The 47578-nt window shown below is 61.7% G+C and carries 43 protein-coding genes and 1 tRNA gene (1 of these 44 running past the window's edge); 24 read left to right on the forward strand and 20 right to left on the reverse strand.

Annotated elements, in window-relative coordinates:
- The 3 genes from ABRA89_RS13030 to ABRA89_RS13040 all read right to left on the reverse strand — a co-directional run.
- Positions 1–515 carry the 5' portion of a MerR family transcriptional regulator gene (locus ABRA89_RS13030; protein ID WP_349941928.1) on the reverse strand. It extends 46 nt beyond the left edge of the window, so 515 of the gene's 561 nt are visible here — the first part of the coding sequence; the start codon lies at positions 513–515; its stop codon lies off the left edge, out of view.
- Positions 516–932: 417 nt separating this feature from the next.
- Positions 933–1008: transfer RNA gene (locus ABRA89_RS13035), tRNA-Glu, on the reverse strand.
- Between the two features lie 126 nt (positions 1009–1134).
- Positions 1135–1503, reverse strand: coding sequence for a hypothetical protein (locus ABRA89_RS13040; RefSeq protein ID WP_349941929.1), 369 nt, complete (start codon positions 1501–1503; stop codon positions 1135–1137).
- Positions 1504–1575: 72 nt separating this feature from the next.
- Here ABRA89_RS13040 and ABRA89_RS13045 point away from each other — a divergent pair, with 72 nt between their 5' ends.
- From ABRA89_RS13045 to rpmG, 3 genes are all read left to right on the forward strand, one after another.
- Positions 1576–2604, forward strand: a complete 1029-nt coding sequence (locus tag ABRA89_RS13045) for an RluA family pseudouridine synthase (RefSeq protein WP_349941930.1) — start codon at positions 1576–1578, stop codon at positions 2602–2604.
- 144 nt (positions 2605–2748) lie between these two features.
- Positions 2749–3663, forward strand: coding sequence for an RNA polymerase sigma factor RpoH (gene rpoH / locus ABRA89_RS13050; protein WP_349941931.1), 915 nt, complete (start codon positions 2749–2751; stop codon positions 3661–3663).
- A gap of 208 nt (positions 3664–3871) precedes the next feature.
- Positions 3872–4039, forward strand: a complete 168-nt coding sequence (gene rpmG / locus ABRA89_RS13055; protein ID WP_349941932.1) for a 50S ribosomal protein L33 — start codon at positions 3872–3874, stop codon at positions 4037–4039.
- 553 nt (positions 4040–4592) lie between these two features.
- Here rpmG and ABRA89_RS13060 read toward each other — a convergent pair.
- Together ABRA89_RS13060 and ABRA89_RS13065 are read right to left on the reverse strand one after the other, a co-directional pair.
- Entirely contained in the window at positions 4593–5297 is a 705-nt protein-coding gene (locus tag ABRA89_RS13060) for a response regulator transcription factor (protein ID WP_349941933.1), read from the reverse strand.
- A complete protein-coding gene (locus ABRA89_RS13065; protein WP_349941934.1) occupies positions 5297–6670 on the reverse strand; it encodes a histidine kinase in 1374 nt (457 codons plus the stop codon). Before ABRA89_RS13065 ends, ABRA89_RS13060 begins: the two co-directional genes overlap by 1 nt.
- 213 nt (positions 6671–6883) lie before the next feature.
- Here ABRA89_RS13065 and ABRA89_RS13070 point away from each other — a divergent pair, with 213 nt between their 5' ends.
- The 7 genes from ABRA89_RS13070 to ABRA89_RS13100 are packed head-to-tail and all read left to right on the forward strand — an operon-like array spanning position 6884 to position 12982.
- Positions 6884–7903 carry an AAA family ATPase gene (locus ABRA89_RS13070; protein WP_463671293.1) on the forward strand — a complete coding sequence of 340 codons (1020 nt, stop codon included), beginning with the start codon at positions 6884–6886 and terminating at the stop codon, positions 7901–7903.
- Positions 7903–8841 carry a DUF58 domain-containing protein gene (locus tag ABRA89_RS13075; RefSeq protein WP_349941935.1) on the forward strand — a complete coding sequence of 313 codons (939 nt, stop codon included), beginning with the start codon at positions 7903–7905 and terminating at the stop codon, positions 8839–8841. Before ABRA89_RS13070 ends, ABRA89_RS13075 begins: the two co-directional genes overlap by 1 nt.
- Positions 8819–9238 (forward strand): hypothetical protein, encoded by a 420-nt coding sequence (locus ABRA89_RS13080; protein ID WP_349941936.1) that lies wholly within the window; start codon positions 8819–8821, stop codon positions 9236–9238. Before ABRA89_RS13075 ends, ABRA89_RS13080 begins: the two co-directional genes overlap by 23 nt.
- A 4-nt stretch (positions 9239–9242) precedes the next feature.
- The gene (locus ABRA89_RS13085; RefSeq protein WP_349941937.1) at positions 9243–10196 is read left to right on the forward strand and encodes a VWA domain-containing protein; all 954 of its coding nucleotides are present in this window, start codon (positions 9243–9245) and stop codon (positions 10194–10196) included.
- Positions 10196–11122, forward strand: a complete 927-nt coding sequence (locus ABRA89_RS13090; protein ID WP_349941938.1) for a VWA domain-containing protein — start codon at positions 10196–10198, stop codon at positions 11120–11122. The genes ABRA89_RS13085 and ABRA89_RS13090 overlap by 1 nt, the downstream gene beginning before the upstream one ends.
- 1 nt (position 11123) lies before the next feature.
- Complete coding sequence (locus tag ABRA89_RS13095; protein WP_349941939.1) at positions 11124–11762, forward strand: tetratricopeptide repeat protein; 639 nt, start codon at positions 11124–11126, stop codon at positions 11760–11762.
- Positions 11756–12982, forward strand: coding sequence for a hypothetical protein (locus ABRA89_RS13100; protein ID WP_349941940.1), 1227 nt, complete (start codon positions 11756–11758; stop codon positions 12980–12982). Before ABRA89_RS13095 ends, ABRA89_RS13100 begins: the two co-directional genes overlap by 7 nt.
- Positions 12983–13080: 98 nt before the next feature.
- Here ABRA89_RS13100 and ABRA89_RS13105 read toward each other — a convergent pair whose 3' ends face one another.
- The 4 genes from ABRA89_RS13105 to ABRA89_RS13120 all read right to left on the reverse strand — a co-directional run bounded on the left by ABRA89_RS13105 (position 13081) and on the right by ABRA89_RS13120 (position 16859).
- Positions 13081–14307, reverse strand: coding sequence for a flagellar hook protein FlgE (locus ABRA89_RS13105; RefSeq protein ID WP_349941941.1), 1227 nt, complete (start codon positions 14305–14307; stop codon positions 13081–13083).
- A gap of 89 nt (positions 14308–14396) precedes the next feature.
- Complete coding sequence (locus ABRA89_RS13110; RefSeq protein ID WP_349941942.1) at positions 14397–15638, reverse strand: CCA tRNA nucleotidyltransferase; 1242 nt, start codon at positions 15636–15638, stop codon at positions 14397–14399.
- Entirely contained in the window at positions 15635–16288 is a 654-nt protein-coding gene (locus tag ABRA89_RS13115) for a CoA pyrophosphatase (protein ID WP_349941943.1), read from the reverse strand. Before ABRA89_RS13115 ends, ABRA89_RS13110 begins: the two co-directional genes overlap by 4 nt.
- Entirely contained in the window at positions 16281–16859 is a 579-nt protein-coding gene (locus ABRA89_RS13120; RefSeq protein ID WP_349941944.1) for a DUF1285 domain-containing protein, read from the reverse strand. Before ABRA89_RS13120 ends, ABRA89_RS13115 begins: the two co-directional genes overlap by 8 nt.
- A gap of 319 nt (positions 16860–17178) precedes the next feature.
- On the opposite strand from ABRA89_RS13120, the gene ABRA89_RS13125 reads away from it, so the two are divergent.
- From ABRA89_RS13125 to ABRA89_RS13145, 5 genes are all read left to right on the forward strand, one after another.
- Positions 17179–18192, forward strand: coding sequence for an AAA family ATPase (locus tag ABRA89_RS13125; protein ID WP_349941945.1), 1014 nt, complete (start codon positions 17179–17181; stop codon positions 18190–18192).
- Between the two features lie 29 nt (positions 18193–18221).
- Positions 18222–19133 (forward strand): DUF58 domain-containing protein, encoded by a 912-nt coding sequence (locus tag ABRA89_RS13130; protein WP_349941946.1) that lies wholly within the window; start codon positions 18222–18224, stop codon positions 19131–19133.
- Positions 19133–22024, forward strand: coding sequence for a DUF4159 domain-containing protein (locus tag ABRA89_RS13135; protein ID WP_349941973.1), 2892 nt, complete (start codon positions 19133–19135; stop codon positions 22022–22024). The genes ABRA89_RS13130 and ABRA89_RS13135 overlap by 1 nt, the downstream gene beginning before the upstream one ends.
- Positions 22024–24099 (forward strand): hypothetical protein, encoded by a 2076-nt coding sequence (locus tag ABRA89_RS13140; RefSeq protein ID WP_349941947.1) that lies wholly within the window; start codon positions 22024–22026, stop codon positions 24097–24099. Before ABRA89_RS13135 ends, ABRA89_RS13140 begins: the two co-directional genes overlap by 1 nt.
- A gap of 311 nt (positions 24100–24410) precedes the next feature.
- Positions 24411–24836, forward strand: coding sequence for a MarR family winged helix-turn-helix transcriptional regulator (locus tag ABRA89_RS13145; RefSeq protein ID WP_349941948.1), 426 nt, complete (start codon positions 24411–24413; stop codon positions 24834–24836).
- A 40-nt stretch (positions 24837–24876) separates the two neighbouring features.
- Here ABRA89_RS13145 and ABRA89_RS13150 read toward each other — a convergent pair whose 3' ends face one another.
- The 4 genes from ABRA89_RS13150 to ABRA89_RS13165 form a co-directional block, all read right to left on the reverse strand.
- Positions 24877–25230, reverse strand: coding sequence for a tRNA-binding protein (locus ABRA89_RS13150; RefSeq protein WP_349941949.1), 354 nt, complete (start codon positions 25228–25230; stop codon positions 24877–24879).
- 41 nt (positions 25231–25271) lie between these two features.
- Positions 25272–26093 carry a pyrroline-5-carboxylate reductase gene (gene proC, locus ABRA89_RS13155; RefSeq protein WP_349941950.1) on the reverse strand — a complete coding sequence of 274 codons (822 nt, stop codon included), beginning with the start codon at positions 26091–26093 and terminating at the stop codon, positions 25272–25274.
- A 5-nt stretch (positions 26094–26098) separates the two neighbouring features.
- Entirely contained in the window at positions 26099–26602 is a 504-nt protein-coding gene (locus tag ABRA89_RS13160) for a type III secretion system chaperone family protein (RefSeq protein ID WP_349941951.1), read from the reverse strand.
- 299 nt (positions 26603–26901) lie between these two features.
- On the reverse strand, positions 26902–27165 hold the full coding sequence (locus ABRA89_RS13165) for an accessory factor UbiK family protein (protein ID WP_349941952.1): 264 nt from the start codon (positions 27163–27165) through the stop codon (positions 26902–26904).
- A 254-nt stretch (positions 27166–27419) separates the two neighbouring features.
- On the opposite strand from ABRA89_RS13165, the gene lgt reads away from it, so the two are divergent.
- The 8 genes from lgt (at position 27420) to ABRA89_RS13205 (ending at position 39187) form a co-directional block, all read left to right on the forward strand.
- Entirely contained in the window at positions 27420–28313 is an 894-nt protein-coding gene (gene lgt / locus ABRA89_RS13170) for a prolipoprotein diacylglyceryl transferase (protein ID WP_349941953.1), read from the forward strand.
- Positions 28310–29413: a class I SAM-dependent methyltransferase gene (locus ABRA89_RS13175; RefSeq protein WP_349941954.1), complete on the forward strand. Its 1104-nt coding sequence runs from the start codon at positions 28310–28312 to the stop codon at positions 29411–29413. The genes lgt and ABRA89_RS13175 overlap by 4 nt, the downstream gene beginning before the upstream one ends.
- A 535-nt stretch (positions 29414–29948) precedes the next feature.
- Complete coding sequence (locus tag ABRA89_RS13180; RefSeq protein WP_349941955.1) at positions 29949–30533, forward strand: hypothetical protein; 585 nt, start codon at positions 29949–29951, stop codon at positions 30531–30533.
- A 266-nt stretch (positions 30534–30799) separates the two neighbouring features.
- On the forward strand, positions 30800–32785 hold the full coding sequence (locus ABRA89_RS13185) for a methyl-accepting chemotaxis protein (RefSeq protein ID WP_349941956.1): 1986 nt from the start codon (positions 30800–30802) through the stop codon (positions 32783–32785).
- Between the two features lie 180 nt (positions 32786–32965).
- A complete protein-coding gene (locus tag ABRA89_RS13190; protein ID WP_463671294.1) occupies positions 32966–34462 on the forward strand; it encodes an AMP nucleosidase in 1497 nt (498 codons plus the stop codon).
- 195 nt (positions 34463–34657) lie between these two features.
- The gene (locus ABRA89_RS13195; protein ID WP_349941958.1) at positions 34658–35461 is read left to right on the forward strand and encodes an endonuclease/exonuclease/phosphatase family protein; all 804 of its coding nucleotides are present in this window, start codon (positions 34658–34660) and stop codon (positions 35459–35461) included.
- Positions 35462–35567: 106 nt separating this feature from the next.
- Entirely contained in the window at positions 35568–37148 is a 1581-nt protein-coding gene (locus ABRA89_RS13200) for a BCCT family transporter (RefSeq protein WP_349941959.1), read from the forward strand.
- Between the two features lie 242 nt (positions 37149–37390).
- Positions 37391–39187, forward strand: coding sequence for a DUF4166 domain-containing protein (locus tag ABRA89_RS13205; protein WP_349941960.1), 1797 nt, complete (start codon positions 37391–37393; stop codon positions 39185–39187).
- On the opposite strand, the gene ABRA89_RS13210 is transcribed toward ABRA89_RS13205, so the two are convergent.
- The 7 genes from ABRA89_RS13210 to ABRA89_RS13240 all read right to left on the reverse strand — a co-directional run bounded on the left by ABRA89_RS13210 (position 39074) and on the right by ABRA89_RS13240 (position 46834).
- A complete protein-coding gene (locus ABRA89_RS13210) occupies positions 39074–39409 on the reverse strand; it encodes a GlpM family protein (protein WP_349941961.1) in 336 nt (111 codons plus the stop codon). The genes ABRA89_RS13205 and ABRA89_RS13210 overlap by 114 nt on opposite strands.
- Positions 39410–39422: 13 nt before the next feature.
- Positions 39423–41051: an acyl-CoA synthetase gene (locus ABRA89_RS13215; RefSeq protein ID WP_349941962.1), complete on the reverse strand. Its 1629-nt coding sequence runs from the start codon at positions 41049–41051 to the stop codon at positions 39423–39425.
- Between the two features lie 44 nt (positions 41052–41095).
- Positions 41096–42694, reverse strand: a complete 1599-nt coding sequence (locus ABRA89_RS13220; RefSeq protein WP_463671297.1) for a long-chain fatty acid--CoA ligase — start codon at positions 42692–42694, stop codon at positions 41096–41098.
- 126 nt (positions 42695–42820) lie between these two features.
- Positions 42821–43711: a copper resistance D family protein gene (locus tag ABRA89_RS13225; RefSeq protein WP_349941964.1), complete on the reverse strand. Its 891-nt coding sequence runs from the start codon at positions 43709–43711 to the stop codon at positions 42821–42823.
- A 10-nt stretch (positions 43712–43721) separates the two neighbouring features.
- Positions 43722–44066, reverse strand: coding sequence for a copper resistance CopC family protein (locus ABRA89_RS13230; RefSeq protein WP_349941965.1), 345 nt, complete (start codon positions 44064–44066; stop codon positions 43722–43724).
- Between the two features lie 118 nt (positions 44067–44184).
- Entirely contained in the window at positions 44185–45033 is an 849-nt protein-coding gene (locus tag ABRA89_RS13235; RefSeq protein WP_349941966.1) for an SDR family oxidoreductase, read from the reverse strand.
- A 139-nt stretch (positions 45034–45172) separates the two neighbouring features.
- Positions 45173–46834 (reverse strand): electron transfer flavoprotein-ubiquinone oxidoreductase, encoded by a 1662-nt coding sequence (locus ABRA89_RS13240; protein ID WP_349941967.1) that lies wholly within the window; start codon positions 46832–46834, stop codon positions 45173–45175.
- 179 nt (positions 46835–47013) lie between these two features.
- Between ABRA89_RS13240 and ABRA89_RS13245 the strand changes: the two genes are divergently transcribed.
- Entirely contained in the window at positions 47014–47343 is a 330-nt protein-coding gene (locus ABRA89_RS13245) for a DMT family transporter (RefSeq protein ID WP_349941968.1), read from the forward strand.
- Positions 47344–47578: the final 235 nt, after the last annotated feature.

The raw sequence follows: 47578 nt of genomic DNA on the forward strand, positions 1-47578 counted from the left end.
TCGAAGTCATTATCTGCCAGCGTTGTAACCGCGCTTAGATCATCTTCCTTCTGCAAAAGAGAGAAGATTCGCGGAGCGACACCCAAAAACCCGCCTTCCTCTGAAACGACATTCCATGTTCCGGTGCCTTCGCCGACGTCGAGCCCAGAGATTTCCGTGCCCTTCGAATTCAGTAGGTCTCGCGCAGCCTCGATATCGGCGGCGATCAGGTCGATACGCTGGATTTTGTCGCGTAGCTTACCCGCCAGCTCGTTCAGGATGAGTGACTGCTTGACAGCCGTGTCCTTGGGACAGGGATTTATTCTCGCAATCGAAACAAGGTCGCGGACGGTGCGTAGAGGAACGCCAAGGCTGGACAGCTCCTGGGCAGTCGCGAACCGACGCAGGTCGGCCTGACTGTACATGCGAGTACCCTTGGTCGTCTTCGTTGGCGCGAGGATGCCCTGCTCCTCATAGTAGAGGAGCGTGCGCGGTGTCGTACTGAATAATGCGGCGACCTCGCCGATCTTCCGCAATCCGTTTCTGCGTGCCCGTCTTGCGTCCATTTTCCTAACTAATTTCCATTGGATTGAACCCAATCAGTATTTCGCCATCGGACACACATCAAGTTTGACCCGACGTTTCGTGATCTGAGCAAGAACTTGAATGTGTTGCAATTTCGAAGCCTGAACGACGTGACGGCAGCCTGCCGCGGCGATAACCCGGTGCCTGTAGAGACCTCACCAACACTCGGACTCAAAGCTGAAATTGGCGGGTACAGTCCGATCATTTCTTTGTGAAACTACGCCGAGTTCGCGGCTGGGCTCGCCCAACCGAACGAATGAGCAAAGCCGGTCACAAATCAATGCGTTACGAGAAAGGATCGAATTGCGTGTGAACGCCGAGGAGGCTTCGACTTTTCGAAGCAACGCAACAGACATTCAGAAGGGTGATGGTACTCCCAACGGGACTCGAACCCGTGTTTCCGCCGTGAGAGGGCGGCGTCCTAGACCGCTAGACGATGGGAGCGTTCCGACGAGGCTCACATAGAAGGCGGTCGCGGCGGACGCAAGAGATTTCGCGCTTCAAACTTCGGATTTCTCGTGGGGCGGACGATCCGTCCGTCCCATCGCCGGGATCACAGCACCTGAGAGACTATTCGGATGCGGCCTCAGAACCCTGCTCTATCCGATATTCGGCTACGATTTCCCCTGTCGCAGCCGAAACAGTCAGAAGGCGGATGCCCCCGCCTTCGCGAACGGTCAGCAGGAGACGACCTTCGCCGATCGCGGTATCGACAATCTCTGCGCCGGCGGGAAGCATGATCGGGATGGGCCCGGCACTTCGATCCGGCACGGGCTCGGACGAGCCCATCGTCCGATAGATGATGACACCAAAGACGGTCATGACCGACAGGATAAGGAAGCCCATGGAAAAGACCAGCAGGCGAACCAGCTTTCGCCGCAGCCTTTCCGCCGCGGGATCGAGCGGCTTTTCGTCCTGATTTTCGTCGTTGATAGTCATTGATCGTCTTTGCCTGTCTCATTCGGCTACGCGATAAGCACAGCGAAACATCGCACTACAGGCGGGACGGTCATGGAGACAAGAGAGTTTAGGGTCGAAGCGGACGAAGCCGGGATGCGCATTGACGCATTTCTGGCAGGCCGGTGTGCCCCGGAATTGTCGCGCGGCCGCATCCAAGCGCTCATCGCCGCCGGGGACGTCGCGGTCGAGGCAATCAAGATTGAGGCACCCAAGCGCAGGGTCCAGGAAGGCGAGACGATCGCCTTGCGTGTTCCGGCACCCGTCGACCCGGAGCCGGAACCGGAGGATATCCCGCTCACCGTCGTGTTCGAGGATGCCGATCTCATTGTCGTCGACAAACCCACCGGGCTCGTCGTCCATCCAGGCCCCGGCAACTGGAGCGGGACACTAGTCAACGGTCTCCTTCATCATTGCGGCGACGAACTCTCCGGCATCAACGGTGTGAAGCGTCCCGGCATCGTCCACCGACTCGACAAGGATACGAGCGGTCTCCTGGTGGTGGCGAAATCCGATGCCGCCCATCGTGGCCTCGCCGAACAGTTCGCAGCACATGGCGCGGATGGGCGCATGGTCCGTTCCTACCGAGCGATCGTCTGGGGAGTCCCGGTGCCGGCAGTCGGCCGGATCGAGACCTTGCTGGGGCGCTCCTCCTCAGATCGGCTGAAACGCGCCGTCGTCACGGCATCGCAGCCCGACGCCCGCAGCGCCGTAACGGATTATCGGCTCATCGCCGATGCCGGCACGAAGGATGCGGATCGAGCGTCTCTTGTGGAGTGCCGGCTCGCGACCGGTCGCACTCATCAAATCCGCGTCCATATGGCCCATATCGGCCACCCGCTCGTCGGCGACGCCGTCTACGGCTCCGGTTTCATGAGCAAGGTCAATGCTCTGGAGCCCCACGCCCGCAGCGTCGTCGAAGCATTTCGGCGGCAGGCGCTTCATGCGGCAGAGCTCGGCTTCGTTCATCCTGTAACAGACGAGCCGAAGCACTTTACCAGCGATCTGCCGACCGATTTGCGGGAACTCGCAGCGACGCTCGGGATTTCCCTTGTCAAGACGTCAACAGTTTCAAATGGGTAGGCAGTGAACACCCGTCAACGCGATTTTCGTTGCTGACACGTGCATTCCTGCGTTTAAATACCCATATCAGAGCTAAATGGGTGCCGCGACGGGCCCATATGCGTCCGGCTCCGAGAGCGGACGGGAAAGGATGGAGGGACCTTTATGGCCCAGATGAATTTGCCAAGTATTGCCTCTGGAGAAGGCGGTCTCAACCGATATCTCGAAGAGATACGCCGGTTTCCGATGCTGCAGCCAGACGAAGAGTATATGCTCGCGAAACGATACGCGGAGCATGACGATCGCAACGCAGCTCACAAGCTCGTCACCAGCCATCTGCGCCTCGTGGCGAAGATTGCCATGGGCTATCGTGGCTACGGTCTGCCGATCGGCGAAGTCGTTTCGGAAGGCAATGTCGGTCTGATGCAGGCGGTCAAGCGTTTCGATCCGGAACGGGGCTTCCGCCTCGCGACCTATGCCATGTGGTGGATCAAGGCTTCGATTCAGGAATACATCCTGCGGTCATGGAGCCTTGTGAAGATGGGGACGACGGCCAATCAGAAGCGCCTGTTCTTCAATCTGCGCAAGATGAAGAGCCGTATTCAGGCGCTGGAAGACGGCGATCTCAATCCTGATCAGGTCAAGCAGATCGCGACCCAGCTCGGGGTCTCGGACGACGAAGTCATCTCGATGAACCGCCGCCTTTCCGGCGATGCCTCGCTGAACTCTCCGCTGCGCGCGACCGAAGGCGAGTCCGGCGAATGGCAGGACTGGCTGGTGGACGAGGGCGAATCCCAGGAAGACGTTCTCGCCCAGCAGGACGAACTCGATCAGCGCCGCGGCATGCTGCAGCGTGCAATGGGTATCCTCAACGATCGTGAGCGCCGCATCTTCGAGGCGCGGCGCCTGTCGGAAGATCCGATCACGCTCGAAGCGCTCTCCGGCGAGTTCGACATCAGCCGCGAACGTGTCCGCCAGATCGAAGTCCGCGCCTTCGAAAAGGTACAGAAGGCCGTGCAGGAGAATGTCGTCGCGGATCGGCAGGCACTTCGCCCCGTCGAAGGCGGCGCCACGGCCTAATCGGCGTTACGGATGGCTCTTGACTTGGGACAGTGCATGAGTAATGTCCCGCGCAAATCCGCCGGCGCCTCGCGTGTCGGCGGCATCGCGTTTGCGCCATGGTTATGTTCGATGCGCAGCTGACGTGATCTCCAGATGAAAACCCACCCTCACCGCAATCGGCTAGTCCCGAGCGGTTCTGGGGTATTGAAGAACAACGGAAGATACGATGGCCAAGGCGACCACGATCAAGATCAAGCTGCTCTCGACGGCCGACACCGGCTATTTCTACGTGACGCGCAAGAACAGCCGCACCATGACGGACAAGATTGTGCAGCGGAAATACGATCCGATCGCCCGCAAGCACGTCGACTTCCGCGAAGCGAAAATCAAGTAAGTCCGCTTTCCGTCGTCTCTTCGGACGGCCTGGATCAGGACATCGAACGCCGCTCCAATTGGGCGGCGTTTTTTTTGTGCTCTTGGTTCAAAGAGCTGGATAGAATAAATTTTGGAGAATAGCGGGAAAGTGGCCGGCCAGCCTGCTCAACGGCACGAGGACACCGTAATCGAGCTAGGCTGACCGACCGCCCCACGGGACCCAGGAGATGCGGCGGACCTGAGCATTCCATGGGGTGACTGAACGCTTGTCTGTTGACAGATCAGCGTTGATACCCATGAGTCGAACGTGGCCGATATATGAGTCGTTTGCAACGGAATTCGTCGCAATTGAAGCGGTTACGTTCGGACGTAGTTAACGTTTCGCTCGAGTTTTATGGCTTACGAAGCAAGCGCCAACCGCGCAAGCTCGCCTGACTCTGTGCAAACGACGCCTCCGAACGTACGAACCGCTTCCGCCGAACCCGAGGCCGATGGTTACTTCTGGATCGGAGCTCGGAGCACCAAGACATCATCCTGATCGCTGACGATTCCGCTTCGGGCTCTCCTAAGCGTCAAGATGTTGTATGGAGAAACGTCATCATGGATGTGTCGAGACCCTGTCCGGTTTCCGTCCTGGTCTTGTCGATGTCGAGCAGGCCGGCCTCGATCGCGATATGGGTCAGCAGCGCGTCGGTCGGTGCTTCGAGCTTGGCGCGGATGCGGTAGTGGTTGTTCTGGACGGTTTTCAGACTCAACGATAGACCGTCGGCGATGGCCTCGTCCGTCATGCCAAGGGCTATCATCCGCAGGATTTCCGTCTCGCGTGGACTTAGATCGGCCAGCGGCGTACCACCGTTCAGGTGGTGATCTGCCAGTTCCCGCGCGATGTCGGAGCTCATCGCCCGCCGGCCTTCGAGGGCGGACTCGATCGCCGCCAGCAATTCCGCCGGATCGCTGCTCTTCGTCACGTAACCGATCGCGCCCGCCTCGAAGGCCTTCAGCGCATAGGCCGGATTCTGATGCATGGAAAAGACGAGGATGCGGGCGGCGCCATCCCACTGCCGGATATGACGAAGCGCTTCCAGCCCGCCCGGCCCCGGCAGTGAGAGATCCATCACCACAAGGTCCGGCTCGCTCTTCCGATACCGCTGATAGGCTTCCGCCGCGCTCTCGGCCTCGGCGACGATGCGGTGTGCGGTCCGGCTCTCGATCAGCCGGCGATAGCCTTCTCTGACGATTGGATGATCGTCGACGAGAAGGATGGCCTTGCCGTCCATCACTCGGCCGCCTCCGCGAAGACGGTCGTCCGCGGGATGCGAACCTCGATGCACGTGCCACGACCGGTATCGACGACAGACAGTGCTCCGCCGAGGGCCGACACCCGTTCGCGCATGCCTATCAGCCCGGAGCCACCGACGGCTTCGCTCGCACCATGGCATCCGATGCCGTCGTCGATCACGCTCATCTCGATCGAGGGTTCGGGTCCGTTTTCGGCAAAGCCGATCGAGACCCGCGCTTCCCTTGCATCGGCGTGACGCGCGACATTGGTCAGACACTCCTGAACGATCCGGTAGATCGCGACCGCGATCTCGTTCGATGTTTCGTCGAGCGCTCGAGGTGCCTTGAGCGTGATGAGCGTGCGGCCTGAAAGACTGGAATTCCATTCGTGGACCAGGGCATCCAGAGAAGCGAGAAGCCCTATTTCATCAAGATCCGGAGGCCGCAATCGCGAGAACGCGCCCTTGAGCGTTTCCATCATCCGACGTTCGATCCGTGCGAGAGCTGCCGCATCGCGCGCAATGTCGGGTCGGTCCTCCGCCGCGTTCCCCTCGATAGACGAAGTGAGCGCGACGGCGGCGGCGAGGCACTGGCCGAACTCGTCGTGCAGATCGCGGGCAAGATTGCGCCGCTCCTCTTCCTGAACGGCAAAGAGCCGTTTCATCAGCATGCGCCGATCTTCGAGCGAAAGCTCGAGACGCTTGGCGAGCGCGTCGACAGCAGCCGCGATCTGGTCGAATTCGCGCGTGCCGGACCGTGGTATCCGCGTTTCCAACGCGCCGTTCTTGAGGGCATCGAGCCCACGCACGATCGATCCCACAGGGCGCAGCGCATGGGCGACGGCGATGATCGAGAGAATTGCGATGGCCGCAGCAAGACCGGCAGCCAGACCGGTGAGGATCCGCGCCTGCTGCCAAACCCGTGTCGCAGCGGCCACGGGATCGTAGAAGGTCTTCAGGCGATAGCCGTCGCGGCCATAGATCGGCACGTCGCCGATAACCGGTTCGAATGCCCCGAGCACCTTTCCGACACCTTCCCGGAACCAGCCCGGCGCGACCTCGCCGAAAATGTTCCAGCCAGCGCAAAGACGCCAGCTCATGTCCTGATTGTGCTCCTGGGTAAAGAGCACGCACGTCCCGGGCGTCATGACGAGGACGATGTCGATCGAACTGTGTTGGAGCATGTTCTCGATCGGATATCCGTTGCCGCCACGATGCATGCGTTCAAGCTGGTAGGAGACACGCGCTTGGGTGGAGGCGATATCGTTCTCGATGGCTCGGCTGGTGTCCTGCGCGACGACGACGAGCGCAACGCCGAGCGCCACGATGGCGACGGCAAGAAGACGAATCGCGAGCTTGATCGTAAGGCTCACCTCTCCCGAAACCTCCCGCGGACGACCACCCACATATCAGCACCGATCTGGACGGCTGTTGCAAGGCGGGGGCGAAACCGTCGGGCAATATGCCCCGGCCAATCCGGGGAATTGTCCATTTCGCTTTCAGGCCATTTGCGCAATAAAAGGACAAGCCGGCGTCAAGGATGAGGGCACGTCCAATACGATGGCTTCGAGGGAGGAAATATCGTTTTGACGTCATCGCTTGCCGAACGCCAGACGCCCGCAGACGAGCCCACCATAGCACCTGCCGCGCACCGTGCCGCCCATCGCCTTGCCGGCCTGCAGGCGGCGGTCGAGAAAGGCCTGATCGGCCGCTCTGGCCTCGTCGAACGCCTGATGATCGCGCTTCTCTGCGGCGGTCATCTCTTGCTCGAAGGCCCGCCCGGTCTTGCCAAGACCCGGGCGGTCAAACTGCTGTCGGATGGTCTCGAAAGCTCCTTCTCGCGCATCCAGTGCACGCCGGACCTGATGCCGGCCGATCTCACCGGAACGCAGGTCTTCCGGCCGGAAGCCGGCAAGTTCGAGTTTGTCGAGGGTCCGATCTTCCATTCGCTCGTTCTGGTCGACGAGATCAACCGCGCCCCGCCCAAGGTCCAGTCGGCGCTGCTCGAAGCGATGGCTGAGACGCAGGTGACCGCCGGCGGCGTCACCTACAGGTTGCCGGAACCCTTCATGGTGGTGGCGACCCAAAACTCGATCGAGCACGAGGGCACCTTTCCCCTGCCCGAGGCTCAGCTCGACCGATTCCTGATGCATGTCCTGATAGATCTGCCCGATGCCCAATCGGAACTTGCGATCCTCGAGCTCGTCGAGAGCGAGGGCGCCGGCACAACCGCGAGAGAAGGCGATCCGATCCCCGGACAGCAGATCCTCGATGCCCGTGCGGAAGCCGCTCAAATCCATCTTGCCCCAGCGCTAAAGGATTTCGTCGTGCGGCTGGTCATGGCGACCCGCGATCCGGTCGCAGCGCCCGATGTCCACGCCCAGATCGAACATGCGGTGAGCCCGCGCGGCACATTGGCTCTGGCGGCCGGGGCCCGGGCTCGCGCCTATCTGAGAGGACGCGATTACGCGATCCCGGAAGACGTTATGGAAATCGCACCCGATATCCTCGCTCACCGGATCATCCCTACTTGGCGGGCCTCGGCCGAGGGCGCGACCGGGCGCTCGCTCGTCGCCAAACTGCTCGCCACCGTCGAGCCCAGCTGATGGCCCTGCCAGGCGAACGCGCGGCCGAAGGGCCGACCTGGATCGATGCCGAAGCGATGTTCGCCATGCGCCACATCGTGCGCAATGTGCCCGAACGGCTTCTCAACCCGACGGGTCGCCCCGGCGGCTATATCGGCAAGAAGCGCGGCAACGGGCTCGAAATCGTCGACGTCCGGCTCTTCTCCGAAGGCGACGATGCCCGCCACATCGACGCCGCCGCGACAGCCCGCACCGCAAAGACCCATGTCCGCACCTTCCGCGACGAGCGCGACCGGGCAGCGCTGCTGATCGCCGATTTCCGTTCCAACATGCTCTGGGGTACGAAAAAGCGCCTGCGCTCGGTCGCGGCCGCCGGCGCATTGGCCCTCGTCGGATGGCGTGTGATCGAGGGTGGTGGCCGCATCTCGTTGATGGCCGAGGGCTGCGACGGCAATCTTTATCTGCCGCCAAGGTCCAGAGAGCGGGCGATGGCAGCTACCACGTCCGCATTGGAACAGACCCATGCGGCCAGCATCGAAGCCTTGCAGCACGGAACGCCGCGAGAAGTCTCGCTTGAGACAATACTGGAGCAGGCGATCGCCCGCTCCTCCAGCGGCACCACGATTGTCCTGGCCTCAGCGCTGGACGACGCGGACGAGGACTTCGATCAGCTGCTTCTCGCCGCCCGAAGGCGTTTCGATATCGTCGTTCTTCTTATCCGGGACCGGTTCGAGAAGGCCGCACCGCGCGGCGCCTATCCCTATCTCGTCATCGGCGAAACTGAATCCGCCGCCATGCGCTGGGCCTTCGTCCCGAAAACGAGCGCAGAGCGCGAGGACGAGCGGATCGAACTGCTGCGGAGCTCCGGCATCGACCTGCGGGTGATCGAGGCCGACGCGGACTGGACCGAAATGGCGCGTGCTCTGGAGACGGTGGATGGATCCAGATCTTATCGCTGAACTCCGCCCGATCCGATTGCCGCCGGGCTTCGATGCCTTCGATCTCTTCGGAGCCCTCGCGGTATTTTCCGTCGCCGTCATCGCGGGCCTTCTGCTGGCGCTGCTGGTACGCCTTGCCACGGAGCCGAGGCCGTCGCTTCGGCGAGCAGTCGCCCAAAAGCTGGATGCCGCCAGAAACTTGCAGCCCGGAGAGCGCCTGCTCGCCCAGGCCCAGACACTTGGGCTCATGGAGTCGACCTTCACGCGGAAGCGACGAAAGCCCAAGCCGGAGTCGACCGAATTCCTCGAACGTCTGAAAGCGGAAATCTCCGAAGCGGTCTATCGCCGCGAGCCCGGCCTCGACTGCGACCGCATCGATCGCGACATCCTCGATCTCGCCCGGAAAGCACGAGCCTGATCGCATGTGGAGTTTCGCAAGTCCCCTCGCCTTCCTGCTGTTGCCGCTACCCTTTCTCGCCATGCGGCTTTTGCCGGGGCGCCGCGCGGTGACCGGCGCGCTTCTCGTACCCGCGACCATCGGCCGGAGCTTTCCGGAAAACGTGGGCGACGCGGTGCGGCTTCGGGCTAAACGCGCGATCCCGATCCTACTCTGGCTCGCGCTTGTCACAGCCATCGCCGGTCCACAACGGCTGGAGCCGGTCGACGCCTTGCCGGCGACAGGCCGCGATCTGATCCTCGCGATCGACCTGTCCGGCAGCATGGAGCGCGAGGACTTCGATCTCGACGGCCGAACCGTGACGCGGCTCGATGCGGTCAAGGCCGTGGCCAAGCAGTTCGTCACCAGCAGGGCGGGCGACCGGGTGGGCCTCATCCTCTTCGCCGAATTCGCCTACACCGCCGCGCCGCTTACCTTCGACGTCGCGGCCGTCTCACGCATCATCGATGAAGCGACGATCGGGATTTCGGGACGCTCGACGGCGATCGCGGGGGGACTCGGCCTCGCGCTGAAGCGCTTGAAGAAGTCGGATGCGCAGTCGCGCGTCGTCATCCTTCTCTCAGACGGATCCGATACCAGCGGTAACGTGCTGCCACGCGATTCGGCCCGGCTCGCCGAGCAACTCGGCGTGACGGTCCACACGATCGCGCTCGGCCCCGAAGACATGGAGACCGCCCCGAAGACGCGCGATGCGGTCGACACCGCAACGCTACGCGACATAGCAGAACTCAGCGGCGGCCAGACCTTCAGAGTGCGCAACACCGACGACCTGCGGGCCGTCACGGCAGAGATCGACCGGCTGGAGGCGAGCGGCTTCGATCAGCCCGCCGCGACCGTTCGGCGCGACTACTGGCCCTATCCGGCAATCCTCGCATTGGCCCTTTCCGTCCTCCTCATCGGCAGCCGTAGAGCGATCTGATGGTGGAGCTCGGACCACTCATTCTTCTCAGGCCCTGGTGGCTTCTGGCGCTCGGCGCACTCATAGTTCTCGCCGTGATCGCCCTTCGCCGCGCCCGAGGGCTGGGCGCGTGGGAGAGCGCCGTCGATCCCGCGCTTCTCTCCGCAATGGAGAAGTACGGGCGTGTGGTGCCTGGAAAGGCGCGCCGCATCCTGCCGCCGATCGGTACTGCCGCGGCGCTGATCCTAGCCTTGTCAGGTCCTGCGACGCGGATCGCCAATCCGGAAACATTCCGCAATCTCGACGGCGTCGTCGTCGCGATCGACTTGTCCCGCTCGATCGTCGAAGGCGGCAATCTCGACGATGCGCAGTTGGCGGCGCAAAGCGTGTTGCAGAACTCCGCCGGCCGACCGGTCGCCCTTCTGGTCTATGCCGGGGAAGCCTATGTTGCGAGCGCTTTCACGAGCGATGCCCTCGCTCTATCTCCACTGATCGCAGTCCTCGGCAAAGACATCGTGCCAAACCCCGGTTCACGCACGGATCGAGCCCTGACGCTCGCAGAGCGCGTCTTCAAGGAAGCCAACATCCTGTCCGGTGATGTCGTCGTCGTGACCGACGGCGATCATCTGACGCCAGATGCGTTCAACACGGCCAGCGATCTGGCGGAGGCCAACATCCATGTCAGTGCATTCCTCGTCGAACCGAGCGGCGATCACGAGGACATGCCGAAGCCCGATAAGGCGGGGCTGGAACGGTTGACCCAAATGGGCGATGGCGGCCTTGGCGAGGCCATCGCTCCAGCCACCCTCGCCCGCTCGATCGGACGACGGGCGGCAAGCGATCTCGCGACCGGCGATGCCGCAGCCTTGTTCTTCCGCGATTACGGCCGCTACCTTCTTTTCTTGGCGCTACCGTTCGCGCTGCTTCTTTTCAGGAGGGCGACCTGACATGCGCTGGCTTCTGATGGTTTCCTGCTTTCTCGTCTCGGCATTCGCCGCCATCGCGGCCGGACCACAGGCCTTCGGGAAGATTGCACTCGTCGCAGGGTTTCCCGAGCTTGCCGCCAGTCTCGTCGACGATCCCCAGATCGAAGGTATCGCGAAGTTCGAGGCCGGCGCCTACGAGGAAGCGGACGATTTCTTCGCCGAAGCCGGAAAGCAAGCCACCTACAACCGCGCGATGTCTCTCGCCGCGCTTGGCGACTATGCGCTGAGCGTCGCCTATTTCGACGCCGTCCTTTTTGTCGACCCGGCAGACGAGGATGCACGGTTCAACCGCGATCTCATCGCGCAGCGTGTTCCGGACGTCGTCTCCGAATCCAACGAGATCGACGGCGTCGCGGCGACCGTCGAAACCGAAGAATCGAAAGCGCAGGCGACCGAACGCGACATCCTCGAAACGCAACCTGTACTCGCTCAGCGCAGCATTCTCGATCCTCGCGTCGAGAGGATAACGGCAGCGACCGAAGGCTGGCTCGAAACCCTGCCCGACGAACCGGCGATCTATCTGGCCCGGCGTATCCGGGCCGAGAACGAGCGTCGGCAGGATCTTGGCCTCGCAAACCCACCGGAGGACAACGCATGGTAATGCCGCGCATCAACCGCCGCTCTGTCTGTCTCGCCGGACTATCGCTTTTAACACTGCCCATCGAGGCGCTGGCACAAACCGATCCGAGAGTCGCGGAAGGTGACACGCAGCTCCTCGTCGAGATCGAAGCCGGCACCGAAACCCCTTTCGTGGGCGAAATGATCCTCGTCACGATCACCGGATATTACGACGTCACCATCGCGCTGGAAAAATTCGAGGGAATCGAACTACCGAACTTCACTTGGATCCAGCTCGGCCGGGATGTGTGGTCGCGCGGGCGGATCGGCGGCCGCGAATTCGTGACGATGGAGCGAAAGCTCGCGCTCTATCCCCAGAAAGCCGGCATTCAGCGGATCGGCCCCTTCAAGCACAATCTCACGTTGATGGAAGGCAAGTCAGAACGATTCAAGCACCAGGTCGTATCCAGGCAGATCGATATCGAGATCAAGCCAAAGCCAAGAACGAATGGTGGCTGGTGGTTTCCCGCAAAGGAGGTCGTCATGACCGACGAGTGGGACATGGACCCGGCACACATGGCAAACGGTGCGACCGCGACGCGGACGATCAGGATCGTCGCAAATGGTCAGCCTGCCGAGATGCTGCCGAATCCGCCGTTGATGACCGCCAACTGGCTGATCTCCTTTATCGCACCGGAAAAGCGCACGACCGAGATCACACGCGACGGTCCTATCGGCACGGTCGAATGGACATGGCGGCTCCGCCCCTCGAATGCAGAACCGGGGGAGATTCCTGCCTTCCGCATTCCCTGGTTCGACACGACAAGCCGGAACATGCGCGAACTCGTGATCGACTCTCAACGTGTCGCGTTCGCCGCGATCGAGGAGCAGAGAGCAGAGGAAGATCTCGGCCCGGATCTGAAAAAGTTCGCAGTGCCAGCACTGCTCGGCCTTCTCGCTCCGGTTATCGCGATATTGCCAGGACGCCGGTTCCTGCCGGCCCGTCTCATTGGCTCGCGGATCGCCGGCCTGCTCCCGTCCCGCGACGCAATTGCTCTCAGGCTTGCACTCTGGCGCGGCGATGTTCGGACTTATCGCAAGCACGCGGCGCGGCTCATCAGTCGATCGGGCAAATCGACAGAGGGTCTGATCGAAGAACTCGACCGATCGCTTTACGGTGACAGCCGGGAAGCAAGCAAACGGCCGAACCTTCGGACCATCCATCGAAAGCTCGTCGCCAAATCCGTTCTTCGGTCGCGATAGAGCGGTCCGATCGCACGTCGATCGAGACTTGGTTCCTCAAACAAAAACAGCCGGGAAGTGCTTCACTTCCCGGCTGCGAGGATGAGACTGAAGAAAGATCAGCGCTTCAGATTGACGAGCAGTTCCAGCATTTCGGAACCGGTCTGGAAGGTCTTCGAGTTCGCGGAATAGGCGCGCTGCGACTCGATCATTGTCGTCAGCTCCTGTGCCAGATCGACGTTCGACTGCTCAAGCGCACCGGACAGGATAGAGCCAAAGCCATTGTCGCCAGCAAAGCCGATCTGTGCTTCGCCAGAGCTCTTGGTCGTCGTAAAGACGTTGCCAGACAGGGACTCTAGCTGGTCCGGGCTTTTGAATTTTGCCATCTGAGCGCGATAAATATCCACGGAGTCGCCGCTATCAAGGACAGCTATGACCGTTCCATCGGAGTTTACTTTAAAACGATCTACCGCAGATGCCGGATTGCCGTTTCTCTGCAGATCGGCGCTATAGGAAGCATCGTATTCCGTGATATTGCCGAAATTCACCGTCATAACTTCGCCAGCTCGCCCTGGCAAAGTGCCCGTGAAGTCGTATGGCGGGATAGCGGCCGCAGGTTTGCCGGTTGCCGGATCAAACGCTACGGCCTGGCTTCCAAGGTTGGTTACAGTACCCGCCTCGTCTGTATGGGCAAAATGGAGCGTCCAGTTATTCGCGCTGTCCTTTCGCACATACATATCGACCGTAGTTCCCGTCCCGACACCATCGTAGACGGTTACGGAGGACTTGAAATTGTAGCTTGTCGAGTCGGTTGCGTCGAATGCCGTGGCCGGTACAGTCGCATCGAGCGGCATCTGCAGCGTCGGAAGGTTGATGCTGTCCGTGGCTTTCGGCTCCATGATCTTGCCGACAGGCAGGTTGATCTGCTCAACGCCGCCTGTGTCGAGATTCTGGCCTGTCAAACGATATCCGGCCGAGTTGACGAGGTAGGTTGACTGCGTCTCCGGATCGTAGCGCTGAACGAAGGCGCCGGCGCGCGTATAGTATTGGCCACCATTCTGATCCTGAACGACAAACATGCCGTTGCCCTGGATCGCAAGGTCGGTCGCCGACGACGTCGACATCGGCGCACCCTGGGCGCTGACGATTGTCCGCGTCTGGGACGTCACTGAGCCGGACTGATAATCCGTACCGCCGCCATTCAGGACCAATGTCGAGAATTCCACCTCACTGCGCTTGTACCCGGTGGTAGAGGAGTTCGCGATATTATCCGAGACTGCCGATAGTTTGTTCGACTGGGCATTCATGCCCGAAACGCTGGTGCGGAAGACGCCGTTGATGCTCATCGTAAATTGCCCGTTATTGCCATGATGGGTCGTACGGGTACGCTAGCGACCTTCGCTGGTCCGAAGATGGACTTAAGGTTTCATTAACCTCACGCGTTCTCCGAGGACGCTTTTGAAAGAAGCCTTTCACGCCCCATCACGAAGCCGCCTTCGGCCCACAGTTGCTTCAGCCGCTGCATCGCTCTGCCGAGAGCAGGGCCGGGTTTGTAGCCTGCCGCAATCATGTCCTCCCCGGACAGTGGGAAGTCGGGAGGCGCAAAATCGGTTGCGATCGACAGCTGCGACGAAAGACGAGATGAGGCCTCAAGGTCCTCCTTCTGCCGCGCAAGGGCGAGCGCCAGCTTCAACCGATCCGCGATCGCGGTGGCATCGCCGAAATAGAGCCGGATGCGCAGCGAGCCGTCGCTTTCCTCGGCGCGCGGGCTTTCCGCATTGGCATAGGCGAGAAGCCGGTCGCGCTCCTTGGTCGAGAGCCTGAGGCGGCCGGCCAGTTCGTTTATGCCCGCGGCATCTGGCGGTATGATCGCGAGGAGCCTCAGAAGCGGATCGGCAGGCCAGCCAAACTGCTGCTCGGCGTCGATCAGCGGATGGATATTGTCGATCCCCCAGCGCTCGCTCTCGGGAAGAACGGCCGTCAGAACGCCGGCCTGCCGCATCCAGAGGAGCGCGCGGCCTGGGTCTGGCGCACCGAGCAGCTTCTTCAGTTCGATCCAGGTCCGCTCGGCGGAAAGCTGCGCGAGCCCCGCCTTCAGTTTCGCCGAGGCGCGGATGCCGGCTGCATCGGGGCGCCCCCGACCGTACCAGGCGAAGAAGCGGTAGAATCGCAGAATCCGCAGATAGTCTTCGCGAATGCGGTCTTCCGCGTCGCCGATAAAGCGCAGAACCTTACCGTCGATATCTGCAAGCCCTCCCACCGGATCAATGATCTCGCCATCGGACTTGGCATAGAGCGCGTTGATCGTGAAATCCCGCCGTTTCGCGTCGGCCTCCCAGTCGCGGCCGAACTTGACCTCGGCGTGCCGCCCGTCAGTCGCAATGTCCTCTCGGAGCGTCGTCACCTCGAACGGCCGGCCTCCCGCGACGACCGTGATCGTGCCGTGTTCGATGCCTGTCGGAACCGCTTTGAAACCTGCCTCCTCGACCCGTCGCACCGTTTCGTCGGGCAGGCAGGTCGTCGCAATATCGATGTCGGAGACTGGCTGGCCCAGAAGCGTGTTGCGCACAGGGCCGCCTACGACCCGCGCCTCCTCATCACCCTCGTTGAGCACCGCCAACACTGATTGAAGCAGCGGATCGCGGAGCCAGTCATCATCGATCCGGGTGTCGGTCATGCGTAATATCTTTCGTAAAGTGTTCTCAGAATTCCGGCTGTCACGCCCCAGATATAGCGGGCGCCATAGGGCATCTCGTAGAAGTGGCGCTCGACGCCACCCCAGACCTTCGATGCCCTGACATGGTTCGCCTCGCTCATGAGAAAAGAGAGGGGCGTCTCGAAGATGTCGGCGACCTCTGCCGGATTGGCTTCGAGATCGAAGTGCGGCGCGACGATGCCGACGATGGGAGTGATTCGAAACCCGGTGGTCGTCAGATAGCGCGGAAGCCGGCCGAGAATTTCGACGCGGTCGGGCGCCAGCGCGATCTCTTCGCGGGCCTCGCGCAACGCGGCGTCTTCAGGCGAGGAATCGGTTTCGTCCACCGATCCGCCCGGAAAGGCGATCTGGCCGGAATGTTTGCGCAGGGACTGCGTGCGCTGGGTCAGGATGACGCTCGCACCCTCTTGGCGATCCACCACAGGGATGAGAACCGCCGCCTCCCGGGCGTCCTTGCTCTCCATCAGCTGGACGATGTCCGGATTGAGGAGGTGATCGCCGAATTCGCGCTCCGGCGCGGTTTGGCCCGCCCGTGCTTCGAAGCGAAGACGGAGATCTTCAGCCGTAAAGAGCGTCCTTTCGGCAGTCCCGCTCCGAGCCGTTTCATACATCGGAAAGACCGCCTTTCGGACCCTCGAAGCGAACACCGCCGGACATCAGGAAAATGCCCTTGTCATCCTCCTCCAGCCATTCTGCGATTTCCATCGCAACAGGGCGCGACAGCTTGGCGCGAAGGCCACCTCGGACCGCGAGATAGGGCGCGAACGCCTCGTCAAGGACGTTCGGAAGCTGAATCGCATGGTCCGATCCGGCGGTCACGAGGTCGCCCGTATTGGTCCGAAACGTCAGCGCTGGCTCTCCGTCAACGTCGTGCCGCGCGACTTCGACCGCGATGAAATGCGCGTCGTCGACCGTGATCCGAAGCTTCTCCACCGGCGTGACGAGATAGGTCTCGCCATCGCCTTCCACCTTCAGAACCGAGGCGAAGAGACGCACCAGGGCTTCCCGCTCGATCGGGGTGCCCTGATAGAACCAGCGCCCGTCGCTGGCGATCCGCATGTCGAGTTCGCCGCAAAATGGCGGGTCCCAGCGGTCGACGGGCGCACCGCCCGCGGACGCCTTTTCAGCGCGGGCCGCGAGGGCCGTCAGGCCTGATGGCTCGATATCGTTCGTTTCTCTCATCGTGACGCCATATAGATGGGATCGGCCGATTTCGGCACCCTTTGCCTTACGGGCGATTGATGGCACGACCGCGCAAGGTCACAAAAGTGTTGGGTATGGGCGCTTGCCTCAAAAGGGGCGAACCGCTTTCATAAGTCGAGAATCTCTTTAATCGGTCGGCACGTAGAGAGCCGGCATCCAGGCGCCGGACGGAATACGAAATGCGGTCTTTGGGCGAACCGGCGCAGCCATTGAACTAAACGGCGGATCAAGGCGGAGCGAATCGAACGCCTGACACCGCCGATGCCCGAAATTTCGCAGGATGATCGAAGGACCCGACATGACGGCTCATACTCCCACCGAGGCGAGACTCTCCGAAAGCGAAATCGTCGCGCAGGCCGAGCGGGCCCTCGCCGATATCGCCGAGGTGAAGAAAACCGTCGGTACGGTGATCTTCGGCCAGGAAAGCGTTGTGGAGCAGAGCCTGATCGCAATTCTTGCCGGCGGCCACGGCCTGCTGGTCGGCGTGCCGGGCCTTGCGAAGACGAAGCTTGTCGACACGCTGGGCGACGCGCTCGGGCTCAATGCCCGGCGTATCCAGTTCACGCCGGACCTCATGCCGTCGGACATCATCGGTACCGAGGTAATGGATCAGGACGAAACCGGACGGCGCTCGTTCCGCTACGTCCGTGGTCCGGTCTTCGCCCAGCTGCTGATGGCCGACGAGATCAACCGCGCTTCGCCGCGCACCCAGTCGGCGCTGCTCCAGTCCATGCAGGAATATCACGTGACGGTCGCCGGCGAGCGGCATGATCTGCCTAAGCCCTTTCACGTTCTGGCGACCCAGAACCCGCTGGAGCAGGAGGGTACCTACCCTCTGCCAGAAGCCCAGCTCGACCGCTTCCTGATGCAGATCGACGTCTTCTATCCCGACATCGATGCCGAACGACGCATCCTATTGGAGACGACCGGCGGCCCGTCCGATGATGCCGTCGACGGCGTCCTGACGGCCGAACGCCTTATCGAGATCCAATCGCTCGTACGGCGCATGCCTGTCGCGGAAAGCGTCGTCGAAGCGATCCTGCGGCTCGTGCGCTCGGCCCGTCCTGGCAACGGCCACAAGGAGGCCGACAATCATATCTCATGGGGTCCGGGACCACGCGCATCGCAGGCATTGATGACCTGCGTCAGGGCCCGCGCGCTCTATGAAGGTCGCCTCGCGCCCTCGATCGATGACGTCATGGCGCTTGCCGAACCGATCCTTCAGCACCGCATGGCGCTCAATTTCGCGGCGCGCGCTGAAGGCATGAGCGTTCGCGACGTAATCGGCGCCCTCAAGCGCGACGCCGCATAATCTTGCAACGATAGGCTCGATACACACGAATGCCGATCGGTACGACAACGGACCTGACAACATCCTCCGACGCGCTCGTCAGGGCACGGCAGCGCGCGGCCCTGATGCCGGACCTTCTCGTCGAAGCGAACCGCGTGGTGGCGACCGTCATTGCTGGCTGGCATGGCCGCAAGCGTCGCGGCGTCGGAGAGAATTTCTGGCAGTTCCGGCCCTTCGTGCAGGGCGAGCAGGTCTCGCGCATCGACTGGCGCCGCTCGGCACGCGACGACCATCTCTATCTGCGAGACCGCGAATGGGAAGCGGCGCATACGGTCTGGCTCTGGGCCGATCCCTCGCCCTCCATGCGCTTTCAGTCGAACGCGGCGCAGGTTTCGAAGGAATCGCGCGCGCTCGTCCTCATTCTCGCCCTTGCCGAAATTCTCTCGCGCTCGGGCGAGCGCATCGGCTATCCGGGCGTTATCGACCCTCTGTCGGCGCGCAATGCGGCCGAGCGCATCGCAGCGGCGCTCTCCACCCGCAGGCCGGACGACGACTTTCCACCGGATGATCGCTTTCGCCAGCATTCGGAGGTCGTGCTGATCTCCGACTTTCTCGATCCGATCGACGTGACCCTCGAACGGATCGACCGCATCGGCGGACGTGGGGTTCGTGGCCATCTCGTCATGGTCAACGATCCGGCCGAAGAGGTCTTCCCCTATAGCGGCCGCACGGAGTTCCGTGATCCGGAGACCGGCGCGAAGCTGACGGCGGGTCGTGCGGAGACGCTCCAAGCGGACTACCGGAACATCATGGCCGCCCGGCGTGAAACGCTGTCGCGCCATTGCCGACGCCTCGGCTGGAGCTTCCTTGCTCACCGCACGGATAATCTCGCCTCGGAAGTTCTCGTCGCGCTGCACGGCCAGCTGTCCGGCGTCCCGCAAGCCCCACGGAGAAGCGCGTGATCGCAGGTCTCAGCCTTTCCTTCGGTGCACCGCTGGTTCTGGCCGGCCTGCTGGCGCTGCCAGTCATCTGGTGGCTGTTGAAGCTCACGCCGCCGCGCCCGCAGACCGAAGCTTTTCCACCATTGCGCATTCTGCAACGGGTGCTGAAGAGCGAAGAGACGCCGTCGAAATCACCCTGGTGGCTGACGCTTCTGCGGTTGATCCTCGCCGCGCTGATCATCTTCGCGCTCGCCGCGCCGACGCTTAATCCTCGCGAGACACTGATATCCGGAAGCGGACCGGTCGCGCTCGTCGTCGACAATGGCTGGGCCAATGCCAGCAACTGGGACGAGACGGTTTCGACCGCCCAGACGATCATCGGTCAGGCAACGGATGCGGGCCGGCCGGTCTCTCTCGTTCTCACCGCCGAGGGAACAGGCAACGACGCGACGCCGGTCGAGGCAGCGACAGCGCTCGAACGGCTCGCCGCGGCGAGCCCGAGACCCATTCCAGTCGACCGGATCGCTGCCTTCGAACGGCTGTCGACGGCGCTCGAAGGCGATGAGCTTGGCTCCCTCGCCTTCCTTTCCGACGGCCTCGACGCCGAAGCGACGGATGCCGCGGCCGAGATCGCGGGGCAACTGGGCGCTGCCGAAACCCTGCTCTACGAACCGTCGATCGAAGGAATCACCGCGCTCACTGCCGCCGACAATTCGACCGACGCCCTCGTGGTCGACGCCATCCGGCCTTCCGGCCGCGACACCGGCTACCAGGCCGATATTCTGGCGGTGGATTCTCAGGGTCGCGAAGTTGCGCGCACGCAACTTGGTTTCGGCGCGGGCGAGACCGAGTCGCAGGCGCGCTTTGCGATACCCGTCGAACTGCGCAACGACATTGCGCGGCTGGAGGTGGAAAATCGAGAGAATGCCGCCGAAGTGCGGCTGGTGGACGACTCCTTCAGGCGCCGGCGCGTTGCGCTGGTTTCTGGCGAAGCAGCCGATCTCGCGCAGCCGCTTCTGTCGCCGCTCTATTATATCAGTCGGGCGCTGGAGCCCTTTGCCGATATCGTGCGCGCCCAGAGCGCCGATCTGTCGGAGGCGATCCCTAACCTCCTCGAACAGCGCCCGTCCGTCGTGGTCCTCGCCGATATCGGCGTCCTGCCGGACAATGCGCGCGAGGCGCTCGAAACCTTTGTCGAGAACGGCGGCTATCTCGTGCGCTTTGCCGGGCCGCGTCTCGCCGCGACGACCGGCGAGGATACGCTGGTGCCCGTCAATCTAAGGCAGGGAGAACGCCAGCTCGGTGGCGCGATGTCCTGGGTCGAGCCCCAGACGGTCGCTCCGATGGATGGGGAAAGCCCGTTCGCCGGCATCACCGTGCCGGAGGATGTGACCGTCTCCCGGCAGGTCCTCGCCGAGCCCTCGGTCGAACTTTCCGAGCGTACATGGGCGAGCCTTGCGGATGGCACGCCGCTCGTCACCGCCGCGAGCGTTGGCGCTGGCACGATCGTCCTCTTCCATGTGACGGCCGAAGCGACCTGGTCGAACCTGCCGATCAGCGGCGCTTTCGTCGATATGCTCCGGCGCATCGTCGCCCAGTCGAGGGCAGATGGCGGCGCGCAGGCGAACGCCGAGTCAGCTGCCGAAAGTCTGCCGCCCTATCGCGTTCTCTCCGCCGACGGACGGCTGATCGCGCCCGGACCCGATGTCGAGCCGATCGAGACCGGTTCCGAGATCACCGTCGACGCCGCCCACCCGCCGGGCCTCTATGGCAGCGAGGACGGCTATCGCGCGCTCAATCTTTTCGCCGAAGGCGCAGCGCTTGCCCCGCTCCCCGCGCTCGATTGGGGAGCCGACACCACCGACATGCAATATCAAAGCGAAGAGGCCGTCGATCTTGCGCCGTGGCTCCTGGCTGCGGCTCTGTTCCTCTTTGCGCTCGATGCGCTGGCGCTTCTCTGGCTGAACGGCGGGTTCTCGCGGCTTCGTGGCCTTGCGGGGCGCCGTGGCGAGACCGCCCTGCTCGCGATCTTCGCTGCTTGTCTCGGCGCGGCACTGGTGCTCGCCGTGCCGACGGGTCCGGCGCATGCGCAGGAAGAGCCAGCGAGCGAAGAGCCCGCAAGAGAGGAACCATCCTCCTCCCGTCCGCTTGACCTTGAGGACATGGAGCGCGCGGTCCGGGCGACCGAAACCACCCATCTCGCCTACGTCCAGACCGGCGATGCAGTCGTCGACGATCTCTCGGCAGCGGGTCTGTCCGGCCTCTCGCAGTTCATCGCGTCCAAGACCGCCCTCGAACCAGGCGATCCCATGGGCGTCGACATCGAGAGCGACGAGCTTGCCTTCTATCCGCTGATCTACTGGCCGATCGACCCGACGACGCCTATGCCGTCGGAGGACGCGATCAGCCGGATCGACGCTTACATGAAGCAGGGCGGCACGGTTCTCTTCGATGTTGCGAGCGACGCGATGACCGGCTTTTCCAGCGGCACGGCCTCTTCGGGCGAGATGCGGCTGCGTGAGATTATCGGCGATCTCGACATTCCTCCGCTGCAACCGGTACCGCAGGATCATGTCCTGACGAAATCCTTCTACATTCTGAACGAGTTCGTTGGCCGCTATACCGATTCCGAACTCTGGGTCGAAAGCCTCGTCGAGGATGCCGAGGGCGAGATGCGCCCTGCCCGTGGCGGCGACGGCGTCTCATCCATCATGATCACATCGAACGATTTCGCGAGCGCCTGGGCCGTCGACGATGCGGGCCTCTTCTTGTTCCCCACCAACACCTCCGATCCGCGGCAACGTGAACTCGCCTACCGCGCCGGCGTGAACATCGTGATGTACGTACTGACGGGCAACTACAAGGCCGATCAGGTCCATATTCCGGCGCTCCTCGAAAGGCTCGGTCAGTGATGAACTGGTCCCTCGATTTCGCCCCGTTCTTTTCCTGGACGACGATCGTCGTTCTCGCAGTTCCAGCAGCGATCATCGCCGCAGGTCTGATCCTTGCCGGGATGCGAGGCGCCGTCGTTCGCGTCGCCGCCCTCGCCGCGCTCATCATCGCGCTGATCAATCCGGTGATGCTGCGCGAGGAACGCGATCCGCTGAAATCCGTCGTTGCCATCGTTGCCGATCGCAGCCAGAGCCAGACGATCGAGGACCGCAACGACGAGACGACCGAGGCTGTCGAGGAACTGCGCACAAGCCTCGCCCGGTTCCCGGAATTCGAGGTGCGCACCGTCGAGGCGCGCTCGGGTGAAACGCCGGGCAGCGATGCGACGACGGCCTTGTTCTCAGCGCTGTCAGGCGCGCTCGACGACGTGCCGCCGTCGCGTGTCGCGGGCGCGATCATGGTGACGGACGGACAGGTTCACGACATCCCGGCGAACGCCTCGCGCATGGGCTTCTCCGCGCCGCTCCACGGCCTGATCACGGGCCGCGAGGACGAGTTCGATAGGCGCGTCGAAATCCTCTCTGCTCCGCGCTTCGGCCTCGTCGACGAACCGCAGGACCTGACTTATCAAGTCTATGAGAGTGGTCCGTCCGACGGCGGGCCGGTGTCCGTCGACGTTTTTCTCAACGGCGACCTCATCTCACGCGAAACGGCCCAGGTTGGCGAGGAGACGCGGCTCTCGTTCGAGCTGCCGCGTGCCGGCCGCAACATCCTCGAAGTGCAGGTCGAGGAAGACGATAGCGAAATCACCGACGTCAACAACCGCTCGATCGCAATCGTCGACGGCATCCGCGAGAACCTGCGGGTCCTTCTCGTCTCGGGCGAGCCCCATGCGGGCGAACGGACCTGGCGAAACCTTCTGAAGTCCGACGCGGCTATCGATCTCGTCCACTTCACCATTCTGCGCCCGCCGGAAAAGCAGGATGGCACGCCGATCAACGAACTGTCGCTGATCGCCTTCCCGACGCGCGAGCTCTTCGTCGAGAAGATCGACGATTTCGACCTCATCATCTTCGATCGCTATCAGGAACGCGGTGTGCTGCCGGCGCTCTATTTCGACTACATTGCCCAATATGTCGAAAACGGCGGCGCGATGCTGATCGCGTCGGGCCCGGAATATGCGGGCCGCGACAGCGTCGCAAACACCCCGCTCGAAGCGATCCTGCCCGCCCTTCCAAGCGGCGGGATTGATGAAGAGGCCTATTATCCGACCCTCTCCGATCTTGGCACCAAGCATCCGGTGACGCGCGATCTGCCGGGTTCGAATGTCGAGCCTCCCGATTGGGCACCGTGGTTCCGCTATATCGATGTCGGCGAGACGGAAGGCGATGCGGTCATGAACGGCCCGAACGACAAGCCGCTTCTGCTCTTGGACCGCGTGGGCGAAGGCCGCATCGCGCTGCTTCTATCGGATCAGGAATGGCTCTGGTCGCGCGGCTACGAAGGCGGTGGCCCGCATGTGGCGCTGTTCCGCAGGCTTTCGCACTGGCTGATGCGCGAACCCGAGCTTGAGGAAGAGGCTCTACGTGCCGAAGCCATCGGCTCGGACCTTGTCGTGACCCGTCAGACGATCGGCGACGATCCAGGGCCGGCGACCATCATCACCCCGTCCGGTGAGGCAACTGAGATTGCGCTTTCCGAGGGCGAACCGGGCCTCTGGGAAGGGCGACTGGAGACCGAGGAACTCGGCCTCTTCCAGGTCGCGAATGGAGATCTGAGGGCTCTCGCCAATGTCGGACCGGTCAATCCGCGAGAATATCGTGAGGCCGTCTCGACCGGCGAGAAGCTCGCACCGATTGCCGAGGAGACCCGCGGCTCGGTGCGTCGTATTGCCGATGGCGGGGACGTCGAAATTCCGCGCATCGTGCCGATCTCCGGGCGTGCAAGCGCCGATGGCCGCAACTGGATAGGACTTCGGACGACGGAAGAAACGGTGCTGCGAGGGGTCGACCGCACCCCGCTGTTCGGCGGCTTTCTTGGTCTTGCCGTTTTGCTACTCGCGCTCTCGGCCACCTGGTACCGCGAAGGACGATAAACCCGAATGCGTGGTCACGCCTGTCCGGAAAGGAATCGGCACGTCCTTTATCGTTTCAGCAATTTTGGGCGTTCATTTTTCATCCCCGATTAACCACCAGGCGCGACCGAATGGCGTTGGCCGACTTTCTCTCCAGAAGACGTCGGGTCGAAACGTCGATCGACACAGTTTTGTTGAAATAATCGGCCCCTATGGCCGTTGTCCGTCAGCAAGCCTGAAGGTCTCGGGCGTTACGCCCTCTGCCGCAATGCGATGTTGGGAAGAGCCGGATGGCGAGCGATCTGAATTCCGAAACACAGAGGATAGCAGGGATGCTTGAACAACTGACGCGGCGCATGCACTCGCAGGGCTACGCCGCGCGGCTGTTCCCCGCGCAATGGGCAGCCCTGCGCTATCTCAACACCGCACCGGAGCATCTGCGGACCGCGATCGATCTCGCGCGCTTCCAGGGGCTCGCCTCCGGCGCCGTCGCTCGAACGGTGCGAACCTTGATCAGCAAGGGTTTCATCGAAAAGCGCGGCACGATCGGTCGGGGGCGCGCAGAACGGCTCGAATTGACCGATCGCGGGCGGACACTCCTGAAGAAGGATCCGATGAAGACGATCGAGGTGGCGCTCGACACCCTCGATGACCGTCAGACGGAGGGTCTCGCGTCCGGCTTGCGTGTTTTGCTTCTCTCTATGGGGGGCGAGGTCACAGACACACAGACGGGTGGGACAGGCGGCGATCAGGCATAACGCCGATCGGACCATCGTGACGATCGAGAAAAAGCTTTACTCAGTAGAGCCTGCCGCCGATCGGCACATCCTTGTCCGGCCGGATCAGCACGACCTCGCCCGCATCGTCCGGCACGCCGAGCACCAGAACTTCCGACATGAACTTGCCGATCTGGCGCGGCGGGAAATTCACAACGGCCATCACTTGCTTGCCTACCAGATCGCCAGGCTCGTAGTGCTTGGTAATCTGCGCAGAAGACTTCTTGACGCCAATCTCATCGCCGAAATCGACCTTCAGCTTGATCGCCGGCTTGCGAGCCTCTGGAAAAGGCTCGGCCTCGACGATCACACCGACGCGGATATCGACCTTGAGAAAGTCGTCGAACGAAATCGTCTCGGTCGTTTCAGCGCTCATTGCAGCCACCCCACATCATGCAGCCAGCGCATAAGGCGTGGCTAATCTTTCGAAAGCTCTATCGCACGGTCGCGGGCAGCTTTCACGGTCTTTTCGATGAGGGGCGGGAGGCCGTTTTCTTCGTTCATCAGGACGGACAATCCTGCTTCCGTCGTACCGTTCGGAGATGTCACGTTCTTGCGAAGCTTGGCCGGCGTCTCGTCCGAGCGGACCATGAGCTCGCCGGCACCAGCCACCGTATGCATCGCAAGACGCATGGCGAGATCGGCCGGAAGTCCAACGGCTTCGCCGGCTTTCGCCATGCATTCGGCGAGATGGAAGACATAGGCCGGGCCGCTGCCGGATACGCCCGTGACGGCGTCGATCAGCTCTTCCGTCTCGACCCATTCCACAGGTCCGGAGGCCGAGAGAAGCTGGTCGGCAGTCTCTTTCTGTTCGGCCGAGACCTTGTCGTTGGCGAAGGCGCCAGTCACGCCACGCCCGATCAGCGACGGCGTATTCGGCATTGCCCGCACGATTGGCCGCTCGCCGACATGCTTTCTCAGAGTATCGACCAGCGTACCGGCCGCGATCGAGACCGCCAGCGTCCGCTCGCCCAAGGCTGGCTCGAGCGCTGGCAGGGCATCCGCCATCATCTGCGGTTTGACGGCGATCAATGCGACGTCCGCGTCGAAGCCCGACGGGACTTCGGTCTCATGCCGAAATCCGTGCTTTTCAATGAGCTTGGCAAGCGCTTCGCCCCGGCTCGGGTCGACGACGAGCAGCGTACTAGGATCGAGGCCGCCATCGAGCCAGCCGCCCATCAGGGCGCAGCCCATATTGCCGCCACCGAGAACGAGAATGCGCTTGCCGTCGAATGCCATGCCGCTCAGGCCTCGCCAACCGTATCGAACATTGCCGCCGCCAGGGCCTCGGACGCCGGCTTATTGGCCCAGATCACATACTGGAACGCCTGATAGAACCGGTCCGACTGATCGACCGCGCTTGCCAGCATCGCCTCGGCCTGGGCGCTCGTCGCCTCGACACCGCCCGCAAGCAGCAGCGAATTGCGGAAAATCACCGCACCCTCGGCATCCCAGTAGCCGAAATGGCCAAGCACCAGTTTCTCGTTGATGAGGGCGATCAAACGCCCGATCTCTTCGCGCCGGTGAGGCGGGACCTTCAGATCGAAAGCGCAGCCGAGATGCAGCGCCTCCAGATTGTCGATCCAGGAAAAGGAGACCGCATAATCGGACCAGACGCCCTGGACCGTCATTGCCAGTTCGTCCTGGCATGAGCGCTCGAACACCCAGTCGCGCGCCGCCGCGACCCATTCGATCGTGTCGACGGGATGAGCTTGTCGAAAGCCCTCGTTCTCAAGAAGATGACTCATGGATTTTCCTCGTGTGCCGCATCTTGCCGCTCCGTTCGGAGTGGCGCGAAGGAGAACCGCCGCCGCCTATGGCGAATCACCTTCGAAGACCAGCATACAGACGCGGAGTCCGGCGCTTAAGTCCCTGTCTTAGTTTTTCACACTTCCGAAACATTTGCTGAAACAAAGACGACTCGCCCGTGAGTCGAAAGGCGAGTCGCGTCAGGGCTTTGCATCTGTCAACGAGCCGTTAAGATTCCTGTGGAGTGCCTGTGGATAACAATCCGGCAGTCTCTCGGCAGAGGCTCGAAAGCTCCGCCTTAGGACGATTGCCCGCCGAGCTTTTCTTCCAGCGCCGCGATGCGGGCCTTCAAGGCTTCGTTCTCCGAACGGGCCTTGATCGCCATTTCCCGAACGGCTTCAAACTCTTCCCGCTGGACAATATCCATCTGGCTCATCAGGCGCTCGCCCTGGGCGCGGAAGAACGTCTCTGCCTCGCGGCGAGCACCCTGAGCTGCTCCGGCGGCATCGGTCATCACGCGTGCGAATTCGTCGAGAATGCGATTGGGGGCCTGATTGCGCATGGTTGCGATCCTTCTTGAATGCCTGAATTCGAATAATCTCGCTCAGCACCTGAGGTAGAGACGCATTGTCCGAGCGGCAATGCCGTTCGGTCCATTCGGTCGCGATAATGCAATGAAAGGGTCCTAAAGCCGCACGCGGCGAGCGGGCACCGCACGAACGCTTCGCCTTGACCCGGCCAAACTGCCTCGCCAAACCGACCCCCAATCGAATCACGCGGGGCCTGACGGGTCCTCGCGAAAGACAGGCCTGCCCGATGATCCCCTTCACCACCTTCGGCGTTCTCGCCTATCCGCAGATCGATCCGGTGTTTCTGGACCTAGGCTTTCTGCAGCTGCGCTGGTACGGCCTTGCCTATGTGGTCGGGATTTTGTGCGGCTGGCTCTATGGTCGGCACATCGCAGGCAATCCCACACTCTGGCCCGACCGCGTCTCACCGCTGACGAAGACCGAGGCCGACGATTTCGTCCTCTACATCACCCTTGGCATCGTTCTCGGTGGGCGCTTCGGGTCGGTCTTCTTTTACGATTTCGAGCGCTACCTGGCTGATCCCCTTGCCGTTTTCCGGGTCTGGGAGGGAGGCATGGCCTTTCATGGCGGGCTCATCGGCGTCGTCATCGCCATCTTCATCTTCTGCCGCGTCCATAAGGTGCCGCTCTGGTCGATGCTCGACATCGCGGCAGCCTGCGTCCCCTTCGGCCTGTTCTTCGGACGGATCGCCAACTTCATCAATGGCGAGCTCTGGGGTGCGCCGACGACCGTGCCCTGGGCGATGGTCTTTCCCGACGCAGGCCCAGAACCGCGCCATCCGAGCCAGCTCTACGAGGCCGCTCTTGAAGGCATTCTCCTCTTCATCGTCCTGCGTATCGCGACCCACCATTTCGGCATGTTCAAACGGCCGCGCTTCGTGGGCGGTCTCTTCCTCGTCACCTATGCCTGCTCGCGCATCTTCGTGGAATTCTTCCGAATGCCGGATATTCAGCTCGGCTACTTCTACGGTGGGTGGCTGACGATGGGCATGATGCTGTCGATCCCGATGCTGCTCATCGGCATCTGGGGTATGGCCTTCTCGAAATATCATTCGCACGCGACAGACCCGCGCATCACAGCCAAGCGAGCGAAGGCCGAAGAGGACGTGAAGGCGGCTTGACCTCCGTCCTTTCCGAAAAGATCGCACGGGAGATCAGCGAGCGCGGACCGGTGACGGTCGAGCGCTTCTGGGAGATCGCGCTCTTCGATCGCAGACATGGCTACTATTCCGCGCACGAACCGTTCGGGCGCTCGGGGGATTTCACGACCGCGCCCGAAATCAGCCAGATGTTCGGCGAGCTGATCGGCGCCTGGTGCGCGAGCGCCTGGGCCGGGCTCGGACGCCCCTCCCCCTTCATGCTCGCTGAAATCGGCCCCGGACGCGGCACGCTGATGGCCGACATCCTGCGCACGCTCCGCCGGACCGCACCCGATTGCCTCGCCGCATCCCGCATCCGGCTTGTCGAAACCAGCGAGCGCCTTGCCGCACTTCAGGCAAGCCGTCTCGAAGGGTTCGATCTTCCGATCAAGCGCGTCCGGCAAATCCGAGAGCTCGAAGCCATGCCGACGATCATCGTCGCGAACGAACTCTTCGATGCTGTTCCAATCCGGCAGGCGGTGCTTCAGGAAGGCCGCTGGCACGAGCGGGTGATTGGCCTTGAGAGCATGGGTGGCTTCGCTTTCGGCGCCGGCAAACCCCTCGATCGCCTCCCGGCCTGGCTCTCGGCCATCGGTACCCGAAGCTTCGCTGACGGTACCGTGGCAGAGTTCTCTCCGGCGCGCGAAGCCCTGGCCGTGGAACTCGGCAAAAGACTACACGGAAACGGCGGCGCCGGCCTCTTCATCGATTACGGCCATACCCGATCCGCCGTCGGGGATAGCTTTCAGGCCGTTGCCGCACACAGATACGTCCCGGTTCTCGACAATCCCGGCGAAGCAGACCTCACCAGCCATGTCGACTTCGCAAGCCTTGCCAATCGTTTCAACGAAGCCGGTCTCAAGCTCTCACCTCCCCAGACACAAGGCAATTTCCTGCTTTCCATGGGCCTTCTCGAGCGAGCCGGCCACCTCGGAGCGCCTCTCGATGAAGCGGGACGAAACCAGATTCGCGCAGATGTTCAAAGGCTTGCAGGAAATGGCCCGCAGGATATGGGCGATCTTTTCAAGGTGCTCGCCGTTTCCTCCGCTCCGTTAGACCTTCCGCCATTCTCTACGGGATAGGGCCAGTTCGGGCTCACACAGCGTTGTGCCCATCGGCAGAAAAATATACTCGAGCGTCTTCTTCACCCGCATCAAACGGCTGAAAATTATCACGCGGCGTCATGACAAATGCGCTGACCGCTATCTTACCCGGATCAGATTCGCAGCAACGAGCACCTCGGTCGCCCGGCAATAAGTCGACGTCCCCGATCGACCGGGTCAGGACGGCATCGCTGCGTTCGTCTATCTCTCTGCACAATTATAGGCTCGCTGCGAGCGCCATAGATTTGAGGCGAGCTCTATCATCAATTTTAAAAGTTTAAATTGATCGGTCAGATAGTATTATCAAATTCTTTTCCCCCTAAACCAGCGACATCATCGCGAGTTATTGTCGCATCTCGTTATTCCGTTATTAAACGCGACAAGATTTTGCCGTCGGGGAAGTAAAATATTCATTCTTTTCAACAAGACTTACGATACTTCGGAGCGCAAGGCACCGCGCGACGTGGCGATCGTGCGGTGATCGTCCGGAGAAATTATTCAGAGGGGGAAGTACATGATCAAGGGTAAGACCATGCTCGGCGCCATCTGCGCGCTGGCATTCGCAACGACAGCCTTCGCCGCAGGCCCGCACGAAGCGCCGGTTCTCGAAATCGTCAACGGCAAGCTGAAGGCTGCTCTCACCGACGCCGTCCTGATCGATGCGATCAAGGCCCAGAACGCAAGCACCGCTTCGTTTTCGCAGGATGAAATCGACGCGATGGATCAGAAATGGCGCGCCGAAGTCGATGCCGGCGGCGGTGAGCTGATGGACAAGACGCTTCAGTCGGCTGCGTCCAAATATCTGCAGCAGGTTCGCGACGGCGAACAAGGTCTCATCACGGAAGTCTTCGTGATGGATGCGCGCGGCCTCAATGTCGGTCAAAGCGATCCGACGTCGGATTACTGGCAGGGCGACGAAGCCAAGTGGCAGCAGACGTTCGGCGCGGGCGCCGATGCCGTCTTCGTGGATGAGATCGAGCAGGACGAGTCCACCCAGATGCTGCAGTCGCAGGCGAGCTTCACGATTGTCGATCCGGAAACCGGTGAAGCGATCGGCGCGGCAACGGTGGGCATCAATCTGGATATGCTCGAAATCTGAGCGGTCGCTCGAACGAAACGACTAGCCAGTTCGTCGCGTAGGGCTTCGGGCCGTTGCGCGACGCATCAGGCTGGAAATGCGGGCGGCCATCCTGGCCCACCTTGCGGCAGTTGGTCACTCTCGAGCCGGAGCGAACAACAGGTTCGGTAGTGGTCCATTCGCTTACGTTCCAAGGTTCTTTCTGGACCAATCCGCCTCGACCTTCCTGAAGCACGAGCCGCAAGTGCCGGCTCGATCCGCGCCATCAAACGACAGGCCTTCGTCCCATGTCCGCTTCGTCACACTCTACAGCCCGCACACGCTCACTCAGCTGGAAAGCCGCAATCGTTACGGCTGTCCCGGTGCTTGTCGGCATCGCGGCACTGGTCGCGCTCGAACTTCAAGGGATGAAATCGAGCCTGTTCGATCAGGCGGAAGGATCGACCAAGATCGTTGTCAGCCAGATGGCCGAGCAGATGGCCGGCGGCGTGAAATGGGCCAAGGCCGAAGTCGTCGAAAAGGTCTATGCGGATCTCGCCCAGGACCCGACCACCGGCCTTTCTGATGTGCTCGTCCTTGATCGCGAAGGTAATGCGCTCACGACATTCTCCAGCGAGACTCTTCCAAGCCTCGGAGACCTCGGCGCCTTTGCCGAAAATGTCGATGGCCTCGAGACTGAATGGAAGTCGAACCACTTCATCGCCGCAACGCCCATCGGAGAGACGGAAAAACCCGTCGGCACACTCGTCACCAGCTGGGAGGTTTCACATCTTCAGGCAACCGCGAATGAAAAGATCGTGCGCGGTTCGCTTTTCGGAGTCGTGATCGCCGCCTTCATCGTCGCGATCGTTGTCTTTTTCCTGAAGCGTAGTGTCACCGGGCCGATACGTGAGACGACGCAAGTCATGTCCGCGCTCGCAGCCGGCGACAGGGACGTCAATATTCCCCATCTCGGGCGGCGCGACGAAATCGGCGCGATGGCGGCGGCAGTCGAAACCTTCAAGGCGCAGGCCGTCGAGCGAGACAGGCTGGCGAGCGAAGCTGATGCCGCCCGCGCGAGCCAGGAAGAAGCCAAGCAGCGCCAGAGCGCGCTCGACAACGCAAAAGCAGAGGATCTGCGCACCTTCGTCGGCAGCGTGGAGGTCGGTTTCGATCGTCTCTCCGCCGGCGACCTGACGGTTCGCATGAACGAGGAAATCGCGCCGGAATTCGAGCCGATCCGCGCCAAGTTCAATGCCTCAGTGGAAGCGCTGGAAGGTGTCGTCGCCAGTGTCGTGCGGGGCACGGGCTCGATCAGGACCGGTTTGTCCGAAATCAGCACCGCCTCCCTCGACCTGTCTCAACGCACCGAACAGCAGGCGGCGAGCATCGAAGAAACCGTGGCAGCGCTCTCTGATGTCAGCCGCGGCGTCAACGAAACCGCAGAGGGTGCCCAGCGGGCCCAGACCGTCGCAGGCGCTGCACGGGAAAAGGCCGAGGAAGGTGGCGCCATCGTTCGCGATGCGATCGGCGCGATGAGCGACATCGAGCGCTCCTCCAACGAGATCAACGCCATCATCTCGGTCATCGACGAGATGGCCTTCCAGACGAATCTCCTGGCGTTGAACGCAGGCGTGGAAGCCGCCCGCGCGGGCGAGGCCGGAAGGGGATTCGCGGTCGTCGCTCAGGAGGTTCGCGCGCTTGCCCAGCGTTCAACGGAAGCGGCCAAGTCGATCAAGGAGCTGATCAACACGTCGAGCGGACAGGTCGAAAACGGTGTGTCGCTGGTCACGCGCTCCGGGCAATCGCTGGACGAGATCGTTCAGGAAGTCGCCACCATGGCCGAAGTCATCGCCTCCATCGCATCGAGTGCGAACGAGCAGGCAATTCGCCTACGCGAAGTCTCGGGCGCGGCCGAACAGATGGACAAGTTTACCCAACAGAACGCGGCCATGGTCGAAGAGGCGACGGCCGCCGCCAAGACGCTTTCCGACGAGACCGAGGACCTCGCCGACCTCGTCAGCCGCTTCCGCACGGAAGGCACGGCATCCGCAGCCCCGATGAGGCAGACCACTACGGCAAAAGCAAAGCCACGTGTTGCCAGTGCTGCGCCGACTTTGGTTACAGCAGACACGTCAGCGCAGCTTCCCGAAACCAGCAATAATTCCGTCCACGCGATGCAGCGAGAACTGTCGAAGCGGACCGCCAGCCCTCAACGCGGCTCTTCGGCAAGAGCCGGAGCCCAGAGCGCTTCAGCCGCCGCCTTCGATGAAAGCGACTGGGAAGAATTCTGATCCGCTTCTCTGCACAGGACGTAACTCGAGAGACGAAAATTCCTCCGCCGGTTGGGCGATCCCCAGCCGGCGCAATCGGCGCTTTCGGGCGAAGATCGCAGCGTACCGCTGTCCAAAAGCGCCGGCACGAAACCACTTCCTCTTTCAAGCTTATCCGCTAGCTTGGGCGGCATGGAACAGATGCCGGAAAACTTGAGCGACCTCGACGCCGCAGAGACGCCCGAAGCCGCGTCTGGACAAAGCTTCGAGGACGCCGGCGCTGCGGTGGCCGAACTCTGCCGCCTCTACGAGCGCGCCATTCATTTCCTGTCCGATCGCTTCGAGGCGATCATAGACAGCGGCGCGGCGTCTGGCCGGATCCGTGCCTTCTATCCTCAGGTCTCGATCACCACGACCAGCTATGCGAAGATCGACTCCCGGCTCTCGTTCGGTCATGTCAGCTATCCGGGCCGCTACACGACAACGATCACGCGACCGGATCTTTTCAAGAACTATCTGACCGAACAGATCGGCCTTCTGATCCAGAACCATGGCGTCCCGGTCGTGATCGGCGATTCGAGAACCCCGATCCCGTTGCATTTCGCCGTACCGGACGGCTCCTATGTGGAGGCGAAAAAGGTCGAGCGGCTGGGCGGCCCCTTGCGCGATATCTTCGATGTTCCCGATCTGGCGGCAACCGACGACCGGATCGTCAACGGCAATTATTCGCCGCCCTTCGGCGAGGGTCGCCCGCTCGCACCCTTTACCGGCCAACGAATCGACTATTCGCTCCACCGGCTTCAGCACTATACGGCGACAAAGCCGGAGCACTTTCAGAACTTCGTGCTCTTCACGAACTACCAGTTCTACATCGACGAGTTCTGCATCATCGCGCGGCAGATGATGGCCGATGGCGGGAAGGGCTATCAGTCCTTCGTCGAGCCAGGAAACGTTGTGACCCATGCCGGGCAGATCGAGCCGACGAGCGGCGAGGCGCCGGCCCGGTTGCCGCAGATGCCGGCCTACCATCTCATCCGAGAGGACGGCAGCGGCATCACGATGGTCAATATCGGCGTCGGCCCCTCGAACGCCAAGACGATTACGGACCATGTCGCCGTGCTGAGGCCCCATGCCTGGCTGATGCTCGGCCATTGCGCCGGCCTTCGAATGAGCCAGGAGCTCGGCGATTATGTGCTCGCTCACGCCTATGTCCGCGAAGACCATGTGCTGGACGCCGACCTGCCGATATGGGTGCCGATTCCCGCCCTCGCTGAAGTACAGGTCGCGCTCGAAGAAGCGGTCGGCGAGGTGACAGGGCTTTCCGGTTACGAGTTGAAGCGCGTCATGCGGACCGGCACCGTCGCCACCATTGATAACCGCAACTGGGAGCTTCGGGACCACCGCGAACCGATCGAGCGGCTCTCACAGTCGCGCGCAATCGCGCTCGATATGGAATCGGCGACGATCGCCGCAAACGGCTTTCGGTTTCGCGTGCCCTACGGCACACTCCTCTGCGTGTCGGACAAGCCGCTGCACGGCGAGCTGAAGCTGCCCGGCATGGCGACGGATTTCTACCGGCGTCAGGTATCCCAGCATCTGAAGATCGGCATGCGGGCGCTCCAGCTGATGAGCGAACTGCCGCCCGAGCGCATCCATTCCCGTAAGCTGCGGTCCTTCACCGAGACGGCATTTCAGTGAATGATGCCCAATAAGACTGCTTCGGCTGGCGGCAAGGATCGAGTTAGCCTGAGATCGCTCGCCCAGCTTGCCGTTTTGGCGGCGACACTTGGCGTTCTTGCAGCGCTGGTCGCGGGCTACTTCGGGCGGTATTTCCAGCCGTTCGACTCGCTTTCACATTTCAGAGCGCATCTCATAGTCACAGCGATAGCGGGTATGGCCGCGATGTATCTGACAAAAGTCAGGATCGCACCCGCAATTCTGTTTTTCCTGCTCGTCTGCGCATTGATACCGCTCTTTTTGACTGCGCCATTTTACGGCTATGGCGCCAGTAACGACACAGTTCGATCGGCAGACCGCCCGACGGCTTCTCTTTTGCAAATGAATCTGCGGTACGATGCGGAGGCCGCGCCTGCGGTTAAACTCATTCGATCAGTCGGAGCAGATATCGTCACGCTCCAGGAAGCAAAGGAGCGATGGGTCGACGCACTCTCTGCAGTCGAGGACATCTATCCCTATCGTGTGCTCTGCGGGGTGGAGAAGCCGCTCGGCGGAAACGTGATCCTGTCGAAATTTCAGATCATCGAGAATGATACTGCCTGCATCGATCGGCTTGGTCTTGTTGCCACCCGCATCGAGCTTGCCGAGAACCAATCGCTTACCGTCGCCTCGCAGCACCTCGTCTGGCCTTGGCCGTATCAACAATGGCCCCAGATCAAAGCGCTGTCGCCCATTCTGTCGGAACTTCAGGCACCGCTGATTATAGGCGGGGATTTCAACGCAGCGCCCTGGAGCGCGGCATTGGACGTCTATGCCGATGCGACGAATACCCACCCCGTCAAGAGAATTGGCGCGAGTTTCGCACCCTACGCTCTACCGGTCTCGTGGAAATCGTTCATCGGTTTGCCGATCGACAATATCTTCGTCTCCGACGAGATCGAGATTCTCTCGACAGGAACCATAGAGCCGACAGCCTCCGACCACCTGCCGGTGCTGACGCGCTTCGCCCTACGGCAATAGGACAAAAAGCGTATTCAGATCAAAAATTTAGCACTTTTTGATGCGACTATTTGTTGGGCATTCGACGGGTGTGACCTAATGTCTTGAAGCAGAAGAGGATTTTCCGATGCTTCAGACACTCCGTCAGCCCGTCTTCATCGCTTCCGCTGTCATCATCGTCACGCTTGTGATCCTCGGCGCGAGCTTTCCCGATCTCTTCAAGGCGAACGCTCAAGGCGCGCTCGATTGGACCGTCCGAAGTTTCGGCTGGTTCTACCTGATCTCGGTCTTCGGCTTCGTCCTGATCCTGTTCTATCTTGCCCTGTCGAAATACGGCTCGATCAAGCTCGGCCCGCCTGACAGCCAGCCGGAATTCACCTTCTTTTCCTGGGTTGCCATGCTGCTCGCGGCCGGCTTCGGCGTCGGCCTCGTCTTCTACGGCATGGCCGAACCCATGAAGCACTTCGTTACGCCGCCTTATGGCCTTGCCGAATCCCGCTCGACGGCCGCGGCCGAACTCGCCATCCAGTACAGCTTCTTCGACTGGGGCGTTCACCAGTGGTCGACCTTCGCCATCGTCGGCCTCATCATCGGCTACCATCAGTTCCGCCGGAACGAACCGGGTCTCGTCTCGACGGTCCTCAAGGAACCGGTGTCGAAGCTGCCGGGTGCAAAGCGTATCGGCAATGCGGTCGACGTCTTTGCCGTCGTCGCGACCGTCATGGGAGTCGCCACCTCTGTCGGTCTCGGCGTCCTCCAGATGAACGGCGGCCTCGAAATCCTCTATGGCATTCCGAAGAACACCTTCGTCGAATTCTCCATTCTCGCCGTGCTCGCCGCCTGTTACCTCCTCTCGGTCTCGTCCGGCCTCGACAAAGGCATCAAGATTCTCTCCAACATCAATCTGGCGCTCGCAGGCTTGTTGATGCTGTTTGTCTTCATCGTCGGGCCAACGCGGGTGATAGCCGAAACCATTGTCGCCGGCTTCGGCGACTATCTGCAGAACTTCTTCGTCATGAGTCTCAAGGCGACGCCGTTCGACGGTTCGACCTGGGCGAACGACTGGACGATCTTCTATTGGGCATGGGTAATCGCGTGGTCGCCCTTCGTCGGCACCTTCGTCGCCCGTATCTCCTACGGCCGCACGATCCGCGAATACGTCCTCGGTGTTCTCATCATGCCGCCGCTTCTCGCCATCCTGTGGATCGGCGTCTTCGGCGGCGCGGCACTTCATCTGGAGCTTACCCAGAATGCCGGGCTCGCCGATGCCGTCGACAACAACATAACCTCGGCCCTGTTCGAACTGTTCAAGCTCCTGCCACTGACGCAGATATTCTCGCTGCTCAGCATCCTGCTGATCATGATCTTCCTGATCACTTCGGCGGACTCGGCCTCCTACATTCTCGCCCAGATGACCCATAACGGCGAGGCGGACACGCCGCTCTTCAAGCGCCTCACCTGGGGCGTCCTGCTCGCCGCAATTACGCTGACGCTGATCGCGAGCGGCGGCCTCGAGGGCTTGCAGGCGGCCGCCATCCTCGCCGCATTGCCCTTCACCTTCATCATCTACGCGATGGTCTTCGTGCTCTTCCGCGAGCTTGACCGGGACCGTATGAAGATATTGAGGGAGCTTCAGGACCTTCATGGAGCGCCTGTGGCGGCGAACCAGCACGAAGCACGCAAAATGTCGGATGCCCCGGGCGAATAGCGGTTGCGGTGACCGCGCCTTCGCCAAGGCGAACGGAATATGCCGCATCGAAGCCGTCTGCTTGGCCTTGAGCGATCCATAGCGAGGGCATAATGACGCGTGCGAGTATCGCGCTTGCCGGTAGTCAAGTCGCGGCTTACGGTCCGCGCCATGTCATTTGACGTTCCGCCAAAGCTGCCATCGACGACGAGTCCGCCCAGACTTCAGGGCTATCAAACGGGTACCGGCTGCAGGTTATCTGCATGCGCGTGATGATCCTCGGCGGCTACGGCGTCTTCGGTGGCCGGCTGGCTCATCTCCTTGCGGACCGAGCGGACCTCGAACTGTTGGTCTGCGGGCGAAGCCGCGAAAAGGCCGAGCGATTTTCCGCCGCCTTCCCGGGACCCGCCAAGGTCGCGCCGATCGCGATCGATCGCAGTAATCTGGCCAACCGTCTTTCCGAGCTCGCGCCAGACCTTGTCGTCGACGCATCCGGTCCATTCCAGAATTACGGCAAGAATGCCTATTCTGTCGTCGAGGCGTGCATCACCAACCGGATCGACTATTGCGATTTCGCCGACGGTGCCGACTTCGTCTTCGGCGTCTCCCAATACGATGAAGCTGCCCGTGCAGCGGGGGTCTTCGTGCTCTCCGGCGTCAGCAGCTTTCCGGTGCTAACCGCCGCCGTTGTCCGCGAACTCGCGAGGGAAATGGATCAGGTTCGTACGATCCGGGCTGGTATCGCCCCCTCGCCCCATGCAGGCATCGGCCTCAACGTGATGCGCGCCGTTACGGGCTATGCCGGCAGCCCCGTAAAACTGACGCGCGGCGGCAGGCTCGCTACGGGTCTCGGCCTTGCCGAATCAATCCACCATACGATTGCGCCGCCCGGCCGCCTGCCTCTGCGAAATATCCGCTTCTCGCTGGTCGACGTGCCTGATCTTCAGGTCGTTCCGCCGGACTATCCGGGTTTGGAGGAGATATGGATCGGCGCCGGGCCGGTGCCGGAGATCCTGCACCGCATGCTCAATCTTCTGGCGAAAGCGCGCGCCCGGCTAAACCTTCCATCGATCCTGCCGTTAGCGCCCCTCTTCTACCGCGTGCTCAACCTGATGAAATTTGGCGAGCATCGGGGCGGCATGTTCGTGGAAGTAACCGGAACGCGGGATAGGAGCGATGTGCTCCGATCCTGGCACATGCTGGCCGAGGGCGACGACGGACCGCTGATACCGTCAATGGCCGCAGAAGCGATTATACGTGGTTGCCTCGAAGCCAAGCGGCCCGAGACAGGCGCGCGTCCCGCAACCCATGCGCTGGAACTCTCCGATTACGACGCACTCTTCGCCAAACGGACGATCGTCACCGGCTTTCGCGGCCCGGTCGAGACGAACGCACCGCTCTATCGGCGAATTCTCGGCTCGGCGTTCGACGATCTCTCGAAAGAAATCAGACGCTTCCACGATGCAAAGACACCCCAGCTCTGGAGCGGCCGCGCCATCGTCGAACGGGGTCGCAACCCACTGGCGCGGTTTATCGGCAAGGTGATCGGCCTGCCACCTGCCGGCAACCAGGTACCTGTCTCCGTCACCGTCGAGCAATTGCCCGACGGGGGCGAGCGTTGGGAGCGGTGCTTTGGTGAAAAGCGCTTCGTCAGCTGGCAGCGCCCGGGTATAGGGCGCGATATCCATCTCCTGCGCGAGCGTTTCGGCCCGATCGACGTGGCTGTCGCGCTTGTCGTCGAGGATGGCCGGCTCAACTATCTGCCGCGCCGCTGGTCGTTTTTCAAAGTGCCGATGCCGCGCGCGCTGCGGCCTGCCGACGGTACTTTCGAGACCGTGGCTGACGGCCGGTTTCGTTTCGATGTCACAATGCGTGCGCCGATTGTCGGACTGATCGGCGCATATCGCGGCTGGCTCGAGCCGGACGCACCGACCGACCTCGTGATATCAGGCATTTCGCGTGATGTAGAAAATCAGCCCTACCACCGCGAACCAAGCCACCATGCCACCGATAATCGCGATCTTGTAGTCGAAGCGCGAGACCAGATACCAGGCCACTAGGAGGAAGGTGAAATAGGCCGGGATCGTCTTCATCCCCGCGAGAGCTGTCGTTCGAAAGCCGGCCGGATCGCCTTTTGCACCGACCGCGATGAGCGCGATGATGGCGAAGGTCGGCGCGAGCGGCAGGATGCCCGGCAGGACATCCCCCTTCTTCGAGGCAATGACGATCAGCGCGGTCAGAATACCGCCGACGATCCCCTTCCAGACGAACTCGTAGACCATCGCCGCTCGAGCCTCAGAGCTCCTCGGCCTTCTTGCGCAGCACGAATTTCTGGATCTTGCCGGTGGAGGTCTTCGGCAATTCGTCGAAGATCACGGTCTTGGGCGCCTTGAAGCGGGCCATGTTCTCCTTGCAGTATTCAATGACCTCGTCCTCGGTCATCGTTTCGCCCTGCCGCAGCACGACGAAGGCGCAAGGCGTCTCGCCCCATTTCTCATCGGGCCGCGCGACGACGGCTGCTTCGGCGATCTTGTCGTGCTTGTAAAGGACGCCCTCGATTTCGATCGAGGAGATGTTCTCGCCGCCCGAGATGATGATGTCCTTCGAGCGATCCTTGATCTCGATGTAATTGTCTTCGTGCATGACGGCGAGATCGCCCGAGGCGAACCAGCCGTTGCGCAAGGACTTCCTGTTGGCCTCCGGGTTCTTCAGATAGCCCTTCATCACGTTGTTGCCGGAGAAGAAGATTTCGCCGATCGTCTCGCCGTCCTTCGGTACCGGCTCCATCGTATCGGGATCGGCCACCATGATGTCGTCGAGCACGGTATAGCGCACTCCCTGCCGCGCCTTCATGGCTGCGCGTTCGTCGTCCGGCAGCTTGTCCCATTCTGACTTCCAGGCACAGACGACGGCAGGTCCGTAGGTCTCGGTCAGGCCATAGGCATGGGTCACCGAAATGCCCATGGCCTCGACCCGCTTGATGACCGCAGCCGGCGGCGGCGCGGCGGCGGTCATCGCGTAGATCGGCGACGGCAGATCCTTCTTCAATTCGTCCGGCGCACTCGCCAGCGTGTTGAGGACGATCGGCGCGCCGCAGAAATGGGTCACCTTTTCCTGCCGGATGAGATCGAGAATCGGCTTTTCACGCACGGCCCTGAGGCAGACGGCGGTGCCGCCGAGCGCGGCCAGCGTCCAGCAATAGCACCAGCCATTGCAGTGGAACATCGGCAGGGTCCACAGATAGACCGGGTGCAGCTGCATCCCCCAGTCATGGGCGTTCGACAGCGCATTCAGATAGGCGCCGCGATGGTGGTAGACGACGCCCTTCGGATCGCCCGTGGTGCCTGAGGTGTAATTGAGGCTGATCGCCGACCATTCATCGTCCGGCTTCCAGTAATCGGCGTCCGCATCTCCTTCGGCGAGAAGCTCGTCATAGGTCATGGAGCCGATCGGGCCGTTGCCGCCCTCATACATCTCGTCCGGCACATCGACTATCAACACATCGCGACCCGCCTTCTCGACCGCGCCCTTGGCGACGTCGGCGAATTCCGGGTCGACCATGAAGATGTCGGCCTCGGCATGGTTGAGAATGAAGCCGACAGTCGCCGCATCGAGCCGTGTATTGATCGTGTTGAAAACGCCGCCCGTCATGGGCACCGCGAAGTGCAGCTCAAACATTTCCGGCGTGTTGGCGAGTATCACCGAAACCGTCTTGCCCGGCCCGATGCCGCGCTTCTTCAAGGCGTTCGCCATCTTCTTCACGCGGGTGAAGGTCTCGCCCCAAGTCCGGCGAATATTGCCGTGCACGACCGCCGTGTAGTTCGGATAGACCGACGCCGCGCGCTCGATGAAGGCGATCGGCGACAGCTGAACGTAGTTTGCGCCGGTCTTCGGAAGATCGGTCTCATAGATATTGGCGGTCATGCGGTTTCAGTTTCCTCCCGGCCGTCTCTTTCGCGAGCGCTTCTTCAGAGCATATCGCGGATATCGGTCTTGCGCAGCTTGCCCGTCGCGGTGTGGGGCAGCTCTTCGACCACGCGCACGTCGTCTGGAATGCACCACTTGGCGACCTTGCCCTCGTAGAAAGCCTGCATATCCGCGCTCGACGGGTGATCGCCTCCGTTCTTCAGGACGATGAAGAGGACCGGTCGCTCGCCCCATTTCTCGTCGCTCTTTGCGACGACAGCCGCCTCTTTAACGGCCGGATGGCCGGTCGCGACGTTCTCGAGTTCGATCGAGGAAATCCACTCACCGCCCGACTTGATGACGTCCTTGGTGCGGTCGACGATCTGCACGTAGCCATCCGCATCCATGGTGACGACATCGCCGGTCTCGAACCAGCCATCATCGCGGAAAGACGAACTTTCGGAGTCCGCGCCAAAATAGCGCTCGGCCACCCATGGCCCGCGCACGAGAAGCGCGCCGTACTCCTTGCCGTCCCGCGCAACTTCCTTGCCATCGGCATTCTCGACCCGGAACTCCATGCCGAAAAGCGGCCGGCCTTGCTTGGAATTGAGTTCGAGGAGCGCTTCATCCGAAAGGTCGCGATGTTTTGGCTTCAGCGCGCTCGCAAGGCCGACCGGGCTCGTCTCGGTCATGCCCCAGGCGTGGCGCACCGAGACGCCGAGCTTGTTCATCCGCTCGATCAGCGGTGAGGGCATCGCCGAACCGCCGACGGCAACCCGATCGAGGGTTTTGAACGTCGCGCCCTGTTCTTCCATATGTGCCGTCAGGCCCATCCAGACTGTCGGCACGCCTGCCGACATCGTCACGCCCTCCTCGTCGAACAGTTTTTGGAGGCTCGCGCCGTCGAGATTGGCGCCCGGCATGACCATCTTGGCGCCCATCATCGGACAGGCATAGGGAAGTCCCCAGGCGTTGACGTGAAACATCGGCACGACGAGGCAGGCGCAATCCGTACCCGCAAGGCCGATCCCATCGACCCAGCTGATTGCCATGGCATGAAGCACCGACGAGCGGTGCGAATAGAGAACGCCCTTCGGATTGCCCGTGGTGCCGGACGTATAGCAGAGGCTGCACGCCGTATTCTCGTCCAGCAGCGGCCAGTCGTAGGTCTCAGGCTTCCCGGCGATCAGGTCCTCATAGGCAATGAGGTCCGAGAGAACATCCGAAGTCGGCAGCTCACTCTTGTCGCCGAGGACGACGATTGTCGCGCCGCTCGGAATCTTGTCGGCGAGCTTCTCCAGGAGCGGCACGAACATCGGCTCGACGAAGACCATCCGATCCTCGGCGTGGTTCAGGATGAAGGCAACCTGTTCGGGAAAGAGCCGCGGATTGATCGTATGGCAGACTTTGCCGGAGCCACCGACACCGAAATAGAGTTCCAGATGCCGATTGGAGTTCCAGGCGAGCGTCGCGATCCGGTCGCCCTCGACCATTCCCCGTTCGTCCAGGGCATGAGCAAGCTGGGCCGAGCGCTTCGCCACCTCGCCATACGTCTTCCGGTCGATCACGCCGCCCGGCCCAGCCGAAACGATCTCGGTATCCGTATGGTATTTCGCGGCATGGTCGAGAATGCTCGAAACCAGCAGCGGCACGTCCATCATCAAGGCCTGCACGGGCGCCTCCTCTCAAAGACTTTTGCGGGCAGGCTAGCACGGATTTTTCAGATTCGCGCGGCCCGACGAAGTTTGGTCATTGGCCAGGGAAAATGCTGAAGCCGAACTCCGGGACTACAAATTCATCGGCGGTGTCGTGATGCTGGTGAGGATGGCCGTGGCGAGAAAGATGAGCCCGACGATCCCGCCTTCGACAAGGACGGACCGGCGAAACGCCGATACGGAGCCCGGCGCGCCCGTCCTGATCGCCGGAACGAGGCGCAGTTTGTTAAGGGCAGCGAACCCCAGAAGCAGCGCGACGAACGCGATCTTTGCGAGCAGCGTCAGACCATAAGCCGTAGCCGTCAGTGCCGCCAGCGACCCGACGGAAATCCAGGCGAATGTGAGCCCCGCCAGAATCAGTACGAGCACGGTCCCGCCGGCGATCCTCCCGAAGCGTTCGAGGATGGCGGGCCCCTCGTCGACATCACCGCTCGCGAGCGACAGTGGATAGAGGGCGCCCACCCAGAATGCCCCGGTGAGCAGATGGAGTGTCAGGAGCGTGGCGAGGATAGCGCGTTCATCACCGAGACTGTGACCGACTTCCGTGAAAGCGATCGCGATCAGCGTCGCGCCGATCACCGAGGCCGTCTGCGGAATTGGACCGCGTACGAGGACTGCGAGCGCAAGGAGGAAGCCAAGCGCCTGGACGAACACCGCCGTTCCGAGTGGGCTTTCCCACACGATCAGAACCATCACCGGATCGGTCATCCCGTCGACGCCCATGCCTGATATGCGGGCAGCGCGCAGGCCGATCCTCAGGACGAGCAGCACGAGACCCGCGACCGCCGCCGCCGCGGTCGCCCGCCGGAGCGCCGAACGAGCGCGAGGGGGAAGTTCGGGGAAGGCCGCCGCAAAGAGGACGCCTCCCATGGAAAGGAATGCTGCAGCATAAGAGAGAGCCTTCGCCACGATGGCCGAGACCACAAAGCCGTCGATCGGTGCGAGACCCTCGAATAAAACCACGAGAACCCGTTTATTCGGAAATGGTAAAGCTGAATTCACCCTGCATCGGATGACCATCCTGCGAAAGACCGCGCCACTCCACCAGATAGTCACCCGGTGCGAGCGCGGATTCGGGCATGGCTTGGTATTGGCTCACCATGTCCGTTCCTTGCTCGCTGTCGGTGGCCAGCGTCTCGCCGCTCTTCGAAAGCGTAAATGCCGTGACCCGCATCGGCTTGTCGAATTCCATCGAGATCGTCTCGAGGGACGCGACGGTCTCACCATCCGCAGGCATCGTCTCACTTTTCGAATGGGCCAGCACCGCTGATGCCGATACAAGCAGAAAAAGCGTGCTTGCGGATATGATTGACTTCATTGGACCCTCCTGTTGGGATCTACGCAATCACAGCTCCGTGATAAAAGCAACGCGGTGAAAAGCCTCCCAGCCCTTTCCCTTGGTCGGAGCAAAGGGCCTGCGCGTGCGGCGAGGCACATTACGCCCCAACGATCTTACCGCCATTCGGATGCAGAACCTGGCCGGTCATGAAGGACGAGTCCTCGCATGCCAGGAACAGCACCGAGGGCGCGATCTCGTTCGGCTGCCCCGCCCGTCCCATTGGAGAGCCGGCCCCGAAGTCTTCAACCATGTCGGCCGGCATCGACATCGGAATGAACGGCGTCCAGACAGGGCCGGGAGCGACGCCGTTGACCCGGATCTTCCTGTCGACGAGGTTCGACGCCATCGAACGCGTGAGAGCCGTAATCGCACCCTTCGTTGAGGAATAAGCGATCAGTGTATCGTTGCCCTTGTAGCTGTTCACTGAAGTCACGTTGACGATGGTCGAGCCCTCTTTGAGGTGATCGAGGCTGGCCTGCATCATGTAGACATAGCCATAGACGTTCGTCTCGAAGTGTTTTGCGAGCGACTCCTGCGAAAGCTCCTGAAAGTTTTCGTCGACGGCCTGATGGGCAGCATTGTTGACGAGGATATCGAGCTTTCCGAAACGCTCGACCGTTTGGGAGACCGCTCGCATGCAGAAACTTTTCTCGCGTACGTCGCCCTTAACAAGCAGGCATTCGCTGCCCTCTTCCTCAACCGCGGCTTTCGTGGTCTCGGCGTCCTTTTCCTCGTCGAGATAGACGATGGCTATCTTTGCTCCCTCGCGGGCGAGAAGCACGGCGCTCGCGCGGCCGATGCCGCTATCGCCACCGGTCACGATGGCGACCTTGTCCTTCGCGCGCTCGGAACTTTTATAGCGCGGCATGTAGTCGGGAGCCGGGTTCATCGCAGCTTCGGAGCCGGGCGTGCGATCTTGGTGCTGCGCTGGGATTTCGCTGGCCATGGTTCGTCCTTCGATGTTCCTGACAGCGCTTTCGCGCCTCAACTCCGAAGACAAACACGTCAGGCGCGACCCCGTTGCGGACGATCGATCCGTTTTTAAAGTCGCGTCTGAACGCTTTCGCTGCCGCCCCTCCGACGCATCACATCTCCTGATAGACCGGCCCTTCGCCACCCTGCGGCGGCACCCAGTTGATGTTCTGGTTCGGGTCCTTGATGTCGCAGGTCTTGCAATGGACGCAGTTCTGGCCGTTGATGACGAAGGTCTCCTCGCCGCCCTCGGTGTTCCACTCGTAGACGCCAGCCGGGCAGTAGCGCTGGGACGGGCCCGCATAGACCTTCAGCTCGGACGAATGCTGGAGTTCGGGGTCCTTCACCTGAAGATGGACCGGCTGGTCTTCCTCGTGATTGGTATTCGAGAGATAGACAGAGGAAGCCTTGTCGAACGTCAGCTTTCCGTCGGGCTTGGGATAGGCGATCGGCTTGAATTTCTCCGCCGGCTCCAGGCATTCGTGGTCGGGCTTGCCGTGCGACTTCGTACCGAACAGCGAGAAGCCGAAGAGCGAATTCGTCCACATGTCGATGCCGCCCAGCATGATGCCAAGCGCCGTGCCATATTGCGACCAGAGCGGCTTGACGTTGCGCACGGGCTTGAGATCGCGCCCGATCGCCGAAGACCGCCATTCGCGCTCGTAATCCTCCAAGCGATCGTTCGCGCGGCCGGCCGCGATCGCCTCGGCGGCTTTCTCCGCCGCCAGCATCCCCGACCACATGGCGTTATGCGCGCCCTTGATGCGCGGCACGTTCACGAAGCCCGCCGAGCAGCCGATCAGCGCACCGCCCGGAAAATCGAGCCGGGGTACGGATTGCCAGCCGCCCTCGGTGATGGCGCGGGCACCGTAGGCGATGCGTGTTCCGCCTTCCAACAGCTCGGCGACGTCGGGATGGGTCTTGAAGCGCTGGAACTCCTCGAAGGGCGAAAGATAGGGATTCTTGTAATTGAGATGGGTGACGAAGCCGACGTAAACGCGGTTGTCACCAAAATGGTAGAGGAAGGAGCCGCCGCCAGTTCCGCCTTCGAGCGGCCAGCCGAACGAATGCTGCACCCGGCCCGGATGCGACTTTTCCGGGGCGACCTCCCACATCTCCTTGATGCCGAGACCGAATTTCTGTGGCTCGCGGTTGGTGTCGAGGCCATATTGGGCAATCGCCTGCTTTGCGAGAGAACCGCGCACGCCCTCGCCGAGGAAGACATATTTGCCGAGAAGCGCCATGCCGCGCTGGTATTGCGAGCCTTGCTCGCCCTCGCGCGTGATGCCCATGTCGCCCGTCGCAACACCGACGACCCGGTTCTCTTCGTTGAGCAGGAGTTCGCTGACAGCAAATCCCGGATAGATCTCGACGCCAAGCGCCTCGGCCTTTTCCGCCATCCACTGACAGACGAGGCCAAGTGAGACGACGTAGTTGCCGTGATTGTTCATCAGCTTCGGCATCAGGGCGTTCGGCAGGCGAACCGAGCCTTGGGGCCCATAATAATAGAAGCGGTCTTCGGTCACCTCTTGGGTGATCGGCGTCTCTTCCTGGCGCCATTCCGGCAGCAGGGCATCGAGCGCCGATGGATCGAGGACGTTGCCTGAGAGGATATGCGAGCCCACCTCGGCGGACTTTTCGAGGACGACCACCGCCAGATCCTCGTCAATCTGCTTCAGTCGGATCGCCGCTGCGAGACCGGCTGGTCCCGCGCCGACGATAACGACATCGAACTCCATCGATTCGCGCGGTTCGGTCTCGGTTGTCATGGACATGGGCAGAAGATCGCTTTCGAAGTCGGTGCCAGAGATGGCTGGCGGCGGAACGCTTTGGAGTGGTTCTAACGGCTTCGCCCGAAGCGTCAAACGAACAGAGATTAGAGCTCTAACTTGCTTCACCCATTCGCCGGGTTCAGAAGACGAGATCGACCACAGCTTGGAAGCGATGCGCGTTCGTGACCTATCTCTATCTTCTCATCGCGATCATTTGCGAAATCGTCGGCACGACAGCCCTGAAGACAACCGACGGATTCACGCGGCTCGCACCTTCGATCGTCACGGTCATCGCCTATGCGCTGGCCTTCTACTTCCTGTCCCTGTCGCTGCGGTCGCTGCCTGTCGGCATCGTCTATGCGATCTGGTCAGGCACCGGGATCGTGCTCCTGGCGCTCATCGACCTCTTCTGGTTTCGTTCCTCGATCGATTTTGCGGGGTTCGCGGGCCTTGCACTCATTCTTGCCGGCGTCCTCGTTATCAACCTGTTCTCCCAAACCGTCGGCCACTGACCGGCCATCCGCCGGTGCGTGATCGATCCTGAGGAGCGAGGGTTCTCGGCATTACTTCGCCAAATGCATCCGGCCTGTCTTCGTGACTTCTTCGACGCAGGTGGCGGTATATTCGTAAGCACCCGCCGGGTACCGCCTTGTTGGGTCTGATCTGACGTAAGAGACAGTGAGTATGGATAGTCATACTCACAGTCACGAAGTTTCCCGACTTTCGGTGGTGGAGACGGGTCGTCGT

The organism is Fulvimarina thalattae (assembly GCF_040239565.1).
In the GTDB taxonomy this organism is placed as follows: domain Bacteria; phylum Pseudomonadota; class Alphaproteobacteria; order Rhizobiales; family Rhizobiaceae; genus Fulvimarina.

Bases quoted from the DNA above. Each gene is read 5' to 3' on its own strand.
- ABRA89_RS13040 (WP_349941929.1), bottom strand. From the start codon at position 1,503: ATGACTATCAACGACGAAAATCAGGACGAAAAGCCGCTCGATCCCGCG.
- ABRA89_RS13045 (WP_349941930.1), top strand. From the start codon at position 1,576: ATGGAGACAAGAGAGTTTAGGGTCGAAGCGGACGAAGCCGGGATGCGC.
- rpoH (WP_349941931.1), top strand. From the start codon at position 2,749: ATGGCCCAGATGAATTTGCCAAGTATTGCCTCTGGAGAAGGCGGTCTC.
- rpmG (WP_349941932.1), top strand. From the start codon at position 3,872: ATGGCCAAGGCGACCACGATCAAGATCAAGCTGCTCTCGACGGCCGAC.
- ABRA89_RS13060 (WP_349941933.1), bottom strand. From the start codon at position 5,297: ATGGACGGCAAGGCCATCCTTCTCGTCGACGATCATCCAATCGTCAGA.
- ABRA89_RS13075 (WP_349941935.1), top strand. From the start codon at position 7,903: ATGGCCCTGCCAGGCGAACGCGCGGCCGAAGGGCCGACCTGGATCGAT.
- ABRA89_RS13080 (WP_349941936.1), top strand. From the start codon at position 8,819: ATGGATCCAGATCTTATCGCTGAACTCCGCCCGATCCGATTGCCGCCG.
- ABRA89_RS13085 (WP_349941937.1), top strand. From the start codon at position 9,243: ATGTGGAGTTTCGCAAGTCCCCTCGCCTTCCTGCTGTTGCCGCTACCC.
- ABRA89_RS13090 (WP_349941938.1), top strand. From the start codon at position 10,196: ATGGTGGAGCTCGGACCACTCATTCTTCTCAGGCCCTGGTGGCTTCTG.
- ABRA89_RS13095 (WP_349941939.1), top strand. From the start codon at position 11,124: ATGCGCTGGCTTCTGATGGTTTCCTGCTTTCTCGTCTCGGCATTCGCC.
- ABRA89_RS13100 (WP_349941940.1), top strand. From the start codon at position 11,756: ATGGTAATGCCGCGCATCAACCGCCGCTCTGTCTGTCTCGCCGGACTA.
- ABRA89_RS13105 (WP_349941941.1), bottom strand. From the start codon at position 14,307: ATGAGCATCAACGGCGTCTTCCGCACCAGCGTTTCGGGCATGAATGCC.
- ABRA89_RS13110 (WP_349941942.1), bottom strand. From the start codon at position 15,638: ATGACCGACACCCGGATCGATGATGACTGGCTCCGCGATCCGCTGCTT.
- ABRA89_RS13115 (WP_349941943.1), bottom strand. From the start codon at position 16,288: ATGTATGAAACGGCTCGGAGCGGGACTGCCGAAAGGACGCTCTTTACG.
- ABRA89_RS13120 (WP_349941944.1), bottom strand. From the start codon at position 16,859: ATGAGAGAAACGAACGATATCGAGCCATCAGGCCTGACGGCCCTCGCG.
- ABRA89_RS13125 (WP_349941945.1), top strand. From the start codon at position 17,179: ATGACGGCTCATACTCCCACCGAGGCGAGACTCTCCGAAAGCGAAATC.
- ABRA89_RS13130 (WP_349941946.1), top strand. From the start codon at position 18,222: ATGCCGATCGGTACGACAACGGACCTGACAACATCCTCCGACGCGCTC.
- ABRA89_RS13140 (WP_349941947.1), top strand. From the start codon at position 22,024: ATGAACTGGTCCCTCGATTTCGCCCCGTTCTTTTCCTGGACGACGATC.
- ABRA89_RS13145 (WP_349941948.1), top strand. From the start codon at position 24,411: ATGCTTGAACAACTGACGCGGCGCATGCACTCGCAGGGCTACGCCGCG.
- ABRA89_RS13150 (WP_349941949.1), bottom strand. From the start codon at position 25,230: ATGAGCGCTGAAACGACCGAGACGATTTCGTTCGACGACTTTCTCAAG.
- proC (WP_349941950.1), bottom strand. From the start codon at position 26,093: ATGGCATTCGACGGCAAGCGCATTCTCGTTCTCGGTGGCGGCAATATG.
- ABRA89_RS13160 (WP_349941951.1), bottom strand. From the start codon at position 26,602: ATGAGTCATCTTCTTGAGAACGAGGGCTTTCGACAAGCTCATCCCGTC.
- ABRA89_RS13165 (WP_349941952.1), bottom strand. From the start codon at position 27,165: ATGCGCAATCAGGCCCCCAATCGCATTCTCGACGAATTCGCACGCGTG.
- lgt (WP_349941953.1), top strand. From the start codon at position 27,420: ATGATCCCCTTCACCACCTTCGGCGTTCTCGCCTATCCGCAGATCGAT.
- ABRA89_RS13180 (WP_349941955.1), top strand. From the start codon at position 29,949: ATGATCAAGGGTAAGACCATGCTCGGCGCCATCTGCGCGCTGGCATTC.
- ABRA89_RS13185 (WP_349941956.1), top strand. From the start codon at position 30,800: ATGTCCGCTTCGTCACACTCTACAGCCCGCACACGCTCACTCAGCTGG.
- ABRA89_RS13190 (WP_463671294.1), top strand. From the start codon at position 32,966: ATGCCGGAAAACTTGAGCGACCTCGACGCCGCAGAGACGCCCGAAGCC.
- ABRA89_RS13195 (WP_349941958.1), top strand. From the start codon at position 34,658: ATGGCCGCGATGTATCTGACAAAAGTCAGGATCGCACCCGCAATTCTG.
- ABRA89_RS13200 (WP_349941959.1), top strand. From the start codon at position 35,568: ATGCTTCAGACACTCCGTCAGCCCGTCTTCATCGCTTCCGCTGTCATC.
- ABRA89_RS13205 (WP_349941960.1), top strand. From the start codon at position 37,391: ATGCGCGTGATGATCCTCGGCGGCTACGGCGTCTTCGGTGGCCGGCTG.
- ABRA89_RS13210 (WP_349941961.1), bottom strand. From the start codon at position 39,409: ATGGTCTACGAGTTCGTCTGGAAGGGGATCGTCGGCGGTATTCTGACC.
- ABRA89_RS13215 (WP_349941962.1), bottom strand. From the start codon at position 41,051: ATGACCGCCAATATCTATGAGACCGATCTTCCGAAGACCGGCGCAAAC.
- ABRA89_RS13220 (WP_463671297.1), bottom strand. From the start codon at position 42,694: ATGATGGACGTGCCGCTGCTGGTTTCGAGCATTCTCGACCATGCCGCG.
- ABRA89_RS13230 (WP_349941965.1), bottom strand. From the start codon at position 44,066: ATGAAGTCAATCATATCCGCAAGCACGCTTTTTCTGCTTGTATCGGCA.
- ABRA89_RS13235 (WP_349941966.1), bottom strand. From the start codon at position 45,033: ATGGCCAGCGAAATCCCAGCGCAGCACCAAGATCGCACGCCCGGCTCC.
- ABRA89_RS13240 (WP_349941967.1), bottom strand. From the start codon at position 46,834: ATGTCCATGACAACCGAGACCGAACCGCGCGAATCGATGGAGTTCGAT.